Annotated in this window: 52 protein-coding genes (1 of these 52 running past the window's edge); 22 read left to right on the forward strand and 30 right to left on the reverse strand. The window is 36.6% G+C overall.

The annotated features are described in order from the left end of the window. The first annotated feature begins 122 nt into the window (after nucleotides 1–122). The 6 genes from G9C87_RS05240 to G9C87_RS05265 all read left to right on the forward strand — a co-directional run bounded on the left by G9C87_RS05240 (nucleotide 123) and on the right by G9C87_RS05265 (nucleotide 4,764). Entirely contained in the window at nucleotides 123–1,118 is a 996-nt protein-coding gene (locus G9C87_RS05240; protein ID WP_172278860.1) for a heme-binding domain-containing protein, read from the forward strand. Continuing rightward, the gene (locus G9C87_RS05245; RefSeq protein WP_172278862.1) at nucleotides 1,115–1,561 is read left to right on the forward strand and encodes a hypothetical protein; all 447 of its coding nucleotides are present in this window, start codon (nucleotides 1,115–1,117) and stop codon (nucleotides 1,559–1,561) included. Before G9C87_RS05240 ends, G9C87_RS05245 begins: the two co-directional genes overlap by 4 nt. Nucleotides 1,562–1,663: 102 nt before the next feature. Next, nucleotides 1,664–2,677, forward strand: coding sequence for a sensor histidine kinase (locus G9C87_RS05250; protein WP_172278864.1), 1,014 nt, complete (start codon nucleotides 1,664–1,666; stop codon nucleotides 2,675–2,677). Beyond that, nucleotides 2,658–3,425 (forward strand): LytR/AlgR family response regulator transcription factor, encoded by a 768-nt coding sequence (locus G9C87_RS05255; RefSeq protein ID WP_172278866.1) that lies wholly within the window; start codon nucleotides 2,658–2,660, stop codon nucleotides 3,423–3,425. The genes G9C87_RS05250 and G9C87_RS05255 overlap by 20 nt, the downstream gene beginning before the upstream one ends. Before the next feature lie 117 nt (nucleotides 3,426–3,542). Continuing rightward, nucleotides 3,543–4,322 (forward strand): DUF1223 domain-containing protein, encoded by a 780-nt coding sequence (locus tag G9C87_RS05260; protein ID WP_172278868.1) that lies wholly within the window; start codon nucleotides 3,543–3,545, stop codon nucleotides 4,320–4,322. A 43-nt stretch (nucleotides 4,323–4,365) separates the two neighbouring features. After that, a complete protein-coding gene (locus G9C87_RS05265) occupies nucleotides 4,366–4,764 on the forward strand; it encodes a DoxX family protein (protein WP_172278870.1) in 399 nt (132 codons plus the stop codon). A 59-nt stretch (nucleotides 4,765–4,823) separates the two neighbouring features. On the opposite strand, the gene G9C87_RS05270 is transcribed toward G9C87_RS05265, so the two are convergent. The 4 genes from G9C87_RS05270 to G9C87_RS05285 form a co-directional block, all read right to left on the reverse strand. Beyond that, complete coding sequence (locus tag G9C87_RS05270) at nucleotides 4,824–5,819, reverse strand: MBL fold metallo-hydrolase (protein ID WP_172278872.1); 996 nt, start codon at nucleotides 5,817–5,819, stop codon at nucleotides 4,824–4,826. A gap of 2 nt (nucleotides 5,820–5,821) precedes the next feature. Next, the gene (locus tag G9C87_RS05275; protein WP_172278874.1) at nucleotides 5,822–7,012 is read right to left on the reverse strand and encodes an MFS transporter; all 1,191 of its coding nucleotides are present in this window, start codon (nucleotides 7,010–7,012) and stop codon (nucleotides 5,822–5,824) included. Nucleotides 7,013–7,083: 71 nt separating this feature from the next. Continuing rightward, a complete protein-coding gene (locus tag G9C87_RS05280; RefSeq protein WP_172278876.1) occupies nucleotides 7,084–8,085 on the reverse strand; it encodes an aldo/keto reductase in 1,002 nt (333 codons plus the stop codon). 89 nt (nucleotides 8,086–8,174) lie between these two features. Beyond that, nucleotides 8,175–9,080, reverse strand: coding sequence for a helix-turn-helix domain-containing protein (locus tag G9C87_RS05285; protein ID WP_172278878.1), 906 nt, complete (start codon nucleotides 9,078–9,080; stop codon nucleotides 8,175–8,177). Nucleotides 9,081–9,533: 453 nt separating this feature from the next. Between G9C87_RS05285 and G9C87_RS05290 the strand changes: the two genes are divergently transcribed. Continuing rightward, nucleotides 9,534–9,821 (forward strand): GNAT family N-acetyltransferase, encoded by a 288-nt coding sequence (locus G9C87_RS05290; RefSeq protein ID WP_172278880.1) that lies wholly within the window; start codon nucleotides 9,534–9,536, stop codon nucleotides 9,819–9,821. 2 nt (nucleotides 9,822–9,823) lie between these two features. Here G9C87_RS05290 and G9C87_RS05295 read toward each other — a convergent pair whose 3' ends face one another. Then, the gene (locus tag G9C87_RS05295) at nucleotides 9,824–10,921 is read right to left on the reverse strand and encodes an MBL fold metallo-hydrolase (RefSeq protein ID WP_172278882.1); all 1,098 of its coding nucleotides are present in this window, start codon (nucleotides 10,919–10,921) and stop codon (nucleotides 9,824–9,826) included. A 171-nt stretch (nucleotides 10,922–11,092) separates the two neighbouring features. On the opposite strand from G9C87_RS05295, the gene G9C87_RS05300 reads away from it, so the two are divergent. From G9C87_RS05300 to G9C87_RS05310, 3 genes are all read left to right on the forward strand, one after another. Continuing rightward, the gene (locus G9C87_RS05300) at nucleotides 11,093–12,589 is read left to right on the forward strand and encodes a S41 family peptidase (RefSeq protein ID WP_172278884.1); all 1,497 of its coding nucleotides are present in this window, start codon (nucleotides 11,093–11,095) and stop codon (nucleotides 12,587–12,589) included. A gap of 8 nt (nucleotides 12,590–12,597) precedes the next feature. Then, a complete protein-coding gene (locus tag G9C87_RS05305; RefSeq protein WP_172278886.1) occupies nucleotides 12,598–13,431 on the forward strand; it encodes a helix-turn-helix domain-containing protein in 834 nt (277 codons plus the stop codon). Between the two features lie 61 nt (nucleotides 13,432–13,492). Beyond that, nucleotides 13,493–14,050, forward strand: coding sequence for a DUF417 family protein (locus G9C87_RS05310; RefSeq protein WP_172278888.1), 558 nt, complete (start codon nucleotides 13,493–13,495; stop codon nucleotides 14,048–14,050). 31 nt (nucleotides 14,051–14,081) lie between these two features. Here G9C87_RS05310 and G9C87_RS05315 read toward each other — a convergent pair whose 3' ends face one another. Then, nucleotides 14,082–14,675, reverse strand: a complete 594-nt coding sequence (locus G9C87_RS05315; protein WP_172278890.1) for a hypothetical protein — start codon at nucleotides 14,673–14,675, stop codon at nucleotides 14,082–14,084. A gap of 16 nt (nucleotides 14,676–14,691) precedes the next feature. Beyond that, a complete protein-coding gene (locus tag G9C87_RS05320; RefSeq protein WP_172278892.1) occupies nucleotides 14,692–15,192 on the reverse strand; it encodes an RNA polymerase sigma factor in 501 nt (166 codons plus the stop codon). A 174-nt stretch (nucleotides 15,193–15,366) separates the two neighbouring features. Here G9C87_RS05320 and G9C87_RS05325 point away from each other — a divergent pair, with 174 nt between their 5' ends. Continuing rightward, the gene (locus G9C87_RS05325) at nucleotides 15,367–16,101 is read left to right on the forward strand and encodes an SDR family oxidoreductase (protein WP_172278894.1); all 735 of its coding nucleotides are present in this window, start codon (nucleotides 15,367–15,369) and stop codon (nucleotides 16,099–16,101) included. Nucleotides 16,102–16,223: 122 nt separating this feature from the next. Here the strand turns inward: G9C87_RS05325 and G9C87_RS05330 are convergent, their stop codons facing one another. Continuing rightward, on the reverse strand, nucleotides 16,224–17,852 hold the full coding sequence (locus G9C87_RS05330) for an NADP-dependent glyceraldehyde-3-phosphate dehydrogenase (protein ID WP_172278896.1): 1,629 nt from the start codon (nucleotides 17,850–17,852) through the stop codon (nucleotides 16,224–16,226). 169 nt (nucleotides 17,853–18,021) lie between these two features. On the opposite strand from G9C87_RS05330, the gene tpx reads away from it, so the two are divergent. After that, the gene (tpx, locus tag G9C87_RS05335; RefSeq protein WP_172278897.1) at nucleotides 18,022–18,594 is read left to right on the forward strand and encodes a thiol peroxidase; all 573 of its coding nucleotides are present in this window, start codon (nucleotides 18,022–18,024) and stop codon (nucleotides 18,592–18,594) included. Between the two features lie 71 nt (nucleotides 18,595–18,665). Here the strand turns inward: tpx and G9C87_RS05340 are convergent, their stop codons facing one another. The 7 genes from G9C87_RS05340 to G9C87_RS05370 form a co-directional block, all read right to left on the reverse strand. After that, complete coding sequence (locus G9C87_RS05340) at nucleotides 18,666–19,106, reverse strand: hypothetical protein (protein ID WP_172278899.1); 441 nt, start codon at nucleotides 19,104–19,106, stop codon at nucleotides 18,666–18,668. A 410-nt stretch (nucleotides 19,107–19,516) separates the two neighbouring features. Then, a complete protein-coding gene (locus tag G9C87_RS05345; RefSeq protein ID WP_172278901.1) occupies nucleotides 19,517–21,502 on the reverse strand; it encodes a urocanate hydratase in 1,986 nt (661 codons plus the stop codon). A 281-nt stretch (nucleotides 21,503–21,783) separates the two neighbouring features. Next, complete coding sequence (locus tag G9C87_RS05350) at nucleotides 21,784–22,077, reverse strand: hypothetical protein (protein ID WP_172278902.1); 294 nt, start codon at nucleotides 22,075–22,077, stop codon at nucleotides 21,784–21,786. Nucleotides 22,078–22,130: 53 nt separating this feature from the next. Further along, nucleotides 22,131–23,108, reverse strand: coding sequence for a 2-hydroxyacid dehydrogenase (locus tag G9C87_RS05355; RefSeq protein WP_172278904.1), 978 nt, complete (start codon nucleotides 23,106–23,108; stop codon nucleotides 22,131–22,133). A 70-nt stretch (nucleotides 23,109–23,178) separates the two neighbouring features. Continuing rightward, complete coding sequence (locus G9C87_RS05360; protein WP_172278906.1) at nucleotides 23,179–23,442, reverse strand: prevent-host-death protein; 264 nt, start codon at nucleotides 23,440–23,442, stop codon at nucleotides 23,179–23,181. A gap of 143 nt (nucleotides 23,443–23,585) precedes the next feature. Beyond that, nucleotides 23,586–23,978, reverse strand: coding sequence for a DUF1801 domain-containing protein (locus G9C87_RS05365; RefSeq protein ID WP_194304230.1), 393 nt, complete (start codon nucleotides 23,976–23,978; stop codon nucleotides 23,586–23,588). A 3-nt stretch (nucleotides 23,979–23,981) separates the two neighbouring features. Beyond that, nucleotides 23,982–24,635 (reverse strand): protein-L-isoaspartate(D-aspartate) O-methyltransferase, encoded by a 654-nt coding sequence (locus tag G9C87_RS05370; protein ID WP_172278908.1) that lies wholly within the window; start codon nucleotides 24,633–24,635, stop codon nucleotides 23,982–23,984. Between the two features lie 161 nt (nucleotides 24,636–24,796). Here G9C87_RS05370 and G9C87_RS05375 point away from each other — a divergent pair, with 161 nt between their 5' ends. The 9 genes from G9C87_RS05375 (at nucleotide 24,797) to G9C87_RS05415 (ending at nucleotide 35,669) form a co-directional block, all read left to right on the forward strand. Further along, nucleotides 24,797–25,765 carry a Gfo/Idh/MocA family protein gene (locus G9C87_RS05375; protein ID WP_172278910.1) on the forward strand — a complete coding sequence of 323 codons (969 nt, stop codon included), beginning with the start codon at nucleotides 24,797–24,799 and terminating at the stop codon, nucleotides 25,763–25,765. A 246-nt stretch (nucleotides 25,766–26,011) separates the two neighbouring features. Then, on the forward strand, nucleotides 26,012–27,742 hold the full coding sequence (locus tag G9C87_RS05380; protein WP_172278912.1) for a cellulase family glycosylhydrolase: 1,731 nt from the start codon (nucleotides 26,012–26,014) through the stop codon (nucleotides 27,740–27,742). A gap of 294 nt (nucleotides 27,743–28,036) precedes the next feature. Continuing rightward, nucleotides 28,037–31,024, forward strand: a complete 2,988-nt coding sequence (locus G9C87_RS05385) for a hypothetical protein (RefSeq protein WP_172278914.1) — start codon at nucleotides 28,037–28,039, stop codon at nucleotides 31,022–31,024. Nucleotides 31,025–31,038: 14 nt separating this feature from the next. Then, entirely contained in the window at nucleotides 31,039–31,545 is a 507-nt protein-coding gene (locus tag G9C87_RS05390; RefSeq protein ID WP_172278916.1) for a hypothetical protein, read from the forward strand. Nucleotides 31,546–31,721: 176 nt separating this feature from the next. Continuing rightward, nucleotides 31,722–32,600 (forward strand): CGA/CIA family class A beta-lactamase, encoded by an 879-nt coding sequence (gene bla-A / locus G9C87_RS05395; protein WP_172278918.1) that lies wholly within the window; start codon nucleotides 31,722–31,724, stop codon nucleotides 32,598–32,600. Between the two features lie 75 nt (nucleotides 32,601–32,675). After that, nucleotides 32,676–33,083, forward strand: coding sequence for a hypothetical protein (locus G9C87_RS05400; protein WP_172278920.1), 408 nt, complete (start codon nucleotides 32,676–32,678; stop codon nucleotides 33,081–33,083). Nucleotides 33,084–33,102: 19 nt separating this feature from the next. Beyond that, a complete protein-coding gene (locus tag G9C87_RS05405) occupies nucleotides 33,103–33,993 on the forward strand; it encodes a 3-hydroxybutyryl-CoA dehydrogenase (RefSeq protein WP_172279691.1) in 891 nt (296 codons plus the stop codon). Between the two features lie 83 nt (nucleotides 33,994–34,076). Continuing rightward, entirely contained in the window at nucleotides 34,077–35,393 is a 1,317-nt protein-coding gene (locus G9C87_RS05410) for a hypothetical protein (RefSeq protein WP_172278922.1), read from the forward strand. Nucleotides 35,394–35,429: 36 nt separating this feature from the next. Next, complete coding sequence (locus G9C87_RS05415; protein ID WP_007845674.1) at nucleotides 35,430–35,669, forward strand: hypothetical protein; 240 nt, start codon at nucleotides 35,430–35,432, stop codon at nucleotides 35,667–35,669. Between the two features lie 50 nt (nucleotides 35,670–35,719). On the opposite strand, the gene G9C87_RS05420 is transcribed toward G9C87_RS05415, so the two are convergent. The 3 genes from G9C87_RS05420 to dnaN all read right to left on the reverse strand — a co-directional run bounded on the left by G9C87_RS05420 (nucleotide 35,720) and on the right by dnaN (nucleotide 40,015). Further along, complete coding sequence (locus tag G9C87_RS05420) at nucleotides 35,720–36,130, reverse strand: META domain-containing protein (protein WP_172278924.1); 411 nt, start codon at nucleotides 36,128–36,130, stop codon at nucleotides 35,720–35,722. Between the two features lie 144 nt (nucleotides 36,131–36,274). Beyond that, entirely contained in the window at nucleotides 36,275–38,677 is a 2,403-nt protein-coding gene (gene pheT, locus G9C87_RS05425) for a phenylalanine--tRNA ligase subunit beta (protein WP_172278926.1), read from the reverse strand. 207 nt (nucleotides 38,678–38,884) lie between these two features. Continuing rightward, nucleotides 38,885–40,015 carry a DNA polymerase III subunit beta gene (gene dnaN, locus G9C87_RS05430; protein WP_172278928.1) on the reverse strand — a complete coding sequence of 377 codons (1,131 nt, stop codon included), beginning with the start codon at nucleotides 40,013–40,015 and terminating at the stop codon, nucleotides 38,885–38,887. Nucleotides 40,016–40,214: 199 nt separating this feature from the next. On the opposite strand from dnaN, the gene G9C87_RS05435 reads away from it, so the two are divergent. After that, nucleotides 40,215–40,571: a diacylglycerol kinase family protein gene (locus tag G9C87_RS05435; RefSeq protein ID WP_172278930.1), complete on the forward strand. Its 357-nt coding sequence runs from the start codon at nucleotides 40,215–40,217 to the stop codon at nucleotides 40,569–40,571. Between the two features lie 48 nt (nucleotides 40,572–40,619). On the opposite strand, the gene G9C87_RS05440 is transcribed toward G9C87_RS05435, so the two are convergent. The 12 genes from G9C87_RS05440 to G9C87_RS05495 all read right to left on the reverse strand — a co-directional run. Then, a complete protein-coding gene (locus G9C87_RS05440) occupies nucleotides 40,620–40,952 on the reverse strand; it encodes a gamma-glutamylcyclotransferase family protein (protein WP_172278932.1) in 333 nt (110 codons plus the stop codon). Beyond that, entirely contained in the window at nucleotides 40,953–41,579 is a 627-nt protein-coding gene (locus G9C87_RS05445; RefSeq protein WP_172278933.1) for an SGNH/GDSL hydrolase family protein, read from the reverse strand. It abuts the gene before it with no gap. Between the two features lie 90 nt (nucleotides 41,580–41,669). Continuing rightward, nucleotides 41,670–42,050 (reverse strand): ribonuclease inhibitor, encoded by a 381-nt coding sequence (locus G9C87_RS05450; RefSeq protein WP_228456956.1) that lies wholly within the window; start codon nucleotides 42,048–42,050, stop codon nucleotides 41,670–41,672. 13 nt (nucleotides 42,051–42,063) lie between these two features. Next, nucleotides 42,064–45,759, reverse strand: coding sequence for a phosphoribosylformylglycinamidine synthase (locus G9C87_RS05455; RefSeq protein ID WP_172278937.1), 3,696 nt, complete (start codon nucleotides 45,757–45,759; stop codon nucleotides 42,064–42,066). A gap of 27 nt (nucleotides 45,760–45,786) precedes the next feature. Further along, nucleotides 45,787–46,746, reverse strand: a complete 960-nt coding sequence (locus G9C87_RS05460) for a WG repeat-containing protein (protein ID WP_172278939.1) — start codon at nucleotides 46,744–46,746, stop codon at nucleotides 45,787–45,789. A gap of 46 nt (nucleotides 46,747–46,792) precedes the next feature. Further along, nucleotides 46,793–48,220 carry an adenylosuccinate lyase gene (gene purB, locus G9C87_RS05465; RefSeq protein ID WP_172278941.1) on the reverse strand — a complete coding sequence of 476 codons (1,428 nt, stop codon included), beginning with the start codon at nucleotides 48,218–48,220 and terminating at the stop codon, nucleotides 46,793–46,795. Nucleotides 48,221–48,555: 335 nt separating this feature from the next. Beyond that, the gene (locus tag G9C87_RS05470) at nucleotides 48,556–48,969 is read right to left on the reverse strand and encodes a hypothetical protein (protein WP_172278943.1); all 414 of its coding nucleotides are present in this window, start codon (nucleotides 48,967–48,969) and stop codon (nucleotides 48,556–48,558) included. A gap of 109 nt (nucleotides 48,970–49,078) precedes the next feature. After that, nucleotides 49,079–51,409: a beta-glucosidase BglX gene (gene bglX / locus G9C87_RS05475; protein WP_172278945.1), complete on the reverse strand. Its 2,331-nt coding sequence runs from the start codon at nucleotides 51,407–51,409 to the stop codon at nucleotides 49,079–49,081. Between the two features lie 76 nt (nucleotides 51,410–51,485). Continuing rightward, nucleotides 51,486–52,187 (reverse strand): prolyl oligopeptidase family serine peptidase, encoded by a 702-nt coding sequence (locus G9C87_RS05480; RefSeq protein ID WP_172278947.1) that lies wholly within the window; start codon nucleotides 52,185–52,187, stop codon nucleotides 51,486–51,488. A gap of 56 nt (nucleotides 52,188–52,243) precedes the next feature. Next, nucleotides 52,244–53,629, reverse strand: a complete 1,386-nt coding sequence (locus G9C87_RS05485) for a glucoamylase family protein (RefSeq protein ID WP_172278949.1) — start codon at nucleotides 53,627–53,629, stop codon at nucleotides 52,244–52,246. Nucleotides 53,630–53,702: 73 nt separating this feature from the next. After that, entirely contained in the window at nucleotides 53,703–55,166 is a 1,464-nt protein-coding gene (locus tag G9C87_RS05490) for a RagB/SusD family nutrient uptake outer membrane protein (RefSeq protein ID WP_172278951.1), read from the reverse strand. A 3-nt stretch (nucleotides 55,167–55,169) separates the two neighbouring features. Continuing rightward, nucleotides 55,170–57,671, reverse strand: the 3' portion of a protein-coding gene (locus G9C87_RS05495; RefSeq protein WP_172278953.1) for a SusC/RagA family TonB-linked outer membrane protein. Its footprint extends 351 nt past the window's final position; only the last 2,502 of its 2,853 coding nucleotides appear in the window; its start codon lies beyond the right edge, outside the window; its stop codon occupies nucleotides 55,170–55,172.

Raw genomic sequence — 57,671 nt, forward strand, 5'->3', positions numbered from 1 at the left:
ATTTTGTTTTATATTCCGGGGCATAAATTCTACTTCACCCCTTAAATTGTCCGGTTCACCTTTTTTTAGGTTTCATTTCCTTTGTCAGCAATCTATTTTTGGATCATAAAAATAAAACGATTATGGATTCAGTAAAGAAAAAGAGAACAACAAAACCCATTGCTATATTATTTATAGCTATTGTGGGAGTCTTTGCAGGATTACAGCTTTTCAATTCTCCTATTGAAGGTAAACCTGTAACCGGCACCATTGAAGCACCGCACGAGGTAATTGCCGTTCTGGAAAGATCATGCTTCAACTGCCATTCTAATGAACAGAAACTAAGCTGGTATGATAAGCTTGCTCCCATATCATGGGGCGTAAAAAAGGATGTCGAAAGAGCAAGGGAAGTCATGAATTTTTCTGAATGGTCAAAGGTTTCACCAGGTGAACACAAAGGCAGAATGTATTCCATATTGAATATGATGCAAGCCGGAAAAATGCCTCTTCACGAATATACCTTACTGCATGCATCTGCAAAAGTTTCTGCAAAGGATATTGAAGTTATCAGAAAATACACACTATCTCTTTCAGGAAAAAGTCCTTCACCGGCAAACACAAAAGAGGTAAAACCCCTTCAACAAGATATAAAAACAGCTTCTGTCAGCCATTCCGGTTTTCCGGTTTCACCAAATGGAGTAAAATATACACCGGAGTTTAAAAACTGGAAAGTAATCAGTATGAGTACATTATTTGATAATTCCATCCGCGTTATCTATGGAAACAGCATTGCCGTAAAAGCAGTTGAAACAGACAATTTCCATCCATGGCCGGACGGCAGCATCGTAGTAAAAGCAGTATGGAAACAGACAGAAGCTCCTGATGGAGAAATCAGACCTGGCGAATTTATTAATGCCCAGTTTATGGTAAAAGATTCAAAAAAATACACCGATACCGAAGGCTGGGGTTTCGCCAAATTCTCGGGTAAAGATCTTCACCCTACCGGAAATACGGCATCATTTGCCAGAGAATCATGTATTGCCTGTCATCGTCAGCTGGCAGAGCCTACAGGATATTTATTCGACGTACCGATGAAAGTAAACACCAAAAATCTAATCGAAAAACTACAGACAAAATGAATAAAATAATTATAGCCATGATAGGAAGTTTTCTTTTTTTAATTTCATGCAAAACTGAAAATTCCAAGGACAAGGAGCATGTTCGTCTCGTGTTTGATGCCGGTGGGCTACAGTTCATTGCCTCATCCTTAAATACGAAAAAAGAGACGATGTCCGCCCTATACGGAAACAGCCAGGCCCTTCAATCTTTATCCAATAAAAATGATAAGCCGCTGCCCGGAACAAAAATGAAACTTGTCACCTGGAAATATCATGAAAACCCGCAATATACCGGAGGTACTATCACTGGTGAGCTGGTGAGCGTAGAAACTGTTGAAACCGGTATAAAAGGATCAGTCTCTTACCGGAAAGAGCTGGATAACGAAAAGGAACCCGGCATCTTTCAGACTAAAGAACAAAGAATACAGTATATGATGGGCTATCAACCGGTCGTTATGCCGTAAAAATAATGCAATCTGAGATTCACCAGCAGTCTCAGATTGTATTTATTTAATAGTTATCATTAAAAAATATTAATTTCACATTTTTAAATCCAATTCTTCTTAATGCAACAAGAAAAAATAAAAATATCACAGGCTGTTATCTGGATAAGCTCTATTGTTTTGGGAGCACTTTCCTCAGTCCCTCAGCTTGCTTCCCATGATTTTAATCTCATGGAAGCCGTGGTTAATGCAGCCATTACTTCAGCATTTGCAGTTGTTATGTGGTACCTCAACATTTTTTTACTCAATCGTAATACAAAGAAACGTCAGGGAATCTCATACTCCCGGCTTTTGGTTGTCCTTGCCCTGGGAATGGTTGTAATGTTTGGCCTGGCCTGGATCCAGCAGCTTATTTTATCCCATATTAATTTCGGACCTGTTATGCTTATGGTGGAAGTAAGAGGAATCCTTATCAACCTTGTTTTCTATATGTTTTTAAATCTTGTACAGCATAATTACGCCGGCCAGCAGGTTCATCTGGAATTAGAAAAAGTAAAAAGCGATAATTTAGGTGCTCAATACGAATTATTAAAACAACAGGTAAATCCCCATTTTCTTTTCAACAGTTTAAATACGCTTAAATCCATGGTGGAAACGCATGATGAGGAAACCATTGATTTCATTATCAAGCTTTCTGACTTTTATCGTTTCACCCTGGAAAGCAGAAAACTTGACCTTATCACCGTTGAAGAAGAAATGAAAATACTTAATTCTTACCTTTTCCTGCAAAAAGCCAGGTTTGGTAACGGATTTACCTTTACCGATACTCTCGGTAAAGAAACGTTCAAAACCCTTATTCCTCCGTTTACCCTGCAATTACTGGTGGAAAACTGTATTAAACACAATATTGTTTCCCAGAGTAAACCTCTTCATATCAGCATCTATGATGCTGATCAAAAGATCATTATTGAAAATCCTATCCAGCGGAAATTGGTTCCGGAAGATTCATTAGGAGTTGGCCTGAATAACGTCAATATGCGTTACAAACATCTTCTGGACCAGGAAATCGACATTTTAGATAACAATCAAATTTTCCAAATAAAACTACCATTTATCCATGAATATCATCATCATTGAAGACGAGTTCAGAGCCGCAAAATCCTTACAGAATTTAATTAAAGAACTAAAACCGGAATCTGTTATATCCGGAGTTTATGACAGCATAGAATCCAGTGTGGCAGCTTTGCAGAACAATACAAAGCCCGACCTGATCTTTATGGACATCCACCTTTCTGACGGGTTATCATTTGAAATTTTTAAGCAGGCAGATATTACCTGCCCCGTGGTCTTTTGTACTGCCTTTGACCAGTATATGCTGGACGCTTTCAAAAGTAAAGGAGTAGATTACGTTTTAAAACCTTTTTCACGTGAAGATATTGCAGAGGCATTACGAAAAGTGGACGAGCTCAAAAAGTTTTTCCAGAAAACGGAAATCCCGGAACTGGAAGCACTTTTACAAAAAATAGCTCAGCCACAAACTGCTACCAAAAGTAGTTTCCTGGTCTTTAAAAATCAAAAATACACCACTATTCTTACCGAAAACATAGCCTATTTCTATATTCACAACGAAATGACCCATCTGGTTACTTTTGATAAACAACAATTTTCACTTTCACAATCGCTGGGACAGGTCGCTGAGCAGGTTTCTCCAAAACAATTTTTCAGGGTGAACAGGCAGTATATTGTGAATTTCAGCGCTATTAAAGAAATGGAGCATTATTTCCAACGTAAAATCTATGTAAAGTTAGTTATCGACACACCGGAAAAGCTTCTTATCAATAAAGAAAAAACGCATAGTTTCTTTTCCTGGCTGGAAGATCGTTAACAGCTAATTTCTTAAATCTATATTTTTCAGGGTTCACCTTTCGATTTGTCTAGTTGAGCCCTTTTTTCATTTTTTAGCATCCCACAGGTATCTACTTTTGAATAAAAATTAAAAGAAATGATATCTAAAAAACTTTTCATAGTAGGAGCATTTGTAGCTTTACTATTTACTGTTTCTGCCTTTATGCAGAAAGATAAACCGCATGAAAGCTTTAAAAAAATTGCATCAGGTAAAAGCAATGGCTTTGCGGTCCTTGAACTCTTTACTTCTGAAGGATGTTCAAGCTGCCCTCCGGCAGATGCCCTGATGGGAGAAATTAAAGAGAACAACAAAGATCAGCCTGTCTATATTCTGGCGTATCATGTGGATTACTGGAACCGTCTAGGATGGAAAGACAGATTCAGTAGCATTGAAAATTCAGAGCGCCAACAGCAATACAGCAGAATACTGGGTTCCCAGGTATACACCCCACAGCTCGTTGTTAACGGAAAACAACAATTTGTAGGATCAGACAGGGAAGCCGTGGAAAACTCCATTATCAATGCTGTAAGCCACACAGCAAGCAATTCTATAGACCTTAAAGCTGAATCCGATTCTAAGCAGATCAATATTCACTATAAGGTATCAGGAAATGATTCTCATAGTAAACTCTTACTTACATTGGTACAGAAAAAAGCATCAACTAACGTTGTAAAAGGTGAAAATGAAGGACGACACCTGAATCACTGGCAAATTGTTCACAAGCAAATTCAGATTTCATTACAAAATAATTCTGAAGGTGTTTCTACTTTTTCAATACCTGAAAACTTCAATACCACAGACTGGGAAATTATAGGATTTGTTCAAAATACAAAAACAGGCCAGATCTCAGGTGCATCAAAAGCTACATTTCAATAACATACACATTAAACAATACATAACAATTTAAAACAATAAAAAAATGAAAACAAAAACAACAAAAATCATCTATTGGTCAGGCGCTATCTTTATGTCATTATGGTTTGGAGCAAGTGGCTTCTTTGAATTGACTAAAAATCCGGTAGTATGGGATATTACCCAGCAGCTAGGATACCCTCCTCACTTTATTTATATCCTTGGTGTTTTTAAACTGGCAGGAGTTACCGTACTTTTAATTCCAAACAAATTACTGAGATTAAAAGAATGGGTATTCGCCGGAATGTTTTTTGACATTATTTTCGCATTCTTTTCCAAAATTGCCGTTCTAGGATTTCCTTCTACGATCGATGCGATCATAGCATTTTCAGTCCTTTCCGTTACATATCTTATGTTCAGAAAAATGTACAGTCCGGAATTGATCTTTGATGAACCCGGATTTTAATTCAAAGTTCTCCTTAATAAGAAAATCCTACTGTTCTCAGTAGGATTTTCTTATTCTTTTTAGCTCATAAAAACCTCAGGAACCCATTCAAATGTGTTCCCTTTCTTTTTAGTAAACCCTAAACCGGGCCATGGTAAATGGTACGCAAAAGCTCTGGATCTCGTTTCCGCCAGTTGTTCAAGTATTTTTTTCCTTGAAGCAATGGCTATATCGAGGTCCGTATCACCAAAGTATCCCCAGTCAGGATGCGGAAATAAAATGACATCCGAGTGCATTAAATCTGCAATATATAGAAGTTGTTCATTACCTGAAGTAATCGTAACCAAAGTAAGTCCTGGTGTATGTCCTGGAGCTAACTGAAAACTGAATTGATTATACAGCATCTTTTCAAGATCATAAAATTTTAATTGAGGTTGTATCACCTTAAGAATATTCTGAATGCCAGGAATAATCTGATTAAGAAATTCGGGTTGATCCTTTAGTGCGCTGTTAGCAAAATCCTTGATTGTTGCCTTCATCCAGAAATCATATTCAACTTTTGAAATAAACAACCGGGCATTTGGAAAAACCAATTGATTCTGCTTATCTACTACTCCACCTATATGATCAGGATGAGCGTGAGAAAGAAATACATCTGTAATATCAGAAGGTAAAAAACCAGCCTTTTTAAGGCTTTTCAATAAAAATCCGGTCCTGCTATCGGCAAAAATTCCCATACCGGTATCCATTAGAATCAATCTGTCTTTTGTTTTAACCAACAGTACATTCATTGCCATGTCGATCGAATTTTCCGGACGGAAATTATCTTTGAGTATCGCTTTCAATTCAGATATATTTCCACGTGGAGCAAAGGAATTAAGATTTTCCTCATGGATTAATCCATCTGTAAGAATAAATAAGTCCAGATCGCCCAATTTTATTTTTTTCACTCCGGAAAGATCATCTTCTGCGCTTATACTGAAGGAATTTTTCTCCCGCGCCAACGAGCTGGAAAAAGGAATTATACTAAAAGCTCCTGCTAAAATTCCATTTTTTAAAAGTTCTCTTCTATTCATGATTAAATGTGTGCTTTTCTGATTTTGATCATACTTAAAATAAAAAGCCCCAAAATACCCAGCACAAAGTAACCTTCTGCTACCTGCAGCTGGAACTGAGGTTTTATAAGACTTGCAATACCATAGCTTATGGCTGAAGTAATGATAAATGCCACTCCTCCGGTTAATCCGCCGGCAATACCTGCCGAACTTGGAAATCGTCCGATACAATAAGAAAAATAGTTATTGAAAATAAATCCGGCTGTCACATGAATTGCAAAAGCAAAAGCAACAAGGCTGTACAGATTACTTACATAGTAAGAAAAAATGAACATTAAAATAATTAAAATCAACTGAATAAAATTAGCATATCGGATCTTAGGCAGAAAGGCCTTATTGATTAACGCTTTTCCCAAAAACCCACCCGTCATCCAGGCTAATCCCAAAATCAGAGAAACATATCCCGCAGTAACCTCAGAATATCCCATTTTATGCTCGATAATAAAGGCCCCGCATAGATTAAAGAATATTACCATCGCATAACTAAGCCCACACATCAGCATCCCATAGAAAAAATCTTTGGTTTTAAACATGGAATTATACTCTTGGATCAGGAAACTGATGCGAAAAGGATTCCGTACCTTTAAAGTCTCCCCCGAAAATACCAGTTCTAAAATAAGAAGCAGTAAACTGTATCCCGCCAGAACGTAGAAATTGGATTGCCATCCGAAACTTTTTTGGAGATAACCTCCAATAAACGGAGCGATGATAGGCCCTACAGACCATACGATCGTCATGATACTCAAATAATGTTTTCGCTTTTCTCCTTCGTACACGTCTACAAAAAAGGCCCGCTTGGAAACGACGGCAAAACCGGATAACATACCGTGGAGGACACGCATCGCATAGATTACCATAATATTTTTAGTCGTTGCCGTAATTAAAAAGGTGATCACAAAAAAGGCCAGTGAAAAAATGGACACCGGATAACGCCCAAATGAATCTACAACACTCCCGGCAAAGAACTGCGTTATTCCATAGCTGATCAAAAATATAGAAAGTGTAAGCTGGATACTGCTTTCAGGTAAATGAAGCTCTGTTGCCATGCTGGGCATAGAAGGTAAATAAATATCCGTTGCCAGACCAGACATCGGAATTACTGCAAAAGCCAGCACAGTAGCTATCAATTGATTCTTTTCTTTAAGAGTTCTCATTCCTCTTTTTATTTTTCTTTCAAAAAAAATCTGGATTTCCGAATAATCAGAAATCCAAACTTAAAATTTATTTAATTATTAACCAGTTTCATTGAACCCTCGTTATATCTTTCTCCCACATTTGGATATTTCTTCAGAATCGTATCAATAGTATCAAGTTCAGATTGTGAAAGCTCTACATCAATCGCTCCGATATTTTCTTCGAGATATTTAATACGCTTGGTTCCTGGGATAGGAATAATATCATCTCCTTGATTAAGTACCCAGGCCAAAGCCAGCTGGGTTCCTTTGATTCCTTTGGAGCTTGCCAGTTCATTAAATTCCTGAACCAGCTTTCTGTTGTTCTCAAGACTTTCTTCCTGGTAACGTGGTAAAGACCTTCTGAAATCATCTTCTCCAAAATTCTGTACCTCATTAATGTTAGCAAAGAGCCCTCTTGCCAGTGGAGAATAAGGAACTAAGGAAATCCCCAGCTCTCTTATGGTTGGTAAAATTTCTTTTTCTACATCTTTTGTTAAAATGGAGTATTCCGATTGTAACGCAGTAATGGGATGAATTTTATTTGCCTTTTTGATAGATTCTGCTGAAGCCTCAGACAAACCTATATATTTTACTTTTCCGGCCTTTACAAGTTCTGCCATGGCTCCCACTGTTTCTTCAACGGGCACATTCGGATCCACCCTGTGTGCATAATAAAGATCTATCGTATCGATTTTTAATCGTTGTAGACTTAAATCTACAGCCTGTCTGATCCATTCCGGCGAACCATCAAAATAAGTCCCGGGAGCACCACTATGGCTAGCTTTACCGTCCTTAAACCTGAATCCGAATTTTGTGGCTATGAATATTTTATCCCTGTTCGGAACAAGCACTTTGGAAATTAGTTTTTCATTTTCTCCGTTAGCATACATGTCTGCAGTATCCCAGAAATTAACTCCAAGATCCAATGCTTTGTGTAATGTATCAATGCTTTCCTTTTCATCTGCAGGTCCGTAAGCAAAGCTCATTCCCATACATCCCAAACCTATTGCAGATAGCTGCTCTCCTGTGTTTCCTAATTTTCTAAATTTCATGATTTTTTTGTGGTTTTAAATTACTGAAACAAAATTACAACAACATCAATGATGATTGCATATAGAATTCAAACTAAGAATTATAAAATTCAAACCAAGTTACTTCGCAGTGCATTGGGAGTTCTTCCTGTTTGTTTTTTAAAATAATTAGTAAAATAAGCAGGTTCCTCAAATCCTAATCCGTAAGCAATTTCAGAAATATTCCAATCCGTATGCTTCAGCAAAGCATTGGCCTCCTGGATAATCCTGGAAGTGATCTGTTGTGTGGTTGTTTTACCCGTAATCTCCTTTACGGAGCGATTAAGAGAGTTCACATGTACTGAAAGACTCTCCGCATAATCATTAGGGGTTCTTAGTTTTAAATAGGATTCGGGACTATCGATAGGAAACTGCCTCTCTAATAATTCCATGAATAAGGATGCCACCCTTTGTGAAGCATTCTGATGATACTCAAAGTTTTCGGCAGGGTTCATCTTCATGGTTTCATGGATTAAAAGATGTAAATAGCTTCGAAGCATATCATATTTGTGAATATAATCAGAATCAATTTCTGTCATCATTTTTACAAATAAGTCAGAAACTGTTTTTTGCTGTTCTTCATTAACAAAGAAAACAGGTGTTCCCCCTATTTTAAAAAGCGGTGAATCCTGAAGGTTTCCCAAACGGCTTCCATTTTGAAGAAATTCATCGGTAAACAGACAAAACCACCCTGTCTGGTTATCATCATCCGCTTCCCAGGAATAAGGTATTACCGGATTGGAGAACAGCAGCGCAGGCCTATCCACACGGATCCATTTATTCGCATAGTGAAGTTTTCCTTTCCCGATAATCAGGGATACTTTATAAAAATCCCTCCTGCTGTAAGGAGTAACCAATGCACAATTATCCCGTGAAAAGACATTAAAATGTCCCAGTCCGGAATTAGAAAGGCAGGAAGGATAAACCCTTACCTGCGTACGGTTATAAAATTCCTGTAATGACTCTGATGATTCCATAAGACAAAGTTATAAAATTCAAACAAAAACAAAATAACTTCCTTCTTATTCTTGCAACACAAAAAATGACTGATCTTACGAACAGCCATCAAGAAAAATTTGAATATATAGTGAAATGTGATTAATACGGTGTTCATGTCATTTCAATTAAAATGCCAAAGCAAAAGAAATCATTTATTAATATTTGTTAAAGGATCATAAGCAGCTGAAAATGTAACGGATAAATTTGCCGGTGGATTGCAGGTTATGAAATCCGTTATAGAAAGAATAAGTAGGATTAATGACCATTATGTTCAAATACCAACTATTGCCTGGCTTAATTGAAAAGAATATAAATAACGATCAACTTCTTCTAAATTGGTGCATGGTATGATTATAATTTGTAATTTTAAAGAAGAGATCTGATTTTCAGGCTCTCAAGATCATTTATTACTCAATCTAATTTCAATACTTATGGAAAATATAAAATTTGAAATATCTCCATATCAGGATGAATTGCAGATATTAATTGACGACAAGAAGGCTGGCTATATGTCCATAGCGATTGATGGCAGGCAATTAATTGTATATTATACAAAGCTTAATGAAGAACTCGAAGGACACGGATATGCCAAGATGCTTTTAGATGAACTGGTACGGTACGCAGAAGAAAAGGACCTGCTGATAGACCCTGAATGTGATTTTGTAAGACAACAGTTTGAAAATCACCCGAAACGATATAACGACATCTGGCACGCCTGATATCAATCCTCCCACCAGGCTTTGAACTGATGATCCAGCTCATTCAGGCTAACTGTTTCACCGATCATAGGAGTAAGAATACGTAGATTTTTTTCCTTACCGAAACTTGTTATTTTTTGCAATGGTTCATTCCATGGATGTAAGGCTAAAGCAAATTTCGAAGAGTGAACAGGAATAATATTCCTTGCATTAACATCTATACTCGCCTGTATAACATCTTCAGGAAGTGCATGAATGTATTTCCATGCTTCATTGTACTGGCCGTTTTCCATGATTGCATAATCGAAAGGACCATATTGATCACCGATCATTTTAAAGTGGGTATCGTAACCGCTATCCCCTCCTAAAAATATCTTTTTAGTAGGAGTTTCCAGAACGTAAGAAGTCCACAATGTTCCGTTCCTCTTTATTTTTCTTCCTGAAAAATGTCTTGCCGGAGTAAAAGTAATTTTAATATTATTCTTTAAATATGCCATTCCTCCCCATTCTTCTTCAATAAGCATATTTTCTCGATAACCCCATTTTTCAAAATGTGCTCCGACTCCTAATGGTAAAATAACGCTTCCTACCCTGTCTTTTATCTTTTTGACAGTAGGATAATCCAAATGATCAAAGTGATCATGGGTAATAACAAGATAATCAAGATCCGGGATATCCTCGGGTTTGAAAATATCAGACCCTGGAAAAGCTTTGTTAAAAAATTTAAATGGAGAGCCATACGTACTCAAAACAGGATCTATCAGAAAGGATACTCCATCTGTTTGAATGAAATAAGATGAATGCCCTAACCAGACGAATACATCCTGGTCTTTTGGGATCTCTTTTAAAATGGTATGAACTGATGGTATATTTTTCAGTGGCTTTAAAAGCGGATCTTTTTTAGCCACAAAAAAATCATACAGAACCTTTGGCATGCTATAGCCTTCAGCAATTGATGGTGTATAACTAAGGTTTTGAAACTGTTTATCTTTATAAAGCTTTGAATGCTTCATTCTCTCCAGTCTTTTTCCAGCAGGTTCGGCACCAAAAACTTCTCGGCTTGTTATTATATAGTATACTAATATAAGCAGGATGGCAATCGCAATAAATAAATACATCATTTGATAAATAAAGTTCAAATGTATTAACTTTTACTGTGAATTGGTAGGCCGACCTAATAAATAACTCATTTATTTAACGCAATATTATAGTTCACACTTAAAAAATTATTAGTATTTTAATATCAGGATGATTTTAAACGCCTAAATTTGTAGGTTTTAAACACAAAAATTTTGAAAATTACATTTATTTTATTTGGACTTATTTTTCTGTGGTCCTGTTCTTCTCTCACCAATAGCGAGCGGCAGGAAGGGACACTTATTGAGCCTGAGCTGCTCAAAAAAGATGTGGATTATGCATATACTAAATTAAAAGAAATGCATCCTCAGCTCTACAGATATATTACAAGAAAAGATCTGGATTTTAAAATCGACAGCATTAAGCAAACCATCAACGAACCTCTTACTCCAACACAGTTTTATTTCAAATTACAACCCGTTATTACAAGCATCAGAGAAGGGCATCTCTCACTGATGATTCCTTTTGAAAAATTAAAGCGTGAATATGGAGGAAGAAAATTATTTACGTACTTCAAATATTACATCAAGGATGACCATCTTTATATCGTCGCGAATAAAGATTCCATTCAGAATATAAAACCAGGCACTGAAATACTGAGTATCAATAATGTTCCGATATCTTTCTATATCAACAAATACAGAAAGCTGATCAGCAGCGATGGCAGAAATACGACATTTACACCCTATTACCTGAAAGATATGTTTTTTGTTTTTTTCAGCATGGAAAACGGCTTTTTGGAACAGGTGAAAATTGAAACCTTGTATAACAATAAAAAACAAACTTTCATTATCGAACGGGATAAGCAAAGCGAAGCAGAAAAGGCTAAATCTCAAACCCAGGCTAACGGAAATTTTCACTGTCCTATGAACAGAAATTTCAAATTTCTGGATGAGAACAATTCAATTGCATACATCAATATAAAAAAATTCTCAAACAATAAATCCGACAGGTTTTATAAAAATACATTCGAAAGAATTAAAGAAGCTAAATCAGACTATCTGATATTAGACATCCGGAATAATTACGGAGGTTCTTTACAGGAAATTAATAATCTTTATTCCTATCTTGTTTCAGAACCATTCACTTTAATAAAACCTTCGAGGCTCAATTCAGGCTATACCCCATTAAAAACAAATTATTTCAAAAAGAGCAGCCCTTTGGAATATGCATTAAAAGGAATTACCTATCCAACATACTTTTTCCTTAAAACCCTTCATACTTATAAAGGCAACGACGGCAAATTCTACTATAAGATAAAAGCAGACAATGTAACAAAACCCAATAAAAATGCTTTTCATGGAAAAATTTTTGTACTGGTTAATGGCGGAAGTTATTCTGCATCTTCCATTATCAGCTCAAAGCTCAAGTTTGATAAGGTAGCAACCCTCGTCGGAGAGGAAACAGGCGGGGCAAATGACGGAACCGTAGCCGGATTTTATTCTTACCAGGTCCTTCCTAATTCCAAACTTACACTGCCTATCGGCTTACTGCTGGTAAATCCGAATATAACACTCACCAACTCTCAGAGAGGGGTGATCCCGGATGTAACGATCACAGAAACTTTACAGGATATTATCAACAAAAATGATGTACAGCTTGCGTGGGTAAAAAAGGAGATTGAAAAAGAGAAAGCCAGAAAGATTAAATAGATCTTCAGATGAAAAATGCATTTTTTTCCGTTCAAAAAAGAGATTCGGAATATTATAAAAATATCACCAGCGATTCTTTTTATCACATCTTCCTGTTGGAAGGAGTGGGAAAAATCATTGTAGATTTCGTGGAATATGATTTTGAGGGAAACATTGTCCTTTTTTCTTCCCCTTTCCAGAATATCCGGATCGTCACTGAGACCGTTCTTAAGATTGATGATCTCAGCTTCCACAGTGATTTTTATTGCATAGAATTTCATAAGAAAGAAGTAGCCTGTAACGGATTGCTTTTTAACAATATTTACCTCTTTCCTTATTTCAAACTGACTGCAGAGGTCTTTGAAGAAATTTCAGGCTATTTTTCTAAAATCCTGAAAGTAGATCCTGAGGAGGATTTTTCACAGGCCGTTTTACAATCTTATCTGCAGTTAATCCTGGCAATTTGCAGTAAAGAAAAAAATAAAATATTCCCGGACAAGGATCTGATAAAGGATGATTTCAAAGAGTTAAAATCTTTCCAGGATTTGGTAGAAATTCATTTCCTTACGGAAAAAAATCTATCGTTTTACGCCGATCTTTTACATATCACTCCCAACACGTTAAGCAAAAAGATCAAATCCCGATTTAATAAAACACCTTCTCAGATTATTCAGGAAAGAGTTATCCTGGAGTCTAAAAAACAAATTCACCTGACCCGGAAATCCATGAAAGAAATTGCAGCAGAACTTAACTTCAGTGATGAATTTTATTTCAGTAAATATTTTAAAAAACATACCGGCGTTTCCCCTACTCATTTCAGGAAAGAAGCAGGAATTTCCATCGTTGCAGATTTGTACAAATAACGTCCACAATTCTCCATTTTATAGGTTAGACATTCAATCTAATTTTGTCAAAAAAAATAATATGATTGAATTCTTAGCACACTCACAGAAAAACTTCATCCATATTCTAAGGGTTAGTGTTTTTATCGTTATGGCCTGGATCGGAGGACTAAAAGCATTTCATTATGAAGCGGAAGGTATTATTCCTTTCGTAGCCAATTCTCCTTTTATGAGTTTCTTCCTTAATACGAAATCTTCAGATGCAGATAACTACAAATTCCATAAAAATAAAGAAGGAGAGTGGATTCCAGCCAATGTAAAATGGCATGAAGCAAATGGTACCTACGTGTTTTCCTATGCATTGGGAAGTTTCATTGTTGGCATTGGAATTCTTGTTGTATTGGGTATATTCTATCCAAAGATTGGTTTATTATCTGGGATTTTAACCGCGGGAATGTCAATAGTAACGCTTTCATTTCTGATTACAACTCCCGAAACATGGGTTCCGGATCTCGGAGGGCCTGATCATGGTTTTCCTTTCCTCTCAGGAGCCGGCAGACTGGTGATCAAAGATATGATCATGTTGGGGGCCGGATTGGTAATAGCTTCTGACTCAGCAAAAAGTATTTTAAGCAGATAAATTTTCGGCGGGCAGAATGCCCGCCGAAAATTTATCCCTGAAATTCTATCACAAGATTTTCTATTGTTACAATATACTTACCATAAAACTTTTGAAACCAATACTTCCCAAGTAAATACAAAGAAAACAATCCAAACAATACAGAACCTATAAGGATTCCGGCAATCTTAAGATCACTTAACGGTTGTGGTCTTGGAATAAATTCAAGCACAATAATAATTTCACATACCAGAAAGGGGATAAAACTGAGATAAAATGAAAGGTAATATTGTTTATTGAGTTCAAATTGATGAAGCAGGTCCTTTAATCCATCGTAAGTTTTCATTTGCGGGTTACTCATGTCCTTGTAAAGCTTAAAAAATTTACTGAAAAAGAAAAATGTAACTATGGCCATAGAAGCCAAAAGTATCGTTAGATAAAACTTAAATTTAAAAGGAGAACCACACAACCAGACAATGGCAAATCCAAAAATAAAAATCCCAATTGTGGAGAAGAATTCCTTTCTCATATTTTTACGCATCCTTTCCAAAGGAAGGCTAATCTTGTTTTTATTTTCAATACTGATTTCCGGTGTTTCCTCAAAAACATCATCATTCCAGGTATTTTTCAATTCATCTATATTCATTGTTATTGATTTAAAATTAGTACTTATTTGTGTTTAAGATATCTTTCAACTTATTTTTGGCGCGGTTCATTTTCACCCTTACATTACCTTCTGAAATTCCCATTTGTTCAGCGATTTCACGTCCGGGAAAATCTTCCAGATAATAAAATATAAAAGCTTTATCAATAGGATTCAATTGATGGATAGCCTGATACATAGCCGCCAGCTTTTCCTCTTTTTCGTGGTCATATTCCTCCTGTTCGATTTTGTAATGGGCAAAATCATCATTTCCTATAAAGCTTCTTTTCTTCTCGGATTTTAGAAAGATAATGGCCGTATTCAGGGCTATTCTGTACAACCAGGTTGAAAATTCACTTTGCCCTTTAAATCCTGGATATGCTCTCCAAACCTGATAGGTAATTTCCTGAAAGAGATCATCGCGGTCGTCTTTATCATCCATGTACATTTTAGAAATCTTAAAAATGATTCCTTTATGCTTTTCGATTCTTTTTAAAAATTCTTTTTCTAGTATGCTCATGGTTCCTGGCTCTATGGAGTTAGTGACATTTCATAGAAAATGTTACAATCTTTTGTAAAAAATAGTGAAATCTAATAAGATCAATAAAAAGTTTGATATCACATTTTCTTTTTACCATTTGGTAAATCGAATAAAATACAGTTATGGGAAATTTGTATCATAAAATAAATAGAAATGATATCAACAACAAATCCCTTAGAAGGAAAACATGTCATTGTCATGGGAGGCAGTGCAGGAATAGGTTTTGCAACTGCTAAAGCTGCCGCTGAAAAAGGAGCTGTTATTACTATTGTTGCTTCGAATCAACAACGTATAGATTTCGCTCTGAAGCAACTTCCCGGGAATGCAAAAGGTCAGGTTGCAGACCTAAGCAAAGAAGAAAATATTAAAAATTTCTTTGCTGTTCAATCCTCTTTTGATCATCTGGTATACACCGCCGGTGAAAACCTTCAACTGAACCATATTGATGAAACTTCCCTTTCAGAAGCGCAAAAATTCTTTACAATCCGGTATTGGGGTGCTCTTGCTGCTGTAAAATATGGTGCTCCGAAAATAAATCAAGGTGGATCCATTACTTTAACGAGTGGAATTGCAGGCAACCGGCCGGGAAAAGGTTGGGGTATTGCAGCCAGCATTACTTCAGCCATGGAAGGTTTTGCCAGAGCAATGGCAGTTGAACTTGCTCCAACGAGAGTTAATATCGTATCTCCTGGCATAGTAAAAACAGATCTATGGGGAGCTATCCCGGAAAATGAACGGGAGAAAATGTATCAACAATATGCGGAGGTATTATTGGTAAGAAAAGTAGCCACTCCTGAAGATATTGCTCTTGCTTATATTTACCTGATGGAGCAAAGCTTTGGGACGGGTAATACAATAGTTGCAGATGGTGGCGGGGTGCTAGTTTAAAGAAGAATACAATTTCAGCATAGGGTTAAAGAATTCATATTGTAAGTTTTAAGCTGAACAAATAAAAAACCGTACTTCATTTAAATTGAGTACGGTTTTTTTATTTTAGACTGACCTACTGGCTAGAATATGTAATCTGTGCTTAAGAAATTAGAATCATGTTCCCGGACAATTGTATTCAGGAGCTCTTTATTGGATTCTGTAAGTTTTGCAGCTACCAAAGATCTTATAGAGAAAGACCGTAGCGCATCAAATACAGAAAGCGTTCCCTCTGCACTATCTTTTCTTCCCGTAAACGGAAAAACATCCGGGCCTCTTTGTGCCTGGCAATTAATATTAACCCGGCTAACCAGATTAACGAATGAATCAATAAGTTTTGAAACTTCATGTGGGTCTTCACTGAAAATACTTACCTGCATTCCATGGGAAGCATTCACCTGGTATTCAATAGGCTCCTCAATATCATCAAAAGGGACAACAGGTATCACGGGACCAAACTGCTCCTCATGGTATAACTTCATCTCACTTGTCACCGGATATACCACGGCAGGAAATACAAAAGAAGCTTCAGTATAGCCACCGTTTTCATTCAATACTTTAGCACCATGAGCAATGGCATCATCAATACATTCTTTCAAATAAGGCGGTTTATTGACTTCAGGAAGCGGTGTTACTTTCACATCTTTTTCCCAAGGCAATCCGGGCTTCAAAGCAGAGACAGCCTTATTCAGCTTTTCTGTGAATTCGGCGGCAACCTCTTTCTGTACAAAAAGAAGCTTTAACGCTGTGCATCGCTGACCATTAAAGGACAGCGCTCCCAAAATACACTCGTTTACCGCTACATCCAGATTGGCATTTTTAGTAATAATCGCTGCATTTTTTGCATCAAGACTTAAAATAGCACGTAAACGATTTACTTTCGGATGTAACTTTTTCAATCCATTAGCCACTTTACTGGATCCTATAAACGCCAGAACATTCACTTTTCCACTTTCCATAATAGGAGTGATGATTTCAGATCCTTTCCCATAAAGTGTGTTCACAGTTCCTTTTGGAAACGCCTCTTTAAAGGCATTCAGTAAAGGATAGTGGGCTAAAACACCATGTTTGGGAAGTTTAAACAGAATGGTATTCCCCATGATCAGAGCCGGAATAAGGGTTGTGAATATTTCATTTAAAGGATAATTAAAAGGTCCCATACTCAGAACAACACCAAGAGGAGCTCTGCGAATCTGTGCAATCGTTCCTTCTGCCTGCTGAAAACGGGAAGATTCCCGGTCCAGGTCTTTCAGTGCGTCTATGGTTTGGTTGATATAATCTACTGTACGATCAAATTCTTTTGTAGAATCGGCCAGGGTTTTCCCGATCTCCCACATCAAAAGCTTAATCACAAGATCACGTTGCTGAATCATGAGATACACAAATTTTTCCATACATTTGATGCGTCCTTCTACAGACATGGTCGGCCATTCCCCAAGACCATTATCATACGCTTTTACACAAGCCTCAAGAACCTCCATAGCATCTGCAGGACTGATATTAGGGATACTTCCCAGTAACTTTCTCTCAAGCCCATTTTCTGTAGGAATACAAACTGGGGAATAAATCTCCGTGACATCACCTTTCCACTCTATAAGTTCACCATTAAGCAAATAGGTTCTCTGATGAATTTCCGGAACTTTGAATTCTTCCGGTATTTCATTTTCGCTTTTAAAAATCTCATGGAATGATGTGTTCTGTGCTGAATTCATATTTTTTATCTTTTTAATAATTAAGTGTCCACTTTGTTAGAATAAAGGTAGACCTTACAAATGATTATAAAAATAGTCAGCTAATAGATTCGGTCTATTTAAAGACTGTTTGAATTAAAATTAATATTCAATCCAAAAAAAGAATAATTTTGTCTTAAAATAAAATCCAATGTTTTCAAAATTAATTTTCACCACGCTATTATCTGTTTCCGTATTCCTTTTTGCTCAAAACTCCCACAATGCCAATACCATTATGATGGGAGGGAAACCGGTACAAACGTATTCCAAACTACCGGCCGTAAATAAAGCAGCGCCAAAGTTCACCCTTACAGATGTTTCAATGAAAGATCAGACCTTGGATTCCTACAAAGGAAAATTTCTTATTCTTAACATCTTTCCGAGTGTAGATACCGGTGTTTGCTCAGCTTCAGTCCGACATTTCAATGAGGATGCAGCTAATCTTCCCAATACTGTAGTGCTTTGCATCTCTAAAGATCTGCCGTTTGCACAAAAAAGATTTTGCGGAGCCGAAGGGATAAAAAATGTGGTTATGCTTTCTGATTTCCGCTCTGATTTCGGAAAAACTTACGGTGTAGAGATCACCGATTCTATGATGAAAGGTCTCTTAAGCCGGGCCGTCGTAGTAATTGATCCTTCAGGAAAAATTGTATATGAAGAGCAGGTAGCAGACATTTCAAAAGAACCTGATTACGAAGCAGCTATTAAAGCTGTGAAAAATTAAGTTTTCATCGTATAGGATAAAAACCTCCGTCAATTAGAATTGGTGGAGGTTTTTTATTTAAAATAATGAATCTAATTCATTAAGCTCGCTGAAGAATAATACAAAAACAATAATGCCAATGCATCATCAACTGAATCATCTACCTCAATGCTGAAAACAGGATTTCCAAACCATTTCCTGTGGGTTTGAATATCAATGATTAATTTCTTTTGTTCGTACAACTGCATTCCTTTATCTGATGTGAAACGACAAATCTTTATATCCGATTCATCTGCTTTTATAATCAGATCTTTTCCAAAATCTGTGTAATAAATCACTTTCCTGCCATCCGAAAGTTCAATATCATTCCATAAAAATCCTACATTTTTAATATGATATCGTTTAGAATCACATACAATGTATCTTCTCCATGAGATCAATTTGTTTGCTTCCACAATTTTTCCGATCTCTGAATTATTTTCTGAAAACAAGACCAACTGCCTCTTTTCAAATTTTGCGGTATATCTTTTCAAAGGCTTACTTTAAATTTAAACGGATTATACTTAATAAATAATTATCTACACCTATTCTTATTTTATTTTGCTTGAGATAACAATCTCCATGCGTTGTGGCAATCCCAAAGCTATTTTTTGTTAACCGATGAAAAATTTAAATTTCTGTTTAACTAATTTTCATTGAAATTTTCTACATGCATCTTTATCCTTATTCAAGTTCGTGATCAGATCTTCATTGGAAAAATTACTAAAGTCTTAAATCTCTTTACTGTGAACCCTTTAAAACAGGCTGTTTTGATTGGGTTGCATTTCATTCCAAACCTCATCACAAATATTAGCAGTTGAAATTTTCATTTCATCATGGTTTTATATAAAAATAAAAAAACTTTGCAATAAGCAAAGTTTTTTATTGAATATTTTTTCAAAAATTATAATAAATTATCATCGACTATATTAGGAAGGGTAACTTTTAAATTCGGCTCTACTTCCATTGCCCTTTTGATAGCAAAAACAGCTCCTTCATTTCTCGCCCAGCTTCTTCTTGAAATTCCGTTATTTACGTCCCAGAAAAGCATAGACTTTAACCTTCTGTCAGCATCATCACTCCCATCCAGCAACATTCCGAAACCTCCGTTGATTACTTCTCCCCAACCGACACCACCGCCGTTGTGAATAGAAACCCAGGTCGCCCCCCGGAAACTATCACCAATTACGTTGTGGATAGCCATATCCGCTGTAAATCTTGAACCGTCATAAATATTGGAAGTCTCTCTGTACGGAGAATCTGTACCCGATACGTCATGATGATCTCTTCCTAGTACCACCGGACCTATTTCTCCGTTTTTTATGGCTTTATTGAATGCTTCAGCGATCTTCATTCTTCCTTCTGCATCGGCATATAGTATCCTTGCCTGTGAACCCACAACCAATTTGTTTTCCTGTGCACCTTTGATCCATTGGATATTATCTTTCATCTGCTGTTGGATCTCCTCCGGAGAATTTTGCTGAATTTCTTCCAATATCCTGCAGGCGATATCATCTGTTTTTTGAAGATCTTCCGGCTTTCCACTCGTACAAACCCAACGGAATGGCCCAAAACCGTAATCAAAGCACATTGGTCCCATAATATCCTGAACATAACTTGGAAACTTGAATTCCCTTCCTAATGTCGGATTCTCGGCCATTACATCTGCGCCGGCTCTTGAAGCTTCTAATAAAAAGGCGTTACCATAATCAAAGAAGTAAGTTCCTTTTTCTGTATGTTTATTAATGGCAGCTGCATGTCTCCTTAAAGTTTCCTGAACTTTTTCTTTAAATAATTCAGGATTTTCCGCCATCATCGTATTTGATTCTTCAAAACTTTGTCCCACAGGATAATATCCTCCCGCCCATGGATTATGCAGCGATGTCTGATCCGAACCGATATCAATCTTAAGACCTTCTTCATCAAACTTTTCCCAAACCTCAACTACATTTCCTAGATAAGCCAATGAAACAGTCTCTTTATTTTCCTGAGCTTTTCTCACTCTTGCTACCAGCTCATCTACATTTTCATGGATTTCGTTTACCCATTTCTGATCATGACGAATCTTTGTAATTTTAGGATTTACTTCAGCACACACGGTAATACATCCTGCAATATTTCCAGCTTTTGGTTGTGCTCCGCTCATTCCTCCCAATCCTGAAGTTACAAATAAGCCACCTTTTGTTTCTTTATTTATTTTTCTGAAAGCATTCAGTACTGTTATTGTTGTTCCATGAACAATTCCCTGCGGACCGATGTACATATAACTTCCTGCAGTCATTTGCCCATATTGGGAAACCCCTAACGCATTGAACTTCTCCCAATCATCGGGCTTAGAATAGTTTGGAATAACCATTCCGTTCGTTACCACAACCCGTGGCGCATCTTTGTGCGAAGGAAATAATCCCATCGGATGTCCGGAATACATGACAAGGGTTTGCTCATCATTCATTTCAGACAAATACTTCATCGTTAAAAGATACTGTGCCCAGTTTTGAAAAACAGCTCCGTTTCCACCATACGTTATCAGCTCATGGGGATGTTGTGCTACCGCATAATCCAGATTATTCTGAATCATTAGCATAATAGATTTTGCCTGTTCCGATTTCCCCGGATATTCAGTGATAGGTCTTGCTTTCATTTCATAATCCGGACGGAATCGATACATATAAATTCTGCCATACTGCTCAAGCTCTTCTCTGAATTCAGGTAATAATTCTGCATGGAATTTAGGCTCAAAATAACGTAAAGCATTCTTTAATGCTAACTTTTTCTCCTCTTCACCCAAAATTTCTTTACGTTTGGGAGCGTGATTTATATTGGTTTCGTATGGTTTGAATGGTGGCAATACGCTAGGTATACCTTGTTGTATAAGTTCCTGGAATGTCATAGCAATGAGTAAATTCTTCGTTTAAAATTCAAAGTTTTAAAGATATTCAAAATAGAAAATATAATGCAATGAAAACATAAAAAATTCCCTTTCTCCGAAAGCTATTACCAGAATCTATATCAATTTTAAGATCAACCAAAAAAAATAAAGCCATTAACCTGTTTTATTATGTATCAGTGTTTAAAGTATAACAACCAATCTAAAGGCAATAAAAAAACCTTACCCGGTTGAGTAAGGTGTATTTTACCATCTTAAATATATGAATGCAAATCTTTATCTTATTATGTAAGGACATCATCATTTTCCTCTTCATGATCATCATCGTTATCACTGGTACTCCAGTAATTATTTTCTTCATCTTCGGATCCAATCTCTTCCATATCGTCATCTTCTTCAGATCCCGGAACGTCCAGATCCATTTCCATATCATAACTGTCTTCATTTTCATCGAGAATAGGATTTCCGTCCCCGTCTAAAGGAACATGCTTTTCCTTATTGAAGAAATCTTCATTAGGATTGTAATCCATCTCTCTCAGTTTTCTGTTTTGTTCGTTGATGTTATCTTCTGGTATCATAGTATTTGTATTTAGTGTTACTGATAGAGAACAAAAATAATTCCAAGTTCTGTTTATTGCTCAGAATAAACATCAGGATTAGCACAATATGGCATTTTTTCTCCTTTTGAAAAAGCAATAATATTTTCCGCTGCTGATTTTGCCATTCCATTCCTTGCTTCAACTGTTGCGGATCCTATATGTGGCAATACACATACACTGGAAAGTTCGAGGATCGGATCGTCTTTTACAATAGGTTCAGGATTAGTAACATCCAGTCCTGCTCCCCATATTTCCCTTGAAACCAAAGCTTCATAGAGATCACCCTGATGATGAAAACCTCCTCTTGCCGTATTGATAAAGATAGCATCGGGTTTCATCTTCTCAAAGACCGATCGGTTAAAAAGGTCTTTATGTTCAGGAATAAAACTGGCATGAATACTCAGAACATCAGACTGCCTGATCAATTCATCAAAAGAAACATATTGTGCGTTCAACTCCCTTTCAGCTTCTTCGTTATGGTGCCTGTTGTGATAAATGATATTCATATCAAAAGCTTTCAGGGATTTCTTTGCCATTTCAAAACCAATCCTTCCCAAACCGAAAATCCCTAGGGTTTTGCCGTATAGCTCTTGTCCTAATGCATGAAGGGGATCAAAATCTCCCCAATTCCCCTCCTTTACCTTCCCATAATTATAACTTGCTCTTCTTGCCACCGATTGCATTAACAAAAACGCAACATCAGAGGTAGCTTTACTTAGGACGTCCGGTGTATTTCCAACCGGTATATTTCTACGGGTCGCTTCCTGAATATCCACATGATCGAAACCAACAGAATATAAAGCAATTGCTTGCACATTAGGGCATTCGTTAAAAAAATCCTTGTCAAATGAATGGGTTCCTACATTGAGAATGGTATCGGTATCCTTGCAATAGTTTATCCACTCTTCATGTGAAAGTTGATCATTTTCAGGGATAATAACATCCATTCCAGCCTCTTTCAGCATTTTTATTCCTGCTTCAGGAATTCTTTTATTGATGAATACTTTCATTATCTTAACTTTTTTTCCAATAAAAAACCCCACCCATTGTCTAAGTGAGGCTTTAACTTTAATATAAAAATTACTTCTTCTCTTCTGATTCTCTTCTATTTTTATCGCCGACCCCGGAAGCCATTTTCTGAATTTCATCGCGGACCTCTTTCGCCGATTTCTGTGCTTGACTTATAAAACCCTGTTTTGTTGCTTCCTGATTTCGGCTCTTCATTTCATTGAAATAATCCTTTGCTTTTTGAGAATGACTTTCTACATTATATCCCGGATTATTGTAAATGTTTTTCTGAATATTACTAAAGTCGTGTGACGATTTAAATCTGTTTGTGTCCATAATCATAAGATTTAAGTGATTTCGTCATAGAAAAGCTTCAATTTCTGTTCCGAAAATCAGTGCCGATTTGTCATTTTTCTTTCAATCCTCCGTCACGAAAAGCCTAGAACCGATTATAGAAATTTTGAATTATAATTACGAATTTATTTTAATCTTATCAATTCCCCTTTCCTTTTAACAATATTTTTATAGTCCCACTGGATTTGCTGAGATTTCATAAGCCATCTTTTCAGATCAGCTATATTGATTTGTTCACGAGACGTATATCTTTTTTCTGCTGCCTTGAATGAACCTTCGGTCTTTAAATCGTCTTCATCAAATGATTGCCCGCTCCAGAACATCAGCCGTACAGAATCTTTAAGCTTACTGTAACCTACAATCGGATTCCCTTCCAGAAACCACACAGGATGCCTGTGCCATATCTTATTTTCAGCATGTTCCAGCTCCTGATCAATAACAAGTGAAAGCATTGTGCAGATCTCCTGATCTGATGGGGACTGTGCGTTATTATAATCTGATATTTCAGGATTTATCATTAATTAAGAATTGGTATTATTTAGCATAGGTACAAATTTATAGGCTCCGAATTCCTCTTTCTCAATTTCCGTAGGCGAAACTTTTGTAAACCTGTACAGTACCTGTTCATCTGTCGGTCCAAGTGGAATCACCATTTTCCCTCCTACTTTCAATTGTTTTAGTAATTCCACGGGCAGCACGGAAGCTCCACATGTAACGATGATCTTGTCAAATGGAGCGAAAGTTGGCAATCCTGCAAAACCGTCACCAAAACTCTGAAATTTTGGAAAAAGATTAAGCTCCCTTAATTTTTTCTTAGAAAAATCGAACAGGTCTTTTTGTCTTTCTACAGTATACACCAGGGCTTTCATTGCCAATAACACAGCAGTCTGATACCCACATCCCGTTCCAATTTCCAGAACTTTCTCTCCCGGGATTACCTGTAAAAGCTCTGATTGCTCTGCAACCGTTGAAGGATGCGAAATGGTTTGATGGGCCAGAATGGGAAAAGCACGGTCTTCGTAGGCGAAGTCTTCAAAAATACTTTCAATAAAAAGATGTCTCGGAACTTCATTCATTGCCGAAAGTACATTTTGATCCGTAATCCCAATTCTCTGTTGAAGATATTCAACTAAAATCTTTCTTTTTCCTTTATGTACAAACGAGTCTTGCGTCATTTAGATAGTAGTTATTAGGTTACTGGTGCTAGTTTCACACAAAAGTAAGAATTAGATTTCAGATTTCAGGAAGCCACCTTAATTTTTGATGATTAAAGTCAAAAGTCTTTATATCTGAAATATCATACCTAATTTATATCTTTACACAAATTAAAAAAGCTATGTTGAAAGCAGGTTTGGTAGGTGCCGGACATTTGGGAAAAATACACTTAAAGCTTCTCAATCAATCAGATAAGTATGATTTTGTAGGTTTTCATGATAAAGATGTAGAAAACGGAAAAAAATTGGAAGCCGAGTTTGGCTATACCTATTTTGAAAATTTTGATGATCTGTTGAATCAGATTGATATGCTGGATATTGTAACGCCTACAGTTTATCATTATGATTATGCATTAAAGGCCATTGAAAAAAAATTGCATTTCTTCATTGAAAAACCGGTAACACAAACGCTTGAACAAGCCGAAGAAATCCTTTATAAGTGCCGTGAAAATGGAATAAAAGCACAGGTCGGACACGTGGAAAGGTACAATCCTGCCTTTATGGCAACTAAGGATTATATTAAAAATCCCATGTTCATTGAAATCCACAGATTGGCTGAATTCAATCCAAGAGGAACCGATGTTTCTGTAGTCCTGGACCTGATGATCCACGATCTGGACATTTTATTGAGTATCGTTAAATCTAAGGTAAAAAGCATCCATGCAAGCGGTGTATGTGTCGTAAGTAAAACTCCAGATATTGCGAATGCCAGAATAGAATTTGAAAACGGATGTGTTGCCAACCTTACCACTTCAAGAATCTCTATGAAAGCCATGAGAAAAAGTCGCTTCTTTCAAAAGGACGCCTACATTTCTGTTGACTTCCTTGAGAAAAAAGCAGAAGTAATCCGTATGAAAGATGCTCCGGAAACACCTACTCCATTCGACATGATCATCGAAAATGCCGAAGGAGAAAAGAATCAGATTTTATTCGAGTATCCCAACATCCAGCCCAACAATGCCATATTAGATGAGCTCAACTCATTTGCCGATTCCATTACTGAAGATAAAAATGTAGAAGTATCACTGGAAGACGGAACTGAAGCCCTAAAAGTAGCATTGGAAATTATGAAATTAATCACAAGCAGATAACTACTCTTTTCACTTTGGACTTTCACATTTATCACTGATATTATTTTAAAACCTGTTTAATAAGGTTAAATCCAAGAAAGTCTTTCAGTTTAAATGGCTGTGGTAAAAATATAATCATACTTCCTCTTTAAATTGTTTATATATTTAAAGAGGAATTTTAATTTTAATTCAATAATTTTTAAATATATTTGTGATTAGTAAACTTATAATTCTAAAATCAATCCCATAATCTTATAAAATCCAACTATGAAAAGAACCATCCTAATATCCGCACTTTTATTGTCTCAATTTGGGACATCACAATTATTGAAAACAAACGGTCAAAAAATAGTTAATGACAAAGGTGAGAATATCCAGCTAAAAGGCCTAGGCTTGGGAGGATGGATGCTGCAGGAAGGATACATGCTGAAAACAGCAGATTTCGCAGGTCCCCAGTATAAAATCAAGCAGAAGATTTCTGAATTGATCGGTGAAGATGGGATGAAAGAATTTTATAAAGCATACTGGAAAAACGGAATAACCAAACAGGATATTGATCTGCTTGCAAAAGCAGGCTTTAATTCTATAAGGCTTCCGATGCATTATAACCTGTACACATTGCCAATTGAGCAAGAGCCCGTAAAAGGACAGAATACATGGCTTGAAGAAGGCTTTAAAATGACGGATGATCTTCTGAAATGGTGCGCTGATAACAAAATGTATCTGATTCTTGACCTTCATGCTCTTCCCGGAGGCCAGGGAAATGATGTAAACATATCAGACAACGATACATCTAAACCGTCACTTTGGGAAAGTGAAGAAAATCAGAAAAAAACCATTGCATTCTGGAAAAAGCTGGCAGAACGTTATAAAGATGAACCATGGATAGGTGGTTATGACCTCATCAATGAGCCTAACATCAATTTCACAGGAAAAAATCCCAACGGAACAGATGAAATGTCAAATGCCCCATTATGGAAATTCCAGAAAGAAATTACAGAAGCCATCCGTGAAGTGGACAAAAAACACATCATTATTCTGGAAGGAAACGGATGGGGAAACAACTATAACGGCCTGACTCCTCTTTGGGATAATAACCTGGTCTTCAGCTTCCATAAATATTGGAACAACAATGATGACGCAACCATAAAAGGAATTCTGGATTTAAGAGAAAAGCATAATATTCCGATATGGTTGGGAGAAACAGGTGAAAACTCTAATGTATGGTTTACAGAACTGATCCAGCTGATGAATAAACACAATATTGGCTATGCTTTCTGGCCAATGAAAAAGATCGATAATACGGCAGGAATTGCCAATGTAAAAATTACACCCGAGTATCAGAAACTGTTGGACTATTGGAAAAACGGAGGTGAAAAACCTTCAAAAGAATTTGCAACAAAAGCTTTAATGAAAATTGCAGATAATTATAAATTCAGTAATGTTGAAATAAAAAGAGACGTTATCGATGCTATGTTCAGACAGGTAACCGATGACTCTACAAAACCATTTAAAAATCATCAGGCACCGGGAAGAATCTTTGCTACCGAATATGATTTGGGCAGAATGGGTTCAGCATATCTGGATAAAGACTTCATCAATCTGTGGGTTAGTGATCCTGCCAAAAGATCTGAATGGAATGCAGGTCACCAGATGAGAAATGACGGAGTGGATATTTATTTGTGTAATGACAAAGTAACTAATGCGTATTATGTAGGAAAAACCGAAAAAGGAGAATGGTTGCAATACACAATTAACAGTAAAGCAGACAAAGCATATACCTTTGATATAAGATATGCCGCTGGTAATGATTCGAAATTGAGAATTGAAGACGCCGCAGGAAAACAGCTTGCAGTTGTTTCACTGACATCAACAGGAGGAAAAAATCAATGGAAAACTAGTTCAGTGAAGAACGTTAATCTTAAAAAAGGGGAAAACAAGATCAGAATCATTTTTGAAAATGACGGCGTTGATGTTAATTATTTTGAAGTAAAATAACCACAACAAAATAAAATAGTAAGTATACCAAAACACCCTAAATAAATTTATTCATAATAGCGTGATTTAAAATAAATAAAATAAAATTAACAAAATTTTTGATTTTATTTCTCAAATAATTTATTTCAATTTTATTTATTAAATTTTTAATTGAATCATGGATTATGTTAAAAATTTACATAAAAAAACAGATATAAATACCTCAAAAACACAACACTGATTTTCATGTAAAATGCAGTGTATCAATCATTGGCATCATTTTAGATATGCGATATAATTGTAAATTTATAAATGATGAAAAAAAAAAATTTTCTGTATTCTTTAATCGGAATACTGATAGGATCTTTTGGTGCTCATGCGCAGGCACCAGGAGGAGTATCAGGAGATTTGAGAATCTGGCTTAAGGCAGATAACGGGTTTACTTCTTCCCAATGGACTGACCAGTCCCCTGCCGGTAACAACTACACGCAAAGCAACGCTTCACGACAACCTTTTTTGCAACCTGCCAATGCCAGGTATAATTTTAATCCGGTTGTTAGCTTTGGAACGACAGGTGCAGATGCACGATTTATGGTAGTACCATCGGGTAAGCCATTTACCGCCAACAGGCTCAATGGTAATATTTTTATTATTGTCAATAGAAACTCAGACACTACTTACCGGGACTATCTGGGATTCGGGAATACAGGAACCGGAGCAGGTCTTATGCAAGCCAACTCTCCTGTATTGACAGCAAGTTTTAACGGAAATAAAGCCATGCAGCTTTATCCGTATAATCCACCTAACAGTCCTAATCAGAAACTGGATATCGGAAAAACTTATTTATCTGATGTTTCCTGGGAAATCGGAGTTGCCGGTGGAATGAAACACGGACTCAATTCTTTTGTTACTTCTGCACCAGGGACTTTTGCCGCAGGATATGCATTAACAGCTAACGGTTCCATATTAGGTTCACAACCTGAAGTTACGGATGGGAATATGTCTGAGGTAATTGCATACGAACGGGTACTGACTGATGCTGAACTTCAAAGAGTACGATCTTATCTTGCTATTAAATATGCTACTTCCCTGGATCAGACCACACCATACAGCTATGTGAATTCGCAAGGTACGACCATATGGGATGCGGCATCCAATTCCGGTTATTCTAACAATATTGCAGGAATTGGTCGTGATGATGCAAGTGCCCTGAAACAAGTTCAATCTAAAAGCATCAACAGTACCAACGAAATACTGATCAGTTTAGGTAATTCTGCTTCCCAAGACAATGCAACACATGCTGCGGCTAACTCATTTGATAACGATAGGGAATTTCTCACCTGGGGAACCAATGGTACAGTTGGATTTACCCCTTATACCAACTCAGGATTCCCGTCGGTTACGCATCGGTTTTCCAAAGTATGGAAAGCCCAAACCAGTAATTACAATATAAATGGAAATGATGATGTATATTTCAATGTTCTTAGAGGTTTGATCAACAGTTTTACATTGAGTGAAAAACCACTGTACCTGATCATGAGTACAACGAGTGATTTTTCAAGTAATACTCACTTTATACCTATTGGCACCAATACCCATACTGTGGACGGAGAGGAGTATGTGAGCGAACCCTATAGAGTAGCTTCTAAAGCTTTCAACGGATTTACTTCCAATGGCACTTTTTACTTTACCATTGCAGGAACTCCGATAGGTCCCGGAGGAGTATTGGGGAATTTCTGGAATAGAGCAGATAAAGATGTAACTGCTGTCTCCGGAACAGTAAACCAATGGGTAGACCAGATGTTCGGGATTAAAACCTCACAAGTTGCGGATGTAACTACAAAACCCAATTATGTTCAGGTAAATGATGCCGCTACTGCTGCTACTTTTAACTTTAACCCCTATATTGATTTTACCAATACCAATCAGGCGATAGGAAATGAAGGCGTAGCACCTTTTGAAGGTTCTAATTCCGAATTAGAAATGTTTTACGTAATAAAAGATAATGTATGGACTGCCAATAACCGTTTTTTTGGAGTTAATTTTGACTTAAAAAACTCAGCAGCCGGGGCTGCAATCTACGATTGGAATACTCTTACACAGGCTAATTATCTATCGAGAGGAAATACCCCAACCAGTAATAATGCGACCAACACAGTACTTAATCCGGCTTTGAGCACAACGCTTTCCAATATTTCCAATGTAAGTCTTAGTGCGACCAATAGTACCGTACAACATAGATTAAACGGTAGTGGTATTGGAACCAATCTTACAGGGCAGACTGTATACATAGGACAAGGAGGATTTGTATATGGCGCCAATAACCAGTCGAGTATGCCAGGTAACGAGGTAGGGATTACTGCACAAATTGCAGAACATCTTGCGTTCGGATTTGCTTTAACCGAAACAGAGCGCCGCCAGGTAGAAAGTTATCTTGCCATAAAATACGGAACAACATTGGCCGATCTTACCACGGATACCAACTATCGCAACAGTACCGGAAATCCTGTTTTCACTGCTGACGGAACATACCAATATGACATTTTTGGGGTAGCAAAAGATTTACGTGGTGGATTAGACCAACGGATCTCAAAATCCATCAACAATGATGGCGGACAAGCTACCAACATTATTACTGCATCTACAGATAATAATTTCATCAATCAAAATGATACCCATGCTAATCAGCTGACTGATGGTCAATACCTTATTTTTGCATCTAATAATGGGGCACAGACTTTTACCGGTAAAACCATTACTGCGGCTGACGGTACTCAGTTCAACAATTCGCTTGCTCTTCAATGGAAAGCAACCGATACGAATAAAGTAGGATGTATCAATCTCCGTTTCGATGCAACCAACATTCCTGCACTTGCATCAGGAGAAAACTATTATATGCTTATTTCTCAGGATCCGTCATTTACCAACTCTATTTACCAGAAGGTTGTAAGAACAAATAATACCATTGATGTTATCCCCAATTTTGCAGACAACAGTAATTCATATTTTACCCTTGCAAAAGCTAATCTTAATATAACAGGAAGTACTGTAAAAGGAGGTCAGGTAGGTATATCATCAATTCCGGGGTTATTACCATCTGCTTCTGACACTTGGCTGGAACTTAATGCCAAATCTAAAGGAATGGTAATTACAAGAGTTTCGGATGCTAATAACATTCCCGCAGGAAACAGACTTAAGGGTATGATCGTATATGATACCACGAAAAAAGAATTTAAAGTATATAACGGAACAGAATGGAGAACTTTAGGAACCTCTACTTCCACTTCTATTTTCTGTAATTAAAAAAAACATACAAGATGAAAAATATATTCTTAATCTCAGTATTGCTAATAAGCTCAGGCATTAATGCCCAGGTTGCAATCGGTAAGAAAAGCATCACAAATAATAATACCATATTAGAATTCGGTAATTCCTCTAACAGGGGAATCGTCCTACCTAAAGTAGAAAATGCCACCACAATGAATGCAAGCGAGGGTACTATGGTTTGGGATACCGCTACAGGAAGCTTCAGATATTATGGAGGTACCACTCCGGCCTGGAATCCACCTGCTGCAGGAGGTACTACGGGAGGTGCGCCTTCGGGTTCGGACGCTAATGGTAAAAAGATGATTATCGGGTCAGATACTTCTGATGCAGATGGAATACTTATTCTAGAAGCAAAACAGGGAGATAAAGCCCTTGTATTGCCATCGATAAGCCAGCCGTCGGAAAGATTCTCTTCTCCGCCAACTGGACTTATGGTCTATGATACGGCAACTAATCAGGTTGCCGTGTTCAATGGTACCAAGTGGACATACTTTTAATGTATTGCGCCTTATAAAGATTAGCAATTAATCGATATTATTTAATCCGGAAGAGTACCTTTTCCGGATTATTCATTTCTATTGTCAAGACGTGAGTATATCCTAATAAATTAAGCTATGGTTATACATGTAAAGAGATTTATTTTTTAAATTTACGGCGATATAAATTGACCATTATGAAAAAAGCAGGATTTCTATTTCTCTTGATTTCTACATTTACTTTTGCCCAGCATACAGCCCTGGAACAAAAAATAAATTCTATCATCAATGACAAAAAAGCCACTGTAGGAGTTTCTGTACTGGGAATGGAAAATCAATCACTTTATAGCAAAAGCGGAGATAAAAAGCTCCCAATGCAAAGTGTCTTCAAATTTCATATTGCTGCCGCTGTTCTCAATTTTGTAGATAAAGGAAAACTGTTGTTACATCAGAAGATTTTAGTTAAAAAATCAGATCTTCTTGAGGATACATGGTCGCCACTTAGAGAAAAATATCCCAATGGTAATATTGAAATTCCTTTAAGTGAAATTATAGACTTCACCGTTGCGCAGAGTGATAATAATGGGTGCGATATCCTTTTAAGGTTAATTGGCGGAACGGATACAGTTCAAAAATTTATGGATACCAAAGGAATAAAAAATTTCCAGATTCGCTTTAACGAAGATGAAATGCATAAAGACTGGAATGCACAATATCAAAATTACAGTTCAACGAACTCCATCGTACAGGTTTTGAAAAAGTTTTATAAGGGACAGTTACTTTCCAGAAATTCCACAGATTACCTGATGAAGGTAATGCTAGGCACCAAAACAGGAACAAACAAATTGATTGAGCAGCTTCCTAAAAACACACCTGTGGCTCATAAAACAGGCTCTTCAGGTAAAAATAAAGATGGGCTTACCGGTGCTGAAAACGACATGGGAATTGTAACCCTTCCTAATGGAAAACATTATGCCATAGCTGTATTTGTAAGCAATTCTATGGAAACAGAAGCTGTAAACTGTAAAATCATTTCAGATATTTCAAAAGCAGTTTGGGATGATTTTAGTAAGTAAATATTAAAGCTTAATTTTAAGCGAAATAAAATGCGCTCAATAAGGGCGTGATTAAACCTAATCTTATTTATTACAATGAAAAAAATAGCAATACTTTTCAGCATTTTTTGTTTCAGCTTCTTTTTTTCTCAAAAGAACCAGAACTATTTACAGGTAGGCTACGCAAGCATTTGTTGCGGAACACCTTCCGAAGATCCTGTAATTAATTACATATCAAAGTTTCAAAAAAAGAATAAAACAAAACCTTTTGAAATTTACAAACAAAGCGGACTGGGCCGGGAGGGGGAATTTAATCTTTATATCGGGATCGATTCCTTAGCAAAAACTAAAAAAAAGAAGTTCATATCCGGACTTAAGGCTGCTATATCTTCTCAAAATGCAGTAAGAAAAAGCAACAGCGGAAATGTGAACTTTGATGAAACGCAGATCGTCACAAAAGCAGATTTAGCCAATTCAAGAAATTTAACTATCTATAAAAAATAATTTAATTAAAGGAAAAATGATCAAAAACGTTGTAGTTATCGGAGCTGGAACCATGGGAAATGGTATTGCACATACATTTGCGCAAAGCGGATTTAAAGTAAATCTTGTAGATGTTTCTCAGGATGCTTTAGACAGAGGAGTAAAAACCATTACCACCAACCTCGACAGAATAATTGCAAAAGGCAACCTTACAGAGGAGCAAAAAGCAGAAACTTTAGGAAATATCACCACTTTTACAGAGTTGAAAGAAGCTGTGGAAACCGCTGATTTAATTGTAGAAGCAGCTACTGAAAATCAGGATCTGAAATTGAAAATCTTCGGACAGATGGATGAATTTGCTCCGGAAAACTGTATTCTTGCAACCAACACTTCTTCTATCTCCATTACAAAGATAGCCGCTGCAACTAAGAGAGCTGATAAGGTGATCGGTATGCACTTTATGAATCCTGTTCCAATTATGAAACTGGTTGAAATCATTAAAGGATACTCTACTTCCAAAGAGACTTTTGATATCATCTATGATATGAGTAAAACGTTAGGAAAAGTGCCTGTGGAAGTGAATGATTACCCTGGTTTCGTTGCTAACAGAATTTTAATGCCTATGATCAATGAGTCTATTGAAACATTATATAACGGTGTTGCAGGCGTTGAAGAAATTGATACGGTAATGAAACTTGGAATGGCTCATCCAATGGGACCTCTTCAGCTGGCTGATTTCATTGGTCTTGATGTTTGTCTTGCTATTCTTAATGTGATGTATGACGGATTTAAAAATCCAAAATATGCCCCGAATCCTCTATTGGTAAATATGGTAATGGCAGGAAAACTGGGAGTAAAATCAGGAGAAGGTTTTTATGACTACTCCGAAAGCAAAAAAGCTGAAAAAGTTTCAAAAATGTTCACGAAATAATTCTAGTGATTATCAGTTGTGAGTTATAAGTTATACATTTGAACAACGGTCTGTTCTGGCTGTTATCATTGATCACAACCCTAATGAAAATTAAAGAAAAAAATATTCAGATATCATTGGTCATCATTATTGTAATGATGACCATTTTACGTTTTTTACTCAATGAGAAAGGCAGGGTAAGCCCGGATTCAATCCGGTATATGAGATTTGCTCATGTATTCCCGACTATTGATAATACGACAACACCTGTAGGATATCCGTTAAGTATTAAGCTTTTTACATATCTGGGGATGGACGAATTCTGGAGCAGTAAAGTAATCGGGATTCTGGCTTTTCTTTTTATTGCGGCCTTTGCCTGGAAAAAAAACTTTTTCTTTAAAGAATCTGTTATCGTCAGTGCTTTATTTAGTTTCGTGTCAATTTACTCTTTTACGATGAGTGAAGCGCTCATCCTTCCATTTGTATTTTTATTCCTGTATACGGCACATTTAATTATTACTGGAAAACTGGAAAAAGGAAAAGCTGTATTTTATCTTTCGTTATCATTAATTGCCTTATATAATATCCGCTATAGTTCATTGTTTATTATGGGGGGAACAGGGCTTTTCGGATTATTGGTATGGAAAAAAAAGTATGCCCGTACTTTCATTATTTCAGGTTTCATTGGTTGTGGTTTTGTAGCTTTATACAAGTTTACCTTTTTGGATTATTTTAATGAAAACTACATTAAGCAATCCTTAGAAATGGGTCTCCACCCTACTTCACAGCTGCTGGTTGAATTGTTTCAGGGCCTGGCTACTACTTTTAATCCTTTTATTCATATTGCAGATCCGGGAGGTGGTTTGATCAATAATGTGATTTATGGTATCGGATTTCTGAATATCTGTCTGATGGTATTTCTTTTTATTAAGATCCGGTTATCTGACAGTGATCTGTTCTTTCTTGTTATTGGAATTTCAGGAATCATATGTTCCTTTTTTGTTCAGTATTTTTATCCTGTAAATCCTATAGATTATCGGTTATTAGCTCCATTCAGCCTACCTTTGTGGCTAATGTATTTCAAAAGACTCTTTGATATCTTCAATATAAAAGTGTATGCAATGGGAGTATTAAGTTTGCTGTCAGGAATACTCTTTACCTGGCTTTCAAAAGGCAATTATCTGGAAAACAGAAAAAATATCAGTCAATTTTTAGAGACTGAAAATCTTAAGGATAAACCTATCACATTTTATCTGGAAACGACCGAGGACCTGGAAAAAATACAGGTTGCAGAATTAATAAGCACAGTAAATTCCAATATAAGCCTGACATTCAAGCCTCAAGATACCCTACAGAAAACTACACTTACCCAGTACAAAGTTTTACAAAAAATTAGGATCGACAAGAACAAATATCAATAATTTTATTATCTTTGAGAAAGTTAAAATATTAAAAAAATGAAATTACCAAAGTTTTTATTAGCAGACAATTCGGAATTTCCTGAGGATTTATTCGTGGTTCATACAGAATACCCAAGATTTATCTTGAACGTTGAGGAAGAAGAAGTTGAGTGGCTGGATGATTTGGAAGGAGACGATGAAGAGACCATGGCAGATGAAGCTACTAAAGTGGTAGAAGCAGCGTTCAAATGGTGTGACGAAGAATTAGCTAAATACGACGAAGAAGAGGAAGAATAAGAAAACCCTAAAACATAAAAAAGGAACTCAAATGAGTTCCTTTTATTTTTTTATTCTGATTTATTAAATTTCAATAATAAAAGATTGTCCTTATACAATTCCAAAGTTGTTCCTGAAATTACGTACTTGTTTGCTTTTCCCATCATATCCATGAAGTTCTGCTCCACATTCATATTATCACAGGCCATTTTTGTAGAACCCATTTGCCCTGCTGAAAAATTACCTGTAGAAGCATCAAGCTTTACCGTACCAAAATAGTTATTACATCCGGCATTTCCATTGATCTTTTCTCCCTCGATATTCAATGTAGGAACTTTCCCTTTTACATTATCCGCTAAAGTCCATTTTGTATTGACCAATGAAGGCTGAGATTTTCCTACTTTTGAAGCAGATGCGCTTGACATAGTTCCGCACGACGCCAAAATCACGGCTGCACTTATACTTAAAAAAAGATTTTTCATTTTTTTCTTTTTTGATTTAACCAAATTTACGGAAATTATATTATTTAAACGGCTTTGAAAGAATTTTATTATTCATAGAAGGCTAAAGCCTGTCCCTTATCAATGTATATACAAAAAAACGGGCTTTAGCCCGTTTCTTTATATTTATGATCTTAATTCTGCGTTGAATTCTTTCTGGAAAGATTTAATCAAAGAATCCATTACTTCGGAAATTTCTTTTTCCTCAAGAGTTTTTGCCTCATTTAATAACTCAAAACTCATCGCATATGATTTCTTTCCTTCCGGAAGGTTTTTTCCTTCGTATACATCAAACAGATTGATGTTTTTAATGAAAGGAGATTTATTCTTTTTGGCTGTCTGATACAGCTCCTGATATGTTATATTCTTATCGATCAGCAATGCCAGATCTCTTCTGATTTTATTGAATTTAGGAATATCCCTGAATTTCAATTCATTCCCAGATCGTAATTGTTGGGCCAATTCAAGTTCAATTTCGGCATAGAAACAGTCCTGGTCAATATCGAAATCTTTCAATAATTCCGGAGCCACTTTTCCAATTCTTACCAATACTTTTCCATCAGCTTCATAAGCAATTGCATCCGAGAATCTGTTATCGGACAAAGCAACTTCTTTGTAATCGATTGCCAATCTTTCCAGCAATACTTTCACATAAGCTTTCAGGTTGTAGAAATCCGTTGCTGATTTCGGCTGTAACCAGTTTTCAGCAACCTCTCTTCCTGAAACAAGAATAGCCAGCTGTTTCCTTTCTTCATATTGAGCTCTTTTGTGATAAATCTTTCCAAACTCAAAGAATTTAATATCCTGGTTCTTTCTGTTAATATTATAGATGGAATTTTGAAGAAGCCCTTCCAACAAGGATTTTCTCATGAAAGCCAAATCACCACTCAAAGGATTCAGAAGTTTCACAGCATCCGTTTCATCTTTTACAGAAGTAAGTGAGTTGTTCATTACTTCATTAAAACCTAAACTTTGTAAAGTTCTTGCCCAATTGTTTTCCAATTCATCCTGATCATTAGCGCTTAGCTTTACAGGTGTAAATGATATCTTTTGTGGAGCATCAATCTTGTTATATCCGTAGATCCTTAAGATCTCTTCGATAACATCAATTTCCCTCGTCACATCAGCTCTGTAAGCCGGAACAGAAATTTCCAAACCATTTTGAATTTCGTTCAAAACTTTAATTTCAAGAGCTTTTAAAATCTCTTTTACTTTTTCTCTGTGAATTTTAGTTCCAAGAATCTGTTCTATTTTAGAGAACCTTATGATAACATAGCTGTCTTCAATTTTCTTTGGATATTCTTCCAGCAACTCTCCTACCAGTTTTCCTTCTGCAATTTCCTGGATCATTTTGATAGCGTGGGTAATAGCTGTTCTTGTAAGGTTAGGATCCACTCCTCTTTCAAACCTGAATGATGCATCCGTGTTCAATCCATGAAGTTTAGCTCCTTTTCTTACCGCTACCGGATTAAAATAAGCACTTTCCAAAAAGATTGTTTTTGTCTCATTAGAAACTCCGGAATTGGCACCACCAAAAACACCGGCAATACACATCGGTTTATCTTTTCCGTCTTTGATCATGACTTCAGAACCGTTTAAAGTTCTTTCCACACCATCCAAAGTCGTAAATTTTGTTCCTTTTTTTACGGTCCCTACTTTTACTTTTTTATCAGCAATTTTGTCTGCATCAAAAGCATGGAGCGGTTGTCCGAATCCGTGAAGAATATAATTGGTAATATCCACGATATTGTTGATCGGGCTTAAACCGATTGCTTTCAATCTGTTTTTCAACCATGCCGGAGATTCTGCTACTTTTACATCTTCAATAACAGCTCCTATATATCTAGGGCATAATTCAGCATCTTCTACTTCTAAAGTAAAGTTATGAGCACCTTCATTATTTAATGGTTCCGAAGCTACCTTTTCAAACTGGGCTTTTTGCTGATTGGTTGAAAGAAAAGCATAAAGATCCCTTGCTACACCGTAGTGCGACATTGCATCGGTCCTGTTAGGCGTTAAACCAATTTCAATTACCTCATCAGTTGCCAATTCAAAATAATCTGCAAAATTCTTTCCTACTTCATATTGTGCTTCGTCAAGAACCATGATTCCTCCATGATCCTCACTAAGGCCTAGCTCATCTTCTGCGCAGATCATTCCTTGTGAAACTTCACCTCTGATCTTTGCTTCTTTAATTTCAAAAAAGTTTCCGGTCTTATCGTAGATTTTTGTTCCCACCACTGCAACTGGAACAGTTTGTCCGGCTTCCACATTAGGAGCACCACAAACGATGTTAAGCACCTTTCCGTTTCCTACATCTACAGTTGTTTTCTTAAGTTTGTCAGCATTCGGATGTTTTTCGCAGGTTAAGACCTTACCTACTACAATTCCTTCCAGGCTTCCTTTTACACTTTCAAATTTATCTATACCTTCAACTTCAAGACCAATATCTGTAAGGAACTCACCGATTCTTTCAGTTTTCAATTCCGTTTTTATGTAATCTCTCAGCCAGTTATTTGATATTTTCATCTGCTTAAATCTATTTTTTATCGGTTAAATGCCAACCTTATAAGGTTTCATTCACTTTATTTTGAAAATTTTTACTTCGAATTTTGCGTTTACAAAGGTCGTGTTTTTTTAAGAAATAACGAAATTTTTAACTTCCCAACTGAACGCAAAAACAAAAAAAAGAGGTCCTGAAAATTCAAAACCTCTGTTATTTAATTGAGCTTAATCTTATAGTCCGATTACCGGCATTGATAACATTAAGATATTTTCGTTTTCTTCAAGACCGTCAAGAGGTTCAATGATTCCCGGTCTGTTTGGCTGAGACATTTTCATTGTGATATCGTCAGAACCAAGAATAGTCAACATTTCTGTTAAAAACTTAGAGCTAAACCCGATGTTGATATCTTCTCCGTTATAATCACAAGGGATCTGCATATCTGCTTTGTTTGCATATTCCGTATCTTCTGCGTGAAGGTGAAGGATGTTGGCAGATAATTTAAATCTTACCTGATTGGTTGATTTATTAGACATGATCGATGCTCTTTTGATCGCACCTAATAGCAGGTTTCTGTTGATTGTTAATACATTCGGATTTTCTTTTGGAATAACCGCAGTATAGTTAGGATATTTTCCGTCAATCAGTCTACAGATCCAGATATGTTTACCAAAAGTAAATTTAGCCATGTTCTCATTGAAATCGATAGTAACGTCTTCGTTGGAACTTGCCAATATATTTTTGAAAATATTTAAAGGTTTTTTAGGCATGATGAACTCCATAGGTTCTACGTTCATCAGGTCCATTCTTTTGTAAACAACCAGTCTGTGAGAATCTGTAGAAACAAAATTCGTCTCATTTTCCCCGAACTGGAATAAAACTCCTGTCATTACCGGACGAAGAGAATCATTACTTGTTGCAAAAAGAGTATTGGTAAGTGCTTCAGATAAAATACCTGCGGACATGGTCACGCTTTGTGAAGCATCAAATTCAGGAAGCTCCGGATAATCATCCGCATTATCCAATGCTACTGCGAAATTATCCTTTTCATCCAAAATTTCCAGCTGGCTACCCGTTCCCTCAGCATTATCCTTTACAGAAAATGTAAGCGGTTGTTCACCATATGTTTTGATAAAATCTTGAAAAATTTTAGCAGGAACAGCAAATTTACCCGAATCATCAGACTTTACTTCCAAAGAAGTTACAAGAGTTGTTTCGCCATCAGATGCTGTAATGGTAACCTGGGTTTCGTTTAATTCGAAAAGATAGTTTTCTAAGATCGGTCTCGATTGAGAGCTTGATATTACGCCACTTACAGTTTGCAAAGCCTTCTGCAATTCACCACTTGAAATAATAAATTTCATAGATTTAAAAATAAATTTTTACAAATATAATAAATAGAAAATAGATTAAAAAATATAATTCTGAGAGTTATTAACAACGAGTAAAAGATTTTTAAAACTACTTCCGGGATACTTTTTTAATGGATAAACCATCATTAAGGACTAAAGATAGGCATTTTCTTTGATCAATTAATTATATTTGTACATAATCTTTTTTATCATGCGTAAACCTCCTATTCATACAAGTTTCCGGAATGCTTTTCGAGGTCTTTTTTTAATGATAAAAACAGAAAGAAATTTTCAGATCGAGTGTATTGCTCTGCTGATCAATATTTTCCTTATTTTTTATTTACAGTTATCAAAATTCGATACTGCCCTCGTCCTCATCGTTTCTTTTGGGGTTTTAAGTACGGAAATTCTTAACACTGCCATTGAAAGGATCTGTGATATCATTCAGCCTGAATTTGATAAAAGAATAGGCTTTATTAAAGATATTTCAGCAGGTGCTGTAATTCTTATGGCTATTGTATCGTTAATTGTAGGAATTTTGGTTTATCCGAAGTATCTATTCAGCTAGAGAAAGCCGAAATCGTGCTCTGCTTAGAATAATTACTGTTGCCTAGAATTATCTTGCGACATAAATAAAGCCCTTCCTTCCGGATTTAAAAATCGTTTCGATTCTTTTATAATCGTCCACTTCGTACGCATCAGCCAACAGAATTTCATCGTCTGTAATCTCAAAAAGCATCCCTTCTACCTGGTCTTCGACATGACCTGAAAACGTTAAAATAGGATGGTATTTCTGGTTACTTTTTCTCAGAACTTCCGGATCTGTAATCTCAAGCATTTTTAATGTATAACCTATGAGAACATCTTTATCACCTTTGAGCAGTCTTCCAAAGGTTTGGGTCTGTACCTGCTCTTTCTGTAAAGTTCCGTATGAAAATAAATAAGGCATCTACAAATATTTTTCAATGGTTGGAATTGCAATTTCGGCCATCATTCCATAGCCTTTTTCATTGGGGTGTACGCCGTCCTGGGAAAGAAGAACTTCTTTATCGTCTACCAATGCGGAATAAAAATCGATATAGGTTAAAGAATGCTTTTCTGTCATGCCTTTCAGAATACTATTGTAAGTAAGGACCTCTTCATTGGTTCTCAGCTTTCCGGAAGCAACTTCAATTCCATCTACATTTTTAGAAAAAGGAAGAATGCTCACCAGATATATATCTGTAGTAAATTGTTTTGCAATTCTGATGGCCTCCTCAATATTAGCTGTAAAATCCTCAGGCGCTACCATTTTACTTCCATTTTTAATAGCTAGGTCATTTGCCCCATAGGCAATAAAAACAACATTCCCATCTGCGGAATTCCTTGCAGCCAGCTCATGAGGTATCCTCTTTATCAGACCTTCCGTTGTTTCTCCTCCGATTCCTAAATTATAAACAATCAATTCATTGTGACCTTCATGGAATTTCTGTAATGCATATCTTTTTAAAATATCAACCCATCCACCAAATACTCCGTCATATTCACCATATGTAATACTGTCCCCAAAGAACAGCGCATAAATCATTCTTTTCATTTCTAAGCCTTATAATTTAATCACTAAGATTTTAAAGCGGTAAGAAGTTACCTAACCATAATCTTTATCCCCTTTAATGGATTATTAATTTCAATCCAAAATTAGCTTAATATTTTGATGTGATTCAATAATTTCTACGAGAATATCAAATAAAGTTTGTCCCTTTTGTGCTATCAGGTCGTTCAGTTTTTCTCTGATCATTTCCGTATTAAAAGGTTTTCCCTGCTTTATTTTTTTCTCATAAAACTCGCGGGTGGCTTCGAAACCCAAATCATGTCCGGATTTCCCAGATTTCTTCCAGATCAATTCAATTTCTTCATGGGGTTCAAAAACTCCAAATCCACCATACAGGATATCATCAAAACCATCCAAAGTTCCGACTTTCCAGTCAGCATTTTTCATCAGTACTTCTGAAACTTCTTCATAGAAGCCCGCCAGATCAAAAAAATGACCGCCATTAATGACGATCATTTTTTTATTATTTTTATTTGAAGTACTCAACTCCATTTTTAAAGATATTGTGATAGTTCGCTGTTGGAATATTTTTCATGAGACCTTCAGCAAATCGTTCTGGGTGTCCCATTCTTCCATAGATCTTCCCACATGGGCTGGTAATCCCTTCAATTCCGAATAATGAATTATTAGGGTTAAAAGGCATCCCGTGGGCAATGTTTCCATCAAGATCAATGTACTGGGTAGCAATCTGTCCGTTCTCATATAATTTCCTGATTTCATCTTCTGAAGCCATGAAACGTCCTTCACCGTGGGAGATCGGAATGGTAAAAGTCTGTCCTTTCATTCCTTTTAACCAAGGGCTTTCGTCATTTACTACCTGCACTGTTACCATCTGGGAGATGTGTCTTCTGATGGCGTTGTGAGCTAATGTTGGAGAATTCTCATCCAGATCTTTGATTCTTCCGTAAGGTAAAAGTCCCGATTTCACTAGCGCCTGGAATCCGTTGCAGATTCCGATGATCATTCCGTCTCTGTCTAATAATTCGTGAACTGCATTTTTCATTTTCTCGTTTTTCAGAACGTTTACAATGAATTTTGCAGAACCATCCGGCTCATCACCCGCAGAGAAACCTCCTGAGAATGCAAGGATCTGAGATGTTCTGATCTCTTCCACCCATGCATCAATGCTTTCATCGAGTAACTGGTGATTGATATTGATTAAAGGTAAGCTGCTTACTACAGCGCCTTCTTTCTGGAATGCATTCAGTGTGTCATATTCACAGTTGGTTCCCGGGAATACCGGAGCAAATACTTTCGGTTGTGCGATTCCGTGTTTTTTAATAATGATATTTCTTGGGTTGACCGAGTTATGTTTTGCATCAATTTCAACCGTGATCTTTTCTTTTTCTACAGTCGGGAAAAGATTTTCAAATGTATTAGTATTGGCCGCTACAAGATCTGTAATGTCTGATTCAATACCGTTAATTTTTAAGGTTCCTGAGTCTTTTACTTCTCCGATCAACTGAAGGGAAGCTGCGCTTAATTCTTCTTTCGCCTCGATAACTAAGCTTCCGATATTTTTTGCTAATAATACATTTTCATCAGCACTGATCTCTGCTCCTAATCTGTTTCCGAAACTCATTTTTGCCAAAGCTACGGCAAGACCACCTTCTTTTACTGTTTTTACAGAAACAATTTTCCCGGATTTGATATTTTCGAAAATGAATTCAAAAACTTCTTTTAAAGCATCATAGTTTGGAAGTCCGCTTTCCTGAGCAATGTGATTGAAGAAATACAATTTGTTTCCTGCAGTTTTCAATTCCGGAGAGATGATGTTTTCTTTATCTCCGTTGGCACATGCAAAAGAAATCAGGGTTGGTGGAACGTTAAGGTCTTGGTATGTTCCACTCATCGAATCTTTACCTCCAATTGCTGCCAGACCCAATTTGATCTGAGCATCATAAGCCCCTAAAAGAGAGGCTAAAGGTTTGCCCCATTTTTCAGGGTTTTGTCCTAATTTTTCAAAGTATTCCTGAAAGCTTAACCTGATATTTTTATAATCACCTCCCATGGCAACAATCTTTGCTACACTCTCTACGACAGCATACGATGCTCCTAACAGTGAGTTTTGTTTTGAGATTTCAGCATCAAATCCCCAGCTTGCGAGAGAAACGGTTTTGATATCTTTTGCTCCTAAAATAGGTAGTGTCTGCACACTTCCTTCCATCAGGGTTTGCTGGTATTTACCTCCCAAAGGCATAGCTACCGTAGTGGCTCCGATAGAAGAGTCGAACATTTCAAGTAGTCCTTTCTGGGAAGCTACGTTTTTATCTTTTAAGATGTTCAGGAAGTTTTCTGTTGTGAAAGCTTTTGTTTCTTGTTTTACTTCTTCCAGGTGGGTGATTTTCACTTCCTGAGATTTTGAACATCCGTTGGTATCTAAGAATGCTCTTGAAAGATCTACAATTTTGTCCCCTTTCCAGAACATCTGCATTCTTCCGGAATCTGTCACTTTTGCCACTTCTACAGCCACAATGTTTTCAGCTTCACAGAATTTAATGAATTTTTCTTTATCCTGAGGATCTACCACCACAGCCATTCTTTCCTGAGATTCAGAAATAGCCAGTTCGGTTCCGTTTAATCCTTCATATTTTAATGGTAATACATCAAGGTTTACTTCTAAAGAGTCTGCGATCTCACCGATTGCCACAGAAACACCTCCTGCTCCGAAGTCGTTTGATTTTTTGATCAGCTTCGTTACTTCAGGGTTTCTGAATAATCTCTGAATTTTACGTTCTTCTACGGCATTTCCTTTCTGAACCTCTGAACTCATGGTGTGAATAGAGGTTTCGTCCTGTTCTTTTGAACTTCCGCTTGCTCCTCCTACTCCGTCACGACCTGTTGCCCCTCCTAAGATAATGATTGAATCACCATTAGCAGGCTTCTCACGTCTTACCCAGCCTACAGGAACAGCTCCTGTAACGAAACCTACCTCCATTCTTTTGGCTTTGTACCCTTCATCATAGATTTCAGAAACCATTGTCGTCGCAAGCCCGATCTGGTTACCATAAGATGAATATCCGTTGGCAGCCTGTTTCGTAATGGTTTTCTGAGGTAGTTTTCCCGGTAATGTTTTATCAACCGGTTCTAAAACATCGGCAGCACCAGTTAATCTCATGGCCTGAAATACGAAAGATCTTCCGGATAACGGGTCTCTGATCGCTCCTCCCAAACAAGTAGACGCTCCTCCGAAAGGTTCAATTTCCGTCGGGTGGTTATGCGTTTCATTTTTGAATAATAAATACCAAGGTTCTTTTTTACCATCATATTCTGCTTCGATCTGAATGGTACATGCATTAATCTCATCAGAAATTACAAGGTTATCAAGATTCCCTGTTTTATGGAAATACTTTCCGCATACCGTTGCCAGATCCATTAATGAAATCGGCTTCAGCTCACGCCCTAAGAATTTTCTTTTTTCGATATAATCATTGAAAATAGTTTCCAATGTATGTTTGAACTGACCTTCAAACTGTATGTCTGACAATTCTGTTTCAAAAGTTGTATGACGACAGTGGTCACTCCAATAGGTATCTAATACTTTTAATTCTGTTTCCGTAGGATTCCTTTGTTCAGTTTTGAAATATTCCTGAATGAATTTCAGGTCGTCCAATCCTAGTGCAAAACCATGATTATTATAAAAGTTTTCAAGTTCCGCATCATTGAAATTGATGAAGTTTTCGTGGATGATTACTTTTGATGGTGTTTCATCAGCAGGAATATCCAGAATAGATAAATCTTTTTCCTGAGATTCCACTTTATTGATTAGAAGATCTTTGATCTTAACCAAATCAGCTTCAGAAACTCCTTCAAATTCAATCAGTTTTCCACTTCTTACTTTTGATTTTTCATTTTCTGTCAGTAAGGCGATACACTGCTGTGCAGAATCTGCTCTCTGATCATACTGTCCCGGTAAAAATTCCATTCCGAAATGAATAGCTTTTGCAGGGTTCTCTGTATGCAAAATATCAGTAACAGGGTCTACAAAAGTGTTATTGACCACTTTTTCAAATTCTCCGTCATTCAGGTTGAAAATATCATACACGTTGTATACTTTCACGCTTTGAACAGCCGGAACAACCGCTTTTACCTCATCAAAAATTTTTGGACTTTCAACATCGAAAATACCTCTTTTTTCTACGAAAATTCTTTTGTTATTAGACATTAGATGTCAGATATTATATTATTAGACTTATTTACTTATTTTATTAGGATTATCAGGATGTTCTTCCTGATATTTCTGAGCTTTTCCGATTTCTCTCTTAAGCCATTTTTCAAAAGGAACCTTTTCATTATCATAGTCCAGTGCAAAAATTTCCTGGCCCTCTGCTGAGACTAAAAATTTGAAATCAAATGTTAATCCCACATCTATTTTCCTGTAATCATATGTATTTACCTGATAAAAAGGAAAGTTTTCTTTTGGTCTTTCAACGATTTCAAAAAAAAGTTTTTTTTCCTCTTTTGATAATTTATTATACCAGTTGACATAATAGATTTCCGAAAGTTTTGTATTTTGTTTTTCGAAAAATTGAAGAATACCTTTCTCCTTTTCATTATATTTGAATGGATTTGGATAAAATTTCCCATTAACTTCTACGGAATTCGTTTGTGCCGCAACAGGTTGAATCACTTCTCCTTTAAAATTCATCACTCCCCATGTTCCTCCTACCATTGCTTTGTGCTCATCATTGGTTTTTTCCCAATCACATCCATCACAATAGACTGCATATCCGTAATTAAATGGTGAAACAAAATCATGTTTGGCTTCAATTACCGTTGTACCGTTTCTGTCTACAAAACCTACCTTCCCATTTTTAACAAACCGTCTTACTCCTTCAGAAAAATAATCAGCACCATTATCGTACAGGAAAGGTCTGTAAAGGAAATTCCCTTTTTTATCATAGACATATCCCCAGGCGTTTTTTTCTTTTATCTCATCCTTTTTAGACCCGTCGAAATAAATGGTTTCTTCTTTTACAGGATCGCCGTCTTTTAGAAATGAAAAGACTTTGAACTGTGCAGGAACAATAATTTTTCCGGTATGATCTTTTACCCCTACCAAAGAATCTTTTGATTTAAAGTAGGTTAAAACATCTTTTCCCTGTGAAAAGGAAAGAGTGGGTATCAAAAGGAAAAATAGTATTCTGTTCATACCTGCAAAGAAATAAAAAATGCAGCCGAAAAGACTGCATATGGTATTATACTTTAAGATCAGCCTCCAGTCCAATCATGTCTTTGTTCTGCTCCAGTATCGGCTGAACTTCATTTTTAATGAATTCCTCCGTTTGAATAGGTGCAAAGCCAATGAAATTTTTAGGATCCAGAACTTCTTTTAATTTTGATTTATCGAGCTTTAAAGAATCATCATTCAGAATCCTTTCAATCAGATCGTTTTCTTTTCCTTCTTCTTTTACTTTTTTAGAAGCTTCCATAGAGTGAACCCTGATGACCTCGTGGATTTCCTGACGGTCCCCTCCTGCTTTTACTTCTTCCATGATAATATATTCTGTTGCCATGAAAGGAAGTTCTTCCATTATGTGCTTATTGATTCTGTTCGGATAAACTACAATTCCGTTCATAATGTTATTCCAGATCAACAAGATTGCATCCACAGCTAAAAACGCCTGAGGAATTGTTAATCTCTTGTTGGCTGAGTCATCCAATGTTCTTTCAAACCATTGTGTAGAAGCTACCATGGCAGAACTTGTCGTCAGAGACATTACATATTTTGCCAATGCCCCGATTCTTTCGCTTCTCATCGGATTACGTTTGTAAGCCATAGCTGATGAACCGATCTGGTTTTTCTCGAATGGCTCTTCAATTTCCTTAAGGTTCTGAAGTAAACGTAAATCGTTTGTGAATTTATGTGCAGATTGTGCAATATTTCCTAATAAAGCCACCACTTTCGCATCAATTTTTCTATCGTAAGTCTGTCCGGAAACTCCGAAAACCTTATCGAAACCGAATCTTTTTGAAAGTTCTTTATCTAAATGTTTTACTTTAGAATAATCTCCGTTGAAAAGTTCAAGGAAACTTGCAGCAGTTCCTGTAGTTCCTTTTACTCCTCTGAAACGAAGGGTTTCAAGGAAGAAATCTAATTCTTCAATATCAAGAACCAAACTCTGTAACCACAGAGTAGCTCTTTTTCCAACTGTTGTCAACTGAGCCGGCTGGAAGTGAGTGAACCCTAAAGTCGGAAGGTCTTTGTACTGAATTGCAAAATCTGCCAGGTTTTTCATTACGTTAACCAACTTTTTCTTTAAGATTAAAAGTCCGTCACGAATCTGAATTAAGTCTGTATTGTCTCCTACAAAAGCTGAAGTTGCTCCCAGGTGGATAATTCCTTTTGCTGAAGGTGCTACATCACCATATGCGTGAACGTGAGCCATTACATCATGACGGAATTTTTTTTCGTACTCTGCTGCTTTGTCATAATCGATGTTTTCAGCATTAGCTTTTAACTCAGCGATCTGCTCGTCTGTAATTTCAAGTCCAAGGTCTTTTTCGATTTCAGCAAGAGCTATCCAAAGCTTTCTCCAATTCTGGAATTTGTTATTATGCGAGAAGTTAAATAACATTTCTTCACTGGAGTAGCGTTCTTCCAATGGATTTTTGTAGGAATTCATTCTTTCTTATTACTTTTAGATGCACAAAAATACGGATTTTCAGTGAGAGAGAAAAATTGTTACGGAGGTTTTAGATTTTGATTAAAAACTATGGGTAATTTTAAAGAACACTATTTATTTTTATTGATTATTTTCAAAAATAAATCAGAGTGATCATTGAAAATTTCAAGACAATGCTAGCCCCGATTGCAGAGGAAATCCTTTTTTGAAAAAAAAGATTGAAACGAAAAGCGGGAAAAAGCTCCAAATAAAAACCAATACATAACTTTTTTCCATAATGGTAAACATTTCTGGCATCAAAATAAAAAGCCACTCTTTCGAATGGCCTTCCTGATTTACTGGTAAATAACAACATCATCTTTCTTGATCTGATAACCTTTTTTCTTATAAGGAACCAGGACATAGCTTTCTTTTATATGTTTTCCACTTTTCCAGATGTTTCCTTTCCCTTCTCTTTCCAGAATAATACTTTTGGCATTCCCATCCGGAATAAAGATTTCCGCCTGTTTCATATTTTTGCTAAAAATAACGGCAGTCATTGTGGTATAGCTTTTATCCGAGCCGACTTCTTTTAATTTGATTTTTTGTTCAAAAACTCGTACACAATCATTCTTGATCTGTGAGTAAGTATAACCCGCAGAGCCTTTACAGCCATGGACATCTCTATCCCCTCCTAAAACCGGAGCTTTTTGTTGTGCAAAAGTGAAAGAACCCAGGAACATCGCGCTTAGTAAAATTGTTTTTTTCATATTTAATTTTTTAATGTTTTCAGATTGGTAAAAAGTATGCCAAAAATAGGGTATTAGTTAATTTAATTCTAAGATACAAAAAAAGCCATTCAAAATGAATGGCTTAAAATTATTTGCTCCAATTAATTTTAGAGTGTTTTACATCCTCTGAATTGGTTCCGATCATAATATCAAATTCTCCCGGTTCCCAGCCAAATTTTAAATCCCCATTATAGAATTTTAAGCTTTCCGGTGTTATATCAAAAGTAATTTTTTTAGATTCTCCTTTTTTAAGGAAAACCTTCTGGAATCCTTTTAATTCTTTTACTGGTCTTGTAATGCTTCCTACCATATCGCGGATGTACAATTGTACGACTTCTGCTCCGTCATAATTCCCTGAGTTGGTTATCGTAACAGAGGCCTGAACCGTTTGGTTTCCTTTCGGATTAGGATCAGATACGGTAAGATCAGAGTAGTTGAATTGGGTATAGCTCAAACCAAAGCCGAACGGATAAAGAGGGGTATTACACTCATCCATATAATTGGAACGGAATCGCTGATACTCACATTTATCAACAAGATTCTGACTTAACGGACGTCCTGTATTTTTAGCATTATAATAAATAGGCACCTGTCCGAGACTTCTTGGGAATGTCATAGGTAATTTACCGGAAGGATTCACTTTTCCAAATAATACATCAGAAATAGCATTTCCTGCTTCAGAACCAGAAAACCAGACGTTCAGAATGGCATCAGGAACATCTTTTACATTCGTAAGGGCTAATGGCCTACCCGTGAAAAGCACCATTGCAATAGGTTTTCCTGTTTTCTTCAGCTCGTTTAATAGATCAACCTGAGACTGTGGAATGGTGATTTCCGTTCTCGAAGAAGATTCGCCACTCATTTCTGCCGATTCCCCGATGGCTAAAACAATGACATCCGCTTTATTGGCAACATCCACAGCTTCTTTTAAAAGCACCTCTTTTGAACGGTTATCTCTATCTGTTTTCTTTCCATGAGCTGCATAGATTTCTTCTAATTTAGCACTGTAATCAATGTTAGCTCCTTTTGCTGAAATAAATTTTACTTCTTTTCCAAAATTGTCCTGAAGACCTTTCATCAAAGCAACAGATTGATCATGCTTTGCTGCGACACTCCAGGTTCCTGCCATATTCAAAGAATTGTTTACTAAAGGACCAATGACTGCTACGGTCCCTGTTTTTTTCAATGGAAGAACCTGATTGTCATTTTTCATTAAAACCATTGATTGAGCAGCGGCATTTCGGGCAATCGTGCGATTTTCGAGGTTATAAACCTCTTTTGCTGCTAATTTAGCATTGCCATAACGATAGGGATCATCAAACAATCCTAAATCATATTTGGCTTCAAGAATCCTTTTAGCTGCCATATCAATTTCAGCCTGCGTAACTTTCCCTTCTGATAAGGATTTTTTAAGGGTTGTCAAAAAACCTTCTCCCACCATATCCATATCAACCCCGGCCTTTAAAGCTAAAGCCGAAACCTGCTGAAGGTCTCCCATTCCATGATCTACCATTTCATTAATTCCGGTATAATCCGTTACCACAAAGCCTTTGAAATTCCATTTATTTCTCAAAACCTCTGTCTGAAGCCATCTGTTTCCGGTTGCAGGAACTCCGTCCACTTCATTAAATGATGCCATTACTGATGCAACTCCGGCATCCACAGCAGCTTTGTAAGGAGGGAAATATTCATTGAACATTCTCACATGACTCATATCTACGGTATTATAGTCTCTCCCTGATTCACCGGCTCCATATAATGCGAAATGTTTTACACACGCTAAAATGGTATTGCCCACAGAAAGGTCTTTCCCCTGATAGCCATATACCATATTTTTGGCTATTTCACTGCCTAAAAAAGGATCTTCTCCCGAACCTTCAGAGACTCTCCCCCATCTTGGTTCACGAGAAATATCCACCATTGGGGAAAATGTCCAGTTAATTCCATCAGAAGATGCTTCTCTTGCGGCAACTCTCGCAGATTGCTGGATAAGGTTCATATCCCATGAAGCTGCCAAGCCCAGAGGAATAGGAAAAGTTGTTTCATAACCATGAATAACATCCATTCCAAAGATCAACGGAATCTTCAATCGACTCTTTTCTACTGCAACTTTCTGAACTGCTTTTATTTTGTCCGCTCCTTTTATATTGAATAGTCCACCGACCAAACCTTGTTCTACTTTTTTACCTATGTCGGAACTTTGAGCCAATCCTGTGGTAAAATCTCCCGAACTTGGTAAATTCAACTGTCCTATTTTTTCATCTAAGGTCATTTTTGACAAAAGCTGATCTACAAAGGCTTTTTTCTTTGCCTGATATTGGGCCGTCTGGTAGGACTGAACAGGTCTTGTAACCATTTCCTGAGCCGAAAACAATGGCGAAAGTGCTAACGCAGCTATTAAAACTAACTTTTTACTCATTTTATCTTCATTTTTTAATAGTAATTGTGAACATCAGATTCTTAATCCGGATTCTTACTTTTCGTTATTATTTATCTTACTTCTTCTTGGACAACATCCATTCGTATAATCCGGGGTCTGAATAAGCTGAGTCCCAGGAGTTATGATTATCATTCGGGAATATGATTAATTCCGCACCAGGGTTTACCGGATGTAACTTCTGGTATAATCTGAACGCATTTTCAGGCAAAACAATGTCATCCATTCCACCGTGAAAAATTTTCATATTCAGATCTTTATATCGATTGACATTTGCTGTCATAATCTGATCTGTAGGAGCACATACCGGGACTACAGCAGCAAACATTTCAGGATGCTCCATTGCCAGTTTTAAGGTTCCCCAACCTCCCAGTGAAAGCCCCGTAAGGTAAATCCTGGAAGCATCGATTTTATATTTTTTCTGAATTTCTTTAATCAGGTTATAAACGGTAATGGTATCCCACCAGCTATCTGCAGGACACTGAGGAGCTAAAATAGCAACAGGTTCCTTGATCAGATTTTTATAGGTAAAGGGACTATGGGCTTTTACCATTTCAAGGTCAGTTCCCCTTTCTCCCGATCCATGGAGAAAAACAATTAACGGAAGATTTCCTTTTACTTTTTGGGGATAGTCCAAAATATAAGCTATCTTTTCTGTTCTTTTGATTTCCTTGTTGAGTTCTGCCTTGATCTCCTGACCATTCATCTGTAAAGAAAAAAGCGGAAGCAGAAACAAAGCATGTCTAAGTTTTAATTTCATATTGTTAGTGAGATTTTGACTTATTATAAATGGGAACAAAGTCCATTTTTTATCTTTTATTTGATTCCATATTTTTCAGATTTGAAACTTAATTTTTTCAAACCCTGTTGAATTTCAGGAGCATGCATAAACAGCTTCCATAAAAATCCTGTCCTGTAGTTTTCAATCATCGGGGCAATTGTTCCCTGGTCAATGGCAAGATATCTTGGGGTAAACCAATTGTTATAATGGATAGATGTCGCGTCATAAGGTCCTGCTGAACCCACGAATTCAGGTTTTTTAATATAAATAAATTTTAAAAAGTCCATTGATTCTTTCGGTGAATAGGGAAAACTGCTTAAAGCTGCAGTTGGAGAAATAACCCCATGGTCATTCTGAGGAAAATGAGCGTTGTATCCGGTAGTTCCATCGTCATTTCTGGAATAGCTTGCCGTAAGCCCCCAATAATCCGGACCATATCCTTTCCATTGTTTTGGGTTTTCCAGACAATATTTATAATCAATAAGGACCTGGTTTTTATTTAAATCAAAATAATTTTTAATCAGTTTATCTGAAAGGCCGGTGGGATCTAACCCGATATATGAATAATGTGCCCAGAATAAAGGTCCGCCATACTCCTCAGCAGAGTTATGCTTCACATACATCGGACGACCGTATTTCGTTTTATCTGAAAGAAAAGTTCCGTTTCTGGTCCATCCTTTATAATAAGTTTCTGCATCAATTGAATAGGTTGGAGAAGATGCCGCCAAAATATAAGTAATCATACATTCATTATATCCTTCCAATGGAAAATTCATTTCCCACTGGTATTCCGGAGACCAGTGCCAATACAAAACCTTCTCTCCGCCTTTGGTATACCAGTTCCATTGAATTCCTTTCCATAGTTCGTCACATTTCTTTGCCAGAGCTTTTTCTTCATCATTTCCATTTTTAAAATATTCACGGACCATTAAAATTCCTGAAGTTAAAAATGCGGTTTCCACCAAATCTCCTCCATTATCTTTTTTTCCAAAAGGAACTGTTTTGCCCGTTTCTCCATTGATCCAGTGAGACCATGCTCCTTTATGGCGATCTGCTTTAGCAAGAAAATCCATCATATGGGTCAATCTTTTCACCGCTTCTTTCCTGGGAACAAAACCTCTTTCCACTCCGACCAATATTGTAGCTAAGCCAAATCCTGATCCACCTGTAGTTATTACATGTTTATCATGATCCGGATAGATATCATCTTCATGGTAACGTTCTCTTCCCAACATAGAATTCGGTTCTGCATAATCCCAGAAATATTTTAAAGCATCCCGTTGAACCTTGTCTATCAGCTGTTCATCACTCATAGTACTTTTTACAGCTTCTTTTTTTACTATTTCCTGTTTTCCCATCTGGGCATTTTTACAGGAAAATAATGACGCCACTGCCAGAATAGAAATGATTCCTAACTTCATAAAATATACGTTTACATAGAGTTAATTAAAAAAATAGCCAAAGCTAAACTTTGGCTATTTGTATTATAATGAATTAATAACCTGGGTTTTGAGCTGATAAGCCACCTGATTCACTAATAAATTCCTGAGGTAAAGGAAACACTTCATGCTTTCCTACCTGGAAAATCTTGCCTCCATCAGCTGCCATTGCAGCCTGAGCTTGCCCTGTTCTAACAAGATCAAACCATCTATCATGTTCGAATGCCAGTTCCAGCCTTCTTTCTTTCCAGATTGCAGTCCTTACATCAGCTTGAGAAGTTGCTGTTGTATTGGCAACATGAGCTCTGCTTCTAACTTGATTTAAGAAAGGAATGGCACTAGAAGTCTGCCCTAGCTCATTCATTGCTTCAGCCTTAATTAAAAGAATTTCGGCATATCTTAAATACCTTATATTGGTATCTGTAGAAGCCTGATCTCTATAATTTGATGAATATGCTTTATAATTATAAAATTTATTTTCAACATTAGGTCCAACATGATACCCATCATATAAAGTCATATCCCTATGAATGATTGTTGCATCTCTTCTTGTATCTGTTGCAGAATAAGCATCATACAAACCTTGTGTTGGAGTGGCAAATCCCCATCCCCAGCCGGTAGTACCTCTTGCACCTTGTACCTGGCTGTATTGCTGTATTGCTCTTCCCGCTGTTCCTCCTGTACCTTGAATTTCAAAAATAGATTCTGCATTATTTTCTCCCGATACTTTATAAATATCAATAAAATCAGGAGTAAGGGAGTAACCTGTAACCAGATTTGCCTGCTCTAAGGCCAGCTGCCACTTTTTTTGATATAAATATACTTTTGCTAATAAAGCATGAGCTGCTCCGACAGAGGCCCTACCTACATTATTTCCTGTATAGGTAGATTTATCCGGAAGTGACTGAATTGCATCTTTTAAATCCTGTTCTATAAAAGCATAAATTTCCTCTTTACTTTTTCTTGTAAGAGTCATCTTTTTATCTTCTTCAACTCCAGAGACAGGAACATGGTCCACTAATGGAACCCCACCAAATGATTTCACTAAAGTAAAATACATAAAAGCTCTTAAAAATTTAGCTTCTCCCAGTAATCTCTTCCGTAAGTTTTCATCGGCCTTATTGAGTTGTGGTATATATTTTAAAGCTTGATTTGCTCTGTTTATTCCTTGATAATTAGAAGCAAACAATTCTTTAAAAGAGGGTGTGGAAGGAGTAAAATTTAAAGCATCCAGAATATCTTTATCTGATCCTGCATCTCCCGGGCTGGAACCTTTATCTGCATCATCCGAAACAATAGAAGTCACCCCAATCCAGGCAAATGTACTCATGTTCCAATCCAAAAACTTCGCATAGATTGCAGTAACAAATTGGTTTGCACCATCATTATTATTATAAATTTCCAGATTTGATTCAGGAATATTTTCAGATGGAGATACATCTATAAAGTCGTCACTACAACCTTGATTAATAGCTCCAAAAAACAATATAGCAGCTGCTATGATATATTTCTTATTCATTTTTTAAAAATTTAAGTTTACTCCAAATACGAAAGATCTTAAAGTAGGATATGAATCCAGCTCAACACCCGTTAATTTGTATGGATCCCCCTCTACTGCAGGGTCTGTAGGATTATAACCTGATAATTCAGACGAATAACCGGAATACTTTTGGAATACAAAAGGGTTAATCGCGCTTACATAGAGTTTGATTGATTTCACATAATCAGTAATATTTTTGAAAGTATATCCAACAGATATATTATTGATTCTGAAGTAATCGCCACTTTCCAAAAAGAATGAAGATGCAATCGGAATAGAAGTTGCCGGTGCAGGGTTTGCAGCTCCGGTGTTAGTGGATGTCCAGTAATTATTCGCTACTGAAGTTTCTATATTTTCCCCACTGATTCTTTGAGCTTTCTTTCCATTATAAACTTTAAATCCAAAGGCTCCGTAACCATTTACTGCAAAATCCCAATTTTTGTAAGCCATAGAGATATTGATCCCCAACGTAGATTTTGGAATATATGAATCAAAGTAACGTCTGTCACCTGCATCTGCTTTACCCGTTACCCCGTTGCCATTTAAATCTTTAAATTTCATATTTCCATTAGCATCATACCCATCAAACTCCCATAAATAAAAGCTTCCCAATGCGTGTCCAACTGAAGAGCTATCAAAAAGTTTTGTCCATTCACCATTACCTAAGCTACCTCCTGTAATTTGAGAAACTGGTTTAGAAGTATCTATACTTACCAATCTGTTTTTATTGTATGAGTAATTTGCTCCAAGAGAGTAAGAAAAATCTTCACCTACTTTATCAGACCAGTTCAAGCCTATCTCTGCTCCTTTGTTTACTACGCTTCCCATATGAGAGTAATTCACTTCGGAGATACCCGTTCCTAAGTAAGGAGTAACCGCCAGAATAATATTTTTAGTTTTTCTATTGTAAATGTCAAAAGACCCTGTTAATCTATTATTTAAAATTCCAAAGTCTAATCCGGCTGATGACTCTTCAGTAACTTCCCATCCTAAATCCGGATCGTAGCTTTTGTTTATTGTAATACCATTACTCACCGGAGAATTACCAAAACCATAGTTATAAGTAGCCCCGGATAATAATGGTAAATAATTAAGAGGAACATTTTGGTTTCCGATTTTACCCCAACCCCCTCTAATTTTTAAAGTATTGAAAAAACCTCCCTTCAGAAAATCTTCTTCAGAAATTACCCAACCGGCTCCTATTGAAGGAAAAGTCCCCCATTTATGACCATCGGCAAATTGAGAAGATCCATCCCTTCTGATAGTTGCACTTAGCAAATACCTATTCATGAATTTGTATTGTAATCTACCAAAATATGAAATTGTGGTGTTCCTATTGTATTTGACAGACTCGAGAGCTTTTGTAGTAGAATCACTGTATAAGTAATTATAATAATCTGTTCCTGAAAGGTTCCAATAGTCTTGTGAAACGGGAAGGTTTTGTCTGTTTACAATAAAAGATTCTATACCATTTTTTACAGAAGCTTCCGTTCCGGCAACTACTTCAATATCGTGATTGTCAAATTTCTTATTATAGGTAAGATAATTACTTAATAACCAGTTATAGTAGTTTTGGTTTTTGTTTGTCAGTCTGGTAGTAGGTGCTGTAGACTGATATTGGCTTTCAAGTCTAGTAGGATCATTGGCTAGCCATAAAGCTTTTGAGTTAACAAAATTATAATACTTATAATTATTATACTCTCCATTAAATTGAGATGTAAACTTTAAATCCTTGATGATATCAACATCTAATTTTAATCCTCCCTGCAACAAAAAGTTTTTACCTCTTTGATTATCAAAAGCCAACTGCATAACAGGATTTGGAACATTATTAAATCGACCACCAGAATAACTTATGTTTCCATTACTATCATATATCGGTTGTCCATACTGTCCGCTGGGATAATAAACAGGAACCAGTGGTGATTGTTTATAAGCAGTAGTAAAAACACCTAACGATCTCGGAGTATCATTAGTGAAAGTAACACTTAGATTTTGAGATAAGCGAATACCTTTGGTAATTTTGTATTCGTTGTTTAGCCTAACCGTATTCCTGTTGTAATTTGTACCATTAAGTATTGATTGTTCGTCATAATTGCTGAAACTTAAAAAATATTTTACAGCCTCTGTTGAGCCAGAAATAGATACATTATGCTGATTATATATTCCTGTTCTGGTTACTTCGTCAAACCAGTTTGTATTGTAAGGCTGATTGGGATTTAAATAGACACTTCCAACTCCGGAATTGTTATAATTTGCAAATTCAGATGCATTTGCCATCTTAACTTTCTTTAGGGGGTTACGGATTCCGATTAATCCATCGTAAGATATACTCAATTTACCCTTACCTGCTTTCGTTGTAATAATAATAACCCCATTGGCAGCTCTGTTACCATAAATAGCTAGTGCTGTTGCATCCTTCAGAACATCATACGTTAAAATATCATTAGAATTGATATTATTGATATTATCCGTAAACATTCC

This window comes from Chryseobacterium sp. LAM-KRS1, from assembly GCF_013184525.1.
GTDB classification, from domain to species: Bacteria; Bacteroidota; Bacteroidia; order Flavobacteriales; family Weeksellaceae; genus Chryseobacterium; species Chryseobacterium proteolyticum.

Bases quoted from the DNA above. Each gene is read 5' to 3' on its own strand.
- G9C87_RS05315 (WP_172278890.1), bottom strand. From the start codon at position 14,675: ATGAATATAGATGAATTGAAAAATACCTGGAATGATGATGTTTTTGAG.
- G9C87_RS05390 (WP_172278916.1), top strand. From the start codon at position 31,039: ATGAAAAATATATTCTTAATCTCAGTATTGCTAATAAGCTCAGGCATT.
- purB (WP_172278941.1), bottom strand. From the start codon at position 48,220: ATGAATTCCTACAAAAATCCATTGGAAGAACGCTACTCCAGTGAAGAA.
- G9C87_RS05365 (WP_194304230.1), bottom strand. From the start codon at position 23,978: ATGATAAATCCTGAAATATCAGATTATAATAACGCACAGTCCCCATCA.
- G9C87_RS05450 (WP_228456956.1), bottom strand. From the start codon at position 42,050: ATGATCGTCATTAATGGCGGTCATTTTTTTGATCTGGCGGGCTTCTAT.
- G9C87_RS05280 (WP_172278876.1), bottom strand. From the start codon at position 8,085: ATGAAATTTAGAAAATTAGGAAACACAGGAGAGCAGCTATCTGCAATA.
- G9C87_RS05355 (WP_172278904.1), bottom strand. From the start codon at position 23,108: ATGAAAGTATTCATCAATAAAAGAATTCCTGAAGCAGGAATAAAAATG.
- G9C87_RS05250 (WP_172278864.1), top strand. From the start codon at position 1,664: ATGCAACAAGAAAAAATAAAAATATCACAGGCTGTTATCTGGATAAGC.
- G9C87_RS05260 (WP_172278868.1), top strand. From the start codon at position 3,543: ATGATATCTAAAAAACTTTTCATAGTAGGAGCATTTGTAGCTTTACTA.
- G9C87_RS05350 (WP_172278902.1), bottom strand. From the start codon at position 22,077: ATGATACCAGAAGATAACATCAACGAACAAAACAGAAAACTGAGAGAG.
- G9C87_RS05455 (WP_172278937.1), bottom strand. From the start codon at position 45,759: ATGTCTAATAACAAAAGAATTTTCGTAGAAAAAAGAGGTATTTTCGAT.
- tpx (WP_172278897.1), top strand. From the start codon at position 18,022: ATGTTTTCAAAATTAATTTTCACCACGCTATTATCTGTTTCCGTATTC.
- G9C87_RS05265 (WP_172278870.1), top strand. From the start codon at position 4,366: ATGAAAACAAAAACAACAAAAATCATCTATTGGTCAGGCGCTATCTTT.
- G9C87_RS05410 (WP_172278922.1), top strand. From the start codon at position 34,077: ATGAAAATTAAAGAAAAAAATATTCAGATATCATTGGTCATCATTATT.
- bglX (WP_172278945.1), bottom strand. From the start codon at position 51,409: ATGAGTAAAAAGTTAGTTTTAATAGCTGCGTTAGCACTTTCGCCATTG.
- G9C87_RS05380 (WP_172278912.1), top strand. From the start codon at position 26,012: ATGAAAAGAACCATCCTAATATCCGCACTTTTATTGTCTCAATTTGGG.
- G9C87_RS05275 (WP_172278874.1), bottom strand. From the start codon at position 7,012: ATGAGAACTCTTAAAGAAAAGAATCAATTGATAGCTACTGTGCTGGCT.
- G9C87_RS05310 (WP_172278888.1), top strand. From the start codon at position 13,493: ATGATTGAATTCTTAGCACACTCACAGAAAAACTTCATCCATATTCTA.
- G9C87_RS05440 (WP_172278932.1), bottom strand. From the start codon at position 40,952: ATGCCTTATTTATTTTCATACGGAACTTTACAGAAAGAGCAGGTACAG.
- G9C87_RS05330 (WP_172278896.1), bottom strand. From the start codon at position 17,852: ATGAATTCAGCACAGAACACATCATTCCATGAGATTTTTAAAAGCGAA.
- pheT (WP_172278926.1), bottom strand. From the start codon at position 38,677: ATGAAAATATCAAATAACTGGCTGAGAGATTACATAAAAACGGAATTG.
- G9C87_RS05360 (WP_172278906.1), bottom strand. From the start codon at position 23,442: ATGGACACAAACAGATTTAAATCGTCACACGACTTTAGTAATATTCAG.
- G9C87_RS05375 (WP_172278910.1), top strand. From the start codon at position 24,797: ATGTTGAAAGCAGGTTTGGTAGGTGCCGGACATTTGGGAAAAATACAC.
- G9C87_RS05470 (WP_172278943.1), bottom strand. From the start codon at position 48,969: ATGAAAAAAACAATTTTACTAAGCGCGATGTTCCTGGGTTCTTTCACT.
- G9C87_RS05295 (WP_172278882.1), bottom strand. From the start codon at position 10,921: ATGATGTATTTATTTATTGCGATTGCCATCCTGCTTATATTAGTATAC.
- G9C87_RS05415 (WP_007845674.1), top strand. From the start codon at position 35,430: ATGAAATTACCAAAGTTTTTATTAGCAGACAATTCGGAATTTCCTGAG.
- G9C87_RS05460 (WP_172278939.1), bottom strand. From the start codon at position 46,746: ATGAACAGAATACTATTTTTCCTTTTGATACCCACTCTTTCCTTTTCA.
- G9C87_RS05285 (WP_172278878.1), bottom strand. From the start codon at position 9,080: ATGGAATCATCAGAGTCATTACAGGAATTTTATAACCGTACGCAGGTA.
- G9C87_RS05255 (WP_172278866.1), top strand. From the start codon at position 2,658: ATGAATATCATCATCATTGAAGACGAGTTCAGAGCCGCAAAATCCTTA.
- G9C87_RS05290 (WP_172278880.1), top strand. From the start codon at position 9,534: ATGGAAAATATAAAATTTGAAATATCTCCATATCAGGATGAATTGCAG.
- G9C87_RS05445 (WP_172278933.1), bottom strand. From the start codon at position 41,579: ATGAAAAGAATGATTTATGCGCTGTTCTTTGGGGACAGTATTACATAT.
- G9C87_RS05370 (WP_172278908.1), bottom strand. From the start codon at position 24,635: ATGACGCAAGACTCGTTTGTACATAAAGGAAAAAGAAAGATTTTAGTT.
- dnaN (WP_172278928.1), bottom strand. From the start codon at position 40,015: ATGAAATTTATTATTTCAAGTGGTGAATTGCAGAAGGCTTTGCAAACT.
- G9C87_RS05435 (WP_172278930.1), top strand. From the start codon at position 40,215: ATGCGTAAACCTCCTATTCATACAAGTTTCCGGAATGCTTTTCGAGGT.
- G9C87_RS05490 (WP_172278951.1), bottom strand. From the start codon at position 55,166: ATGAATAAGAAATATATCATAGCAGCTGCTATATTGTTTTTTGGAGCT.
- G9C87_RS05485 (WP_172278949.1), bottom strand. From the start codon at position 53,629: ATGAAGTTAGGAATCATTTCTATTCTGGCAGTGGCGTCATTATTTTCC.
- G9C87_RS05325 (WP_172278894.1), top strand. From the start codon at position 15,367: ATGATATCAACAACAAATCCCTTAGAAGGAAAACATGTCATTGTCATG.
- G9C87_RS05420 (WP_172278924.1), bottom strand. From the start codon at position 36,130: ATGAAAAATCTTTTTTTAAGTATAAGTGCAGCCGTGATTTTGGCGTCG.
- G9C87_RS05240 (WP_172278860.1), top strand. From the start codon at position 123: ATGGATTCAGTAAAGAAAAAGAGAACAACAAAACCCATTGCTATATTA.
- bla-A (WP_172278918.1), top strand. From the start codon at position 31,722: ATGAAAAAAGCAGGATTTCTATTTCTCTTGATTTCTACATTTACTTTT.
- G9C87_RS05320 (WP_172278892.1), bottom strand. From the start codon at position 15,192: ATGAGCATACTAGAAAAAGAATTTTTAAAAAGAATCGAAAAGCATAAA.
- G9C87_RS05305 (WP_172278886.1), top strand. From the start codon at position 12,598: ATGAAAAATGCATTTTTTTCCGTTCAAAAAAGAGATTCGGAATATTAT.
- G9C87_RS05480 (WP_172278947.1), bottom strand. From the start codon at position 52,187: ATGAAATTAAAACTTAGACATGCTTTGTTTCTGCTTCCGCTTTTTTCT.
- G9C87_RS05270 (WP_172278872.1), bottom strand. From the start codon at position 5,819: ATGAATAGAAGAGAACTTTTAAAAAATGGAATTTTAGCAGGAGCTTTT.
- G9C87_RS05245 (WP_172278862.1), top strand. From the start codon at position 1,115: ATGAATAAAATAATTATAGCCATGATAGGAAGTTTTCTTTTTTTAATT.
- G9C87_RS05400 (WP_172278920.1), top strand. From the start codon at position 32,676: ATGAAAAAAATAGCAATACTTTTCAGCATTTTTTGTTTCAGCTTCTTT.
- G9C87_RS05345 (WP_172278901.1), bottom strand. From the start codon at position 21,502: ATGACATTCCAGGAACTTATACAACAAGGTATACCTAGCGTATTGCCA.
- G9C87_RS05385 (WP_172278914.1), top strand. From the start codon at position 28,037: ATGAAAAAAAAAAATTTTCTGTATTCTTTAATCGGAATACTGATAGGA.